Here is a 57,671-nt window from a genome sequence, read left to right as displayed (position 1 = left end):
CGGCGACGGCAAGAGCGTGCGGCAGATCGAGCCGAAGTCGCACGGCAAGCTCCCCTTCACCAAGAAGACGCGCGACGAGATAGACGAAGCCCTCGCGGGTGTCGCGACCCGCGGCTCCGCCGCCTGGCGCTTCGGCGGCTGGCCGCAGGACAAGATCCCGATGCACGCCAAGACGGGCACGGCCGAGGTCTACGGCAAGCAGACGACCTCCTGGTTCGCCACGTACACCAAGGACTACTCGATCGTCATGACGATCTCCCAGGGCGGTACGGGTTCCGGTGCGTCGGGGCCCGCCGTCCGCAACATCTACAACGCGCTCTACGGCCTCGACGCCACGGGCAAGCAGGACCTCAAGAAGGCCCTGCTGCCGACGCCGCAGAAGACCCTGCCGAAGGTCCAGACGGACGGCACCATCGACGCCCCGAAGATCAAGCCCTACAACCCCGAATCGCAGAAGCCGCCGACCGAGCAGACGCTCGCCGCGGTGCTGGGGAGGCGTGACTGATGGCAGGCTTCTCCGTCCAGCGCTACGCCCCCGACCGCTCCGCCTGGGGCAGGCTCACCGCCCGCGACTCCGTCGTGCGCCGCCTCGACTGGCCGCTGCTCGGCTCGGCGATCACGCTCTCCTTCATCGGGTCGCTGCTCGTCTACTCGGCCACCCGGGGACGCGACTCGCTCACCCACGGCGACCCGTACTACTTCCTCCTCCGCCACGCCCTCAACACGGGCATCGGCTTCGCCCTGATGGTCGGCACCATCTGGCTCGGCCACCGCACCCTGCGCGGTGCGGTGCCCATCCTGTACGGCCTGTCCGTCCTCCTCGTGATGGCGGTCCTCACCCCGCTCGGCGCCACCGTCAACGGCGCCCACGCCTGGATCCTGCTGCCCGGCGGCTTCTCCCTCCAGCCCTCCGAGTTCACCAAGATCACCATCATTCTCGGCATGGCCATGCTGCTCGCCGCCCGCGTCGACGCGGGCGACCAGCTGTACCCCGACCACCGGACCGTCGCCAAGGCCCTCGGCCTCGCCGCGCTCCCGATGCTGGTCGTCATGGGAATGCCGGACCTCGGCTCCGTGATGGTCATGGTCGTCATCGTGCTCGGCGTCCTGCTGGCCTCCGGGGCGTCGAACCGCTGGGTCTTCGGCATCCTCGGCGCGGGCGCCGCCGGAGCCGTCGCCATCTGGCAGCTCGGGCTGCTCGACGACTACCAGATCGCCCGGTTCGCCGCCTTCGCCAACCCGGCGCTCGACCCGGCCGGCGTCGGCTACAACACCAACCAGGCCCGCATCGCGATCGGCTCCGGCGGCCTCCACGGCACCGGCCTCTTCCAGGGCACCCAGACCACCGGCCAGTTCGTCCCCGAGCAGCAGACCGACTTCGTCTTCACCGTCGCCGGTGAGGAACTCGGCTTCCTCGGCGCCGGACTGATCCTGGTCCTGCTCGGCATCGTCCTCTGGCGGGCCTGCCGCATCGCCCGCGAGACCACCGAGCTCTACGGCACGATCGTCGCCGCGGGCATCATCGCCTGGTTCGCCTTCCAGGCCTTCGAGAACATCGGCATGACGCTCGGCATCATGCCGGTCGCCGGACTGCCCCTGCCCTTCGTCTCCTACGGAGGCTCGTCCATGTTCGCCGTCTGGGTGGCCATCGGACTCCTCCAGTCCATCCGGGTGCAACGGCCGATAACGGCCTGATCCGTCGCCGGTCCCCTGCCCATTCAGGCACGAGGGACTAGATTCGATGTATGGCGGACTCGAAGCGCGAGATCGAGCGGAAGTACGAAGCCACCGGCGACACCCGGCTGCCCGACCTGACCCGGGTGGCCGGGGTCGCGGCCGTCCAGCACCTCGGCGTCAGTGAACTCGACGCCGTCTACTACGACACCGAGGACCTCCGGCTCGCCGCCGACCACCTCACCCTGCGCCGCCGCACCGGCGGCGCCGACGCCGGCTGGCACCTCAAACTCCCGGTCGCCACCGGCGTCCGCGACGAGATCAGGGCCCCCCTCTCCGACGCCCTGCCCGCGGAGCTGGCCGGCCTCGTCCGCTCCCGGGTCCGTGACAGCGCCCTCGTCCCCGTGGTCCGGCTCCGCTCCGCCCGCGACGTCCACGTGCTGAAGGGCCCGGACGGCACACCCCTCGCCGAGCTCAGCGTCGACGAGGTCCGGGCCGAGCGGCTGCACGGCGGCAGCCGCGCCACCGCCTGGACGGAGATCGAGGTCGAACTCGCCGACGACGGCGACCCCGCGTTCCTCGACGCCGTGGAGGAACGACTGGGCGAGGCCGGGGTGCGGCCCTCCACCGCCCCCTCCAAACTCTCCCGCGCCCTGGCCGAGACGTCCCCGGGCGACGAGGGGCAGGAGCCCGCCGCCCGCCCGCGCACCGCGGGCGACCACGTCCTCGCCTACGTACGCGAACAGATCACCGCGATCGTCGCCCTCGACCCCGCCGTGCGCCGGGGCCTGCCCGACGCCGTGCACCGGATGCGGGTCGCCACCCGCAGGCTCCGCAGCACCCTGCGTACGTACCGCAAGGTCCTCGACCGGACGGCCACCGACCCCCTCGGCAAGGAGCTGAAGTGGCTCGGGGCGGAACTCGGCGTCGACCGCGACCAGGAGGTCCTCGACGCCCGCCTGCACAGCCGGCTCGACGCCATGCCCCGCACCCTGGTCCTCGGCCCGGTCGACGCCCGGCTGCGGATCTGGTCCACGGCCCGCCGCAACGGCTCCCGCAACCGCCTCGTCGCGGTACTCGACGGCGCCCGCTACCTCACCCTGCTGGAGAGCCTGGCGGCGCTCCGCACCGCCCCGCCCCTGCTGCCCGCGGCCGCCGGGCCGCCCGGCAAGACGCTCGCCCGCGCCGTGCACAAGGGCCACAAGCGGCTGGCGGGCCGCATGGAGCACGCCCTGGAACTGCCGCCTGGATCCGAACGCGACCTCGCCCTGCACGACGCCCGCAAGGCCGCGAAACGCGCACGGTACGCGGCGGAGGCGGCCCGCCCCGCCCTCGGGAAACCGGCCAGGAAGTCCGCCAAGCGGCTGAAGGCCCTCCAGAAGGCCCTCGGCGACCACCAGGACAGCGTGGTCGCCCGCGAGGCCCTGCGGGCCCTCGCCGTCCAGGCCCACGCGGCGGGGGAGACCTCCTTCACCTGGGGGCTGTTGTACGGGCAGGAGGAGGCGGCCGCCGGGGCATCCGAGCGGGAGCTGCCCGGAGTGTGGGCCAAGGCCGTGCGGGCGGACTTCCGGACGGCGTCCGGAAGCTGAGCAGCGCGGTACGCTGGATGGTCACCCCTGCCAGCTCTCGAAAGTTCGCGATGTCTGTCGATTCGGTCTTCCCACAGCTCGAAGCTCTGCTCCCGCATGTGCAGAAGCCCATCCAGTACGTCGGCGGTGAGCTGAACTCCACCGTCAAACCGTGGGACGAATGCGACGTCCGCTGGGCCCTCATGTACCCGGACGCCTACGAGGTCGGACTCCCCAACCAGGGCGTCATGATCCTGTACGAGGTGCTCAACGAGCGCCAGGGCGTCCTCGCGGAGCGCACGTACAGCGTCTGGCCGGACCTCGAAGCGCTGATGCGCGAGCACGAGGTGCCGCAGTTCACCGTGGACGGCCACCGTCCGGTCAAGGCGTTCGACGTCTTCGGGCTCAGCTTCTCCACCGAGCTCGGCTACACCAACATGCTCACCGCCCTGGACCTGGCCGGCATCCCGCTGGCCGCCAAGGACCGCGGCCTCGACGACCCGATCGTGCTCGCCGGCGGCCATGCCGCGTTCAACCCCGAGCCGATCGCGGAGTTCATCGACTGCGCGGTCATCGGCGACGGCGAGCAGGCGGTCCTGGAGATCACCGAGATCGTCCGCGCCTGGAAGGCCGAGGGCCGCCCCGGCGGCCGCGAGGAGGTGCTGTTCCGCCTCGCGAAAACCGGTGGCGTCTACGTCCCCGGCTTCTACGACGTCGAGTACCTTCCCGACGGCCGTATCGGCCGCGTCGTGCCCAACAGGTCCGGCGTGCCGTGGCGGGTGTCCAAGCACACGGTCATGGACCTCGACGAGTGGCCCTACCCCAAGCAGCCGCTCGTCCCGCTCGCCGAGACCGTGCACGAGCGGATGTCCGTGGAGATCTTCCGCGGCTGTACCCGCGGCTGCCGTTTCTGCCAGGCCGGCATGATCACGCGCCCCGTGCGGGAGCGAAGCATCACCGGCATCGGCGACATGGTGGAGAAGGGCCTCAAGGCGACGGGCTTCGAGGAGGTCGGGCTGCTCTCGCTCTCCTCCGCGGACCACACGGAGATCGGTGAGATCGCCAAGGGCCTCGCCGACCGCTACACCGAGGACAAGATCGGCCTCTCGCTGCCCTCCACCCGCGTCGACGCGTTCAACGTGGACCTGGCCAACGAGCTGACCCGCAACGGCCGTCGCTCCGGTCTCACCTTCGCCCCCGAGGGCGGCTCCGAGCGCATGCGCAAGGTCATCAACAAGATGGTCTCGGAGGAGGACCTCATCCGGACCGTCGCCACGGCGTACGGCAACGGCTGGCGTCAGGTGAAGCTGTACTTCATGTGCGGTCTGCCCACCGAGACCGACGACGACGTCCTGCAGATCGGCGACATGGCGGTCAACGTCATCGCCAAGGGCCGCGAGGTCTCCGGACAGAACGACATCCGCTGCACCGTCTCCATCGGCGGCTTCGTCCCCAAGCCGCACACCCCCTTCCAGTGGGCCCCGCAGCTGAGCGCCGAGGAGACCGACGCCCGGCTCACCAAGCTCCGGGACAAGATCCGCGGCGACAAGAAGTACGGCCGCTCGATCGGCTTCCGCTACCACGACGGCAAGCCCGGCATCGTCGAGGGCCTGCTCTCCCGCGGCGACCGCCGCGTCGGCTCCGTCATCCGCGCCGTCTACGAGGCCGGCGGCCGCTTCGACGGCTGGCGCGAGTACTTCAGCTACGACCTGTGGATGAAGAGCGCCGAGAAGACCCTCCCCGACTTCGGGGTGGACGTCGACTGGTACACCACCCGCGAGCGGACCTACGAGGAGGTCCTGCCCTGGGACCACCTGGACTCCGGTCTCGACAAGGACTGGCTCTGGGAGGACTGGCAGGACTCGCTCGACGAGACCGAGGTCGAGGACTGCCGCTGGACGCCGTGCTTCGACTGTGGGGTGTGTCCTCAGATGGACACCAGTATCCAGATCGGCCCGACGGGCAAGAAGCTGCTGCCGCTGACCGTCGTGAAGTGACCGCGACAGTGACGTGACACCGCCCGGCCCAGGCCGGGTGACAGCTGTGTGACGAAGGCCCGGCCGGGGAAACCCCCGGCCGGGCCTTCGCGTCATGAGGTGCATGGAACACGGAAAGCACCAGGCGCCCGCGCGGTACGAGAGCGGTGAGGGCTGCCTCACCACGCTCGTCAGGATTCCGGTGAGGATCGTCGTCCTCGTCCTCGTCCTGCCGGTGCGGATGGCCTGGGACGCCCTGGTCGTGGGAGCCCGTGCCGCCGACCGGATGCTGCTGCGTCCGCTGGGACGGGCGCTGGTGTGGGGCATCGAGGTGCTGGTCGCGATTCCGGCCCGTTGGCTGTACGCACAGGTGCTGACCCCCCTCGGGCACGGGCTGCGGTGGCTGGCCATGGCGGTGTTCGTGTGGCCGTGGGCCGCGCTGTGGCGGTACGTCGTGGTGCCCGGGGTGCGGTACGGGATCGTGGTGCCGCTCGTGTGGCTGTACGAGCAGGTCCTCACCCCGCTCGGGCACGGGCTGCGGTGGGTCCGGCGGGCGCTCCTGCTTCCGGCCGGACGCGGGATCGCCGCTGCCGTGGGGTGGCTGCTGACCGTCGTGCTCGTCATGCCGGTCGTCCTCCTGTGGCGCCACCTCCTGAGACCGCTCGGCCTGGCCGTCGCCTGGCTGCTGGAGCACCTGATCGTGCTGCCGCTCGTGTGGACGTACCGGGAACTGCTCACCCCACTGGGCCACGGCATCGCCTGGCTCGTGGATCTGCTGGTCCGCGGCATCGGGGCCGGCCTCCGCGGGCTGGGGATCGCCCTCGGGTGGCTGGTCACGGTGCTTCTCGTCACTCCGGCGGTCTGGGTGTACCGCCGGGTCCTGACCCCGGTGGGCCGGGAGATCGCCGCCGCGCTCGCCGTCGCCTGGCGGGTCGCCGGGTTCATTTCACGGGCCTTCGGCCGGGCGCTGGCCTGGCTGGCGTGGCATCTGGTCGGGGCACCGGTGACCTGGGCCTACCGCACGGTGTGCACCCCGGTCGGTCACTTCCTGCGCGACGCGGTCCTCGCCCCCGCCGCGCGCGCCGCCCTCGCGGTGGGCCGCACGGCCCGGCAGACGCTGCGCACGGCACGCGAGACCGTCCGGCAGGCCAGGCGCGACGCGTGGCGGGCCCTGGTCGGCGGGCCGCGCGAACCCGAGCCCCGGGAACCGCGGAGGCCTCTTGCGCGTACTCTGGGTGATACGCAACAAGCGACGACCGTGCCCAGCGCGGCGCCCGAACCAGAGATCTCCCTGCTCGGACAGAAATCCGTCCCGCAGGGGTGAGCCGGACCGGACGCCCCGGGGACACCGTATTTCGAGGGCGGCGTGCCACCGCGTCCGCCCCGCACCGAGGAGAAGAACCACTGGGCAAGCGACAGCCCGAAGGCCCGCCGCCCGCACCGGCAGTGCAGCGCATCCGACTGCGCTACACCAAGCGCGGCCGCCTCCGGTTCACCAGCCATCGAGACTTCCAGCGTGCCTTCGAGCGGGCGCTGCGCCGCTCCGAGGTGCCCATGGCCTACTCGGCGGGCTTCACCCCGCACCCCAAGGTGTCGTACGCCAACGCCGCACCCACCGGTACGGGCAGCGAGGCCGAGTTCCTGGAGATCGCCCTCACCGAGGCCCGGGACCCGGGCACGTTGCGCGAACTGCTCAACGACTCGCTGCCGGACGGTCTCGACATCACCGACGCCGTCGAGGCCCGCACCTCGGGTCTCGCCGACCGGCTCACCGCCTCCATCTGGGAGATGCGGCTGAACGGGGTCGCCGTGGAGGACGCCGAGAAGGCCGTGGCCGCGTTCAACGCGGCCCCGAGCGTCGAGGTCGAGCGCCGTACGAAGAACGGGATGCGGAGCTTCGACGCGCGCGCCGCGGTCGTCGACCTGCAGGCCCTTGATCATCAGCCTGATAGGCCCGGGGACAAGGCCTGTGCGATACTGCGGCTGGTTGTTCGGCACGTGACACCTGCCGTTCGGCCTGACGACGTCCTGTCCGGTCTCCGCGTTGTGGCCGACCTGGCGCCGCCGGTCCCCGCAGCGGTGACCAGGCTGGCGCAGGGGCTCTTCGACGAGGAGTCCGGCACGGTGACCGACCCGCTCGCGCCCGACCGCGAGGCAGCCCCGGCCGCGCCAACCACGGCCACCGGGACCGCCGTCGCGACGGCGCCTGAAGGTGCAGGTTCCGCGTAAGGCGGTCGTCGTAGCGCAGCCCTCGGACTCGGGAGCCACCTGGGCCGGGCCGCGCGCCGACCCATAAGACTTTCGCCAGGCCGTGCGCACACCGCGTAGGGAACCGGCGAGCCAGACATTCAGCCCCTGTGCGGCGCCCGCGCCCCGGACGGCGGTACCGCGTACACCACGCGGACCGTGCCGGACCGGAATCAGACGCGGCGCCCGGGGGCGCGACGGGAGAAACGCCCGCATGTCCCAGCCCATCGAACCCGGCACGACCGGGAACGCAGAAGACAGCAACACCCCCGGCGACAAGCTGCCGCCGCGCCGCAGGCGCCGCGCGGCGTCCCGCCCGGCGGGTCCGCCGACGGCGGGCGCGCAGGTTGGAGCCGAGGCTCCGGCCATACCGGCCGTTGACGCCGGAGTGTCGGAGACCAGCACCGAGAACACCACCGAGGCCGAGGCCGCGCCGCCCGTCCGTGCGCGCCGCCGCGCCGTCCGCAAGGCCACCGCCCCCGCCGGCGCGCCGCAGGCCGCCGAGACCGTGGAGGTCGTGGAGCCGGTCGTCGCGGCCGCGGAGCCGGTCGAGGAAGAGGCCGTGGAGCCGGTCGAGGCGCCGCGTGCGCGTCGCCGCGCGTCCCGTAAGGCGACCGCTCCGGCGGGTGCGCCGAAGGCCGCCGAGGTCGTGGAGCCGGCTGTCGCGGCCGCGGAGCCGGTGGAGGAAGAGGCAGAGGCCGTGGAGCCGGTCGAGGCGCCGCGTGCGCGTCGCCGCGCGTCCCGCAAGGCGACCGCCCCCGCCGGTGCGCCGCAGGCCGCCGAGGTGGCCGAGATCGTCGAGGAGGCCGTCGCGGCCGAGGCCACCGAGCCCGCCGTCGCCGAGTCCGCCGTCGCCGAACCCGCAGTCGCCGAGGCGCCGCGTGGCCGTACCCGGCGCAGGGCGTCCGCCCCCGCCGGTGCGCCGCAGGCCGCCCGGACCGAGGCCGCCGCCGAGCCGGCGCAGCCGGCCGAGGTCACCCCGACGGCCGAGGCCGTCGAGTCCGACGAGCCGGTCGAGGCCCCCCGCGGCCGTCGTCGTGCGTCCCGCAAGGCGACGTCCCCCGCGGGCGCCCCGCAGGTCACCGAGGCCGTCGAGGAGCGCACCGAGGTCCAGGCGGGCGAGAGCCTGCCCGAGGCAGCCGTGGAGGAGCTGGCCGCCGAGACCGCCGAGGTCGAGGAGGCCGCCCCGCGCGGCCGTCAGCGCCGCCGGGCCACCGCCGCGGCCGGCCGGCCCGAGTTCACCGGCAAGGTGGAGGAGCCCGCACGCAAGAGCCGCCGGGCGACCCGCCCCGCCGTCGCCGTGTTCCAGGCGCCGGTCTTCGCCGAGCCGATGTTCCAGACCCCGGAGACCGCGGCCGCAGCCGCGGCTGCCGCCGGTCCGGCCGCGGTCGACGAGGAGCCCGAGGACGAGACCGTGACGGTGGAGGAGCAGACCGCCCCCGCCGAGACGGCCGCCCCCGCCGAGGCCGCCGCGCAGGGCGGTTCGCGCCGCCGTCGCCGCCGCCGCGGTGAGGCCGCCGAAGCCGAGCCCGCCGCAGCGCCCGCCCCGGCCGCAGCTCCCGTCCAGGAGCAGGTCGAGGACGAGCACGAGCCGGAGAGCGAGAGCGACGCCGAGCAGGACGGGGAGGAGACCGACGAGTACGGCGACCGCCCGTCGCGCCGTCGCCGTCGGGGCGGCCGTCGCCGTCGCCGCGGCGAGTCCGCCGAGGACGACGTCGTCGAGCAGCACGTGGACGACGCCGCCGAGCGTCCCGAGGACGAGCACGAGGGTGCTCAGGAGCCCGAGGACGAGGGCGACGACGAGCAGGACGACCACGAGCCGGGCGCCTCCGGATCCAGCAGCAGCCGGCGCCGTCGCCGCCGTCGTCGTCGCAGCGGTGACGCCTCGTCCGACGCCGAGAACGGCATGGACGACCCGGAGCGCACGGTCGTCAAGGTCCGGGAGCCGCGCAAGAAGGAGGAGCGCGAGCCCGGCACCGGCTTCGACGAGGTCCAGTCCATCAAGGGCTCGACCCGCATGGAGGCGAAGAAGCAGCGCCGCCGCGAGGGCCGCGAGCAGGGCCGCCGGCGGGTGCCGATCATCACCGAGGCGGAGTTCCTCGCGCGCCGCGAGGCCGTCGAACGCGTCATGGTCGTACGCCAGAACGGCGAGCGCACCCAGATCGGCGTCCTCGAGGACAACGTGCTCGTCGAGCACTACGTCAACAAGGAGCAGGCCACCAGCTACGTCGGCAACGTCTACCTGGGCAAGGTCCAGAACGTCCTGCCGTCCATGGAGGCCGCCTTCGTCGACATCGGCAAGGGCCGCAACGCCGTCCTGTACGCCGGTGAGGTCAACTTCGAGGCGCTCGGCATGGCCCACGGGCCGCGCCGCATCGAGACCGCCCTCAAGTCCGGCCAGTCCGTCCTCGTCCAGGTGACCAAGGACCCGATCGGTCACAAGGGCGCCCGCCTGACCAGCCAGGTCTCGCTCCCCGGCCGCTACCTGGTCTACGTGCCCGAGGGCTCGATGACCGGGATCAGCCGCAAGCTGCCCGACACCGAGCGCGCCCGGCTCAAGACCATCCTCAAGAAGATCGTCCCCGAGGACGCGGGCGTCATCGTCCGTACCGCCGCGGAGGGCGCGAGCGAGGACGAGCTGCGCCGCGACGTCGAGCGGCTGCAGCAGCAGTGGGAGGACATCCAGAAGAAGTCGAAGAGCAGCGGCAGCTCCAACGCGCCGACGCTTCTCTACGGCGAGCCGGACATGACCGTCCGGGTCGTCCGCGACATCTTCAACGAGGACTTCTCCAAGGTCATCGTCAGCGGCGACGACGCGTGGGAGACCATCCACGGATACGTCTCGCACGTGGCGCCCGACCTGACGGACCGGCTGTCGCGGTGGACCTCCGAGGTCGACATCTTCGCGACCTACCGGATCGACGAGCAGCTCATGAAGGCGCTGGACCGCAAGGTCTACCTGCCGAGCGGCGGCTCGCTGGTGATCGACAAGACCGAGGCGATGGTCGTCGTCGACGTCAACACCGGCAAGTTCACCGGGCAGGGCGGCAACCTCGAGGAGACCGTCACCAAGAACAACCTGGAGGCGGCCGAGGAGATCGTGCGTCAGCTGCGGCTGCGCGACCTCGGCGGCATCGTCGTCGTCGACTTCATCGACATGGTGCTGGAGTCCAACCGGGACCTGGTGCTGCGGCGTCTGCTGGAGTGCCTGGGACGCGACCGTACGAAGCACCAGGTCGCCGAGGTCACCTCGCTGGGCCTGGTCCAGATGACCCGCAAGCGGGTCGGCCAGGGTCTGCTGGAGTCCTTCTCCGAGACCTGTGTCCACTGCAACGGGCGCGGCGTGATCGTGCACATGGAGCAGCCCACCTCGATCGGTGGCGGTGGCAGCGGCAAGCGTTCCAAGAAGCGCCGTGGCGGCTCGGGCCAGGACCACGAGCACGAGCACGAGCACCTCTCCGAGGTGGAGACCGAGGTCGAGACCGAGGCCGAGGTGGCTGCGGAGGTGGCTGCTCCGCTGGCGCTTCCCGAGCCGGAGTTCGTCCCGGACGAGGAGCTGTACAGCAGCCCGGCCGAGGCCGAGGCGGCCGCCTCGCGCGGCCGTGGCCGCCGCCGTGCGACCCGTAAGGCGACTGCCCCGGCCGGCGCCCCGAGGTCCGCGTCCGCCCCGGCCCCGGTGGCCGAGCCCGTCGTGGAGCCGGAGCCGGTCGTGGAGCCGGAACCGGCCGCCGAGCCGGTCGCCGAGGCGCCGGCCGAGGCGCCGCAGGGCCGTACGCGCCGGCGGGCGACCCGCAAGGCGACCGCCCCGGCGGGTTCACCGGCTCCGGCCGCCGAACCCGCTCCTGTCGCCGAGCCGGTCCCGGCAGCCGAGCCCTCCCCCGTCGCCGAGGAGCCGGTGTCCGACGCCGACCCCGTCGCCGCGGAGGACCCGGTCGTCGAGGCGCCGCACGCCGAGGCCCCCGCCGAGGAGCCGGCCGCACCGCCGCGTGCCCGGCGCCGGGCGACCCGCAAGGCCACCGCGCCCGCCGGTTCGCCCGCGGGCGCCGAGGACGCCGCGGTCGTCGTGGTGACGTCCGCCGAGCCGGCCGCCGAGCCGGAGTCCGCCACCGAGGCCGAGACCGAGGCCGAACCGGCCCCGGCCAAGAAGGCGGCCCGCAAGACCGCCAAGAAGGCCACGGCCAAGAAGGCGGCCGTCAAGAAGACGGCGGCCAAGAAGACCGTCGCGAAGAAGACGACGGCCAAGAAGGCGGCGACGAAGAAGACGGTGGCGGCCGAGCAGTCGTCGGCCTCCGTCACGGCCACGGCCGACGAGGCCTGACCTCCTCGCACCGCGCGCGACGCAGTCGGACCGGCCCCTCCACGGGGCCGGCCGGCTGCGTTCCGGTGCCCGGCCGTCCCGCACCCCCACACGGAAGTCCAGCACATGCACAAGATCCAGAAGGCGGTCATACCGGCCGCCGGGCTCGGAACCCGGTTCCTGCCGGCGACGAAGGCGACTCCCAAGGAGATGCTGCCGGTGGTCGACAAGCCGGCGATCCAGTACGTCGTGGAGGAGGCCGCCGCCGCCGGGCTGAACGACGTGCTGATGATCACCGGACGCAACAAGCGCGCCCTGGAGGACCACTTCGACCGGAACTACGAGCTGGAGTCGGCGCTGACCCGCAAGGGCGACGCCGACCGGCTGGTCCGGGTCCAGGAGTCCAGTGATCTGGCGACCATGCACTACGTGCGGCAGGGCGACCCCCGGGGCCTCGGCCACGCCGTCCTGTGCGCGGAACCGCATGTGGGCGCCGAGCCCTTCGCGGTCCTGCTCGGCGACGACCTGATCGACCCGCGCGACCCGCTGCTGGCCCGCATGACGGAGATCCAGGAGCGCGAGGGCGGCAGCGTCGTCGCCCTGATGGAGGTCGCGCCCGAGCAGATCCACCTGTACGGCTGCGCCGCGGTGGAGGCCACCTCGCAGGAGGACGTCGTCCGCGTCACCGGACTGGTCGAGAAGCCCGAGCCCGGGGACGCCCCCAGCAACCTGGCGGTCATCGGACGCTACGTCCTGGACCCGGCCGTCTTCGGAGTGCTGCGGGACACCGAGCCGGGCCGGGGCGGCGAGATCCAGCTGACCGACGCGCTGCAGCAGCTGGCCGCCGACGAGAAGCTCGGCGGTCCCGTGCACGGTGTCGTCTTCCGCGGCCGCCGCTACGACACCGGTGACCGCGGCGACTACCTGCGGGCCATCGTCAGACTCGCCTGCGAACGCGAGGACCTCGGTCCGGACTTCCGGACCTGGCTGCGCGGCTTCGTGGCCGCCGAGCTCTGAGCGTCCGACCCGGCCGACCCGCACGCACCCCCCGAGACATCCGCACCAAGGACCAAGGAGAACCCTCATGATCGGCATGATTCTGGCGGCCGGCGCAGGCCGCCGCCTGCGCCCCTACACCGACACGCTTCCCAAGGCCCTGGTGCCGGTAGGTCCCGAGGGGGACGAGGAGAGCCTGACCGTCGTCGACCTGACACTCGGCAACTTCGCCGAGGTCGGTCTGACCGACGTCGCGATCATCGTCGGCTACCGCAAGGAGGCCCTGTACGAGCGCAAGGCCGCCCTGGAGGCGAAGTACGGCGTCACGCTCACGCTGATCGACAACGACAAGGCCGAGGAGTGGAACAACGCCTACTCCCTCTGGTGCGGCCGTGACGCCCTCAAGGACGGCGTCATCCTCGCCAACGGTGACACCGTGCACCCGGTCTCCGTCGAGAAGACGCTGCTCGCCGCCCGCGGCGAGGGCAAGAAGATCATCCTCGCCCTCGACACGGTGAAGCAGCTCGCCGACGAGGAGATGAAGGTCGTCGTCGACCCCGAGAAGGGCGTGCGGCGGATCACGAAGCTGATGGACCCGGCCGAGGCCACCGGCGAGTACATCGGCGTCACCCTCATCGAGGGCGATGCGGCCGAGGAGCTGGCCGACGCTCTGAAGACCACGTTCGAGCGTGACCCGGACCTGTACTACGAGGACGGCTACCAGGAGCTCGTCAACCGCGGCTTCAAGGTCGACGTGGAGCCGATCGGCGACGTCAAGTGGGTGGAGATCGACAACCACGAGGACCTGGCCAAGGGCAGGAAGATCGCGTGCCAGTACTGACCCGGCTGATACCCGCGCCGGTCGTCGTCGACATCCGGGCCGGCGCCCTGGCCGATCTGGCGGGTGTCCTCGCCGATCAGCGGATCTCCGGTTCGGGCAAGCTGGCGATCGCGATCAGCGGGGGTTCCGGCCGGGCGCTGCGGGAGCGGCTCTCGGACAGCCTGCCGGGTGCTTCCTGGTTCGAGGTGGGCGGCGGCACGCTGGACGACGCCGTCAGACTCGCCGAGGCCATGAAGTCCGGCCGGTACGACGCCGTCGTCGGCCTCGGCGGCGGCAAGATCATCGACTGCGCCAAGTTCGCCGCGGCGCGCGTCGGGCTGCCGCTGGTCGCCGTGGCGACGAACCTGTCCCACGACGGTCTGTGCTCACCGGTGGCCACGCTGGACAACGACGCGGGCCGCGGCTCGTACGGTGTCCCGAACCCGATCGCCGTCGTCATCGACCTCGACATCATCCGTGAGGCGCCGGTCCGTTTCGTGCGGTCCGGGATCGGTGACGCGCTCTCGAACATCTCCGCGGTGGCGGACTGGGAGCTCGCCCACCGGGTCAACGGCGAGGACATCGACGGACTGGCCGCCGCGATGGCCCGGCAGGCGGGCGAGGCCGTCCTGCGCCACCCCGGGGACCTCGGCGACGACGGCTTCCTCCAGGTGCTGGCCGAGGGCCTGGTGCTCACCGGCATCTCGATGTCGGTGGCGGGGGACAGCCGTCCCGCCTCCGGCGCCTGTCACGAGATCAACCACGCCTTCGACCTGCTCTTCCCCCAGCGCGCGGCGAGTCACGGGGAGCAGTGCGGTCTGGGCGCGGCGTTCGCGATGCACCTGCGCGGCGCGCGCCAGGAGTCCGTGCGGATGGCCGGGGCGCTGCGGCGCCACGGCCTGCCGGTCACCGCGGAGGAGATCGGGTTCAGTGCCGAGGAGTTCGTCCAGGTGGTCGGCTACGCGCCCCGGACGAGGCCCGGCCGCTACACGATCCTGGAGCATCTGGACCTGTCCCCGGACGCGATCCGGGACGCCTACGCCGACTACGCCGCGGCGGCCGCGGCCTGAGACCGGGCCCGGCGCGGGGCCCGGTTTGACCGGGCTGCGCAGGGCCCGTAATCTTGACCGTCGGCGTTTGTTCGCCACACCTCTGAGCACTGACCTCCCGCTCGTACGGGAGAGGCCGCTCGTCCAATCCGGATCGTCATGGGTCCCCGGACCCGTGTGAGCGGCTGGCATCAGGGGTTTCCGCTTCGAGTGAGAGTGAGATCCGCGTGTACGCCATCGTGCGCAGCGGTGGTCGCCAGCACAAGGTTGCTGTCGGCGACATCGTTGAGGTTGACAAGATTCCCACCGCCAAGGTTGGCGACACGGTAGAGCTCTCTACCCTGCTCGTTGTCGACGGCGACGCCGTGACCAGCGACCCGTGGGTGCTGGACGGCATCAAGGTCCAGGCCGAGATTGTGGACCACCACAAGGGCGCGAAGATCGACATCCTTCGCTACAAGAACAAGACCGGCTACCGCCGTCGCCAGGGTCACCGCCAGCAGTACACGGCGATCAAGGTCACCGGTATCCCCGCGGCTGCGAAGTAAGGGACTGAGGAGACATGGCACACAAGAAGGGCGCATCGTCCACCCGGAACGGGCGCGATTCCAATGCTCAGCGGCTCGGCGTGAAGCGCTTCGGCGGTCAGGCCGTCAACGCCGGTGAGATCCTGGTCCGCCAGCGCGGCACCCACTTCCACCCGGGCACGGGCGTCGGCCGTGGCGGCGACGACACGCTGTTCGCCCTCGCCGCCGGTGCGGTCGAGTTCGGCACGCACCGCGGCCGCAAGGTCGTGAACATCGTTCCGATCGCCGGCTGAATTCGGCGCTCGTAGAGCGGTATGACGTGGAGGCGGACCTCACTTCCTGTTACGGGAAGTGGGTCCGCCTTTCGCGTGTTGCTCCTACAGGGGCGCACGAGCGACACCTTTCTGCACGTATGTAACTGGAGGTTCCACCCATGACCACCTTCGTGGACCGCGTCGAACTGCATGTCGCCGCGGGTAACGGAGGCCACGGCTGTGCCTCCGTTCACCGTGAGAAGTTCAAACCGCTCGGCGGTCCGGACGGCGGCAACGGCGGCCGTGGCGGCGATGTGACCCTGGTCGTCGACCAGGCCGTCACCACGCTCCTCGACTATCACCACCACCCCCACCGCAAGGCCACCAACGGCCAGCCCGGCGCGGGCGACAACCGCACCGGCAAGGAGGGCCAGGACCTGGTCCTGCCCGTGCCGGACGGCACCGTCGTCCTCGACGCCGCGGGCAACGTGCTGGCCGACCTGGTCGGCCAGGGCACCACGTTCGTCGCCGGTCAGGGCGGCCGTGGCGGCCTCGGCAACGGCGCGCTGGCCTCCGCCCGCCGCAAGGCCCCCGGCTTCGCGCTGCTCGGCGAGCCCGGTGAGGCCCGGGACATCGTCCTGGAGCTGAAGACCGTCGCCGACGTCGCGCTGGTCGGCTACCCCAGCGCGGGCAAGTCCTCGCTGATCTCGGTCCTGTCGGCCGCCAAGCCGAAGATCGCCGACTACCCGTTCACGACGCTCGTCCCCAACCTGGGCGTGGTCACCGCGGGCAGCACCGTCTACACCATCGCCGATGTCCCGGGCCTGATCCCGGGCGCGAGCCAGGGCAAGGGCCTCGGCCTGGAGTTCCTGCGGCACGTCGAGCGCTGCTCGGTGCTCGTGCATGTGCTGGACACGGCGACGCTGGAGTCGGACCGCGACCCGGTCTCCGACCTCGACATGATCGAGGAGGAGCTCAAGCTGTACGGCGGCCTGGACGACCGGCCTCGCATCGTCGTCCTCAACAAGATCGACATCCCGGACGGCCAGGACCTCGCGGAGATGATCCGCCCGGAGCTCGAGGCCCGCGGTTACCAGGTCTTCGAGGTGTCGGCCGTCGCCCGTACCGGCCTCAAGGAGCTCTCCTTCGCGCTGGCCGGGGTCATCGCCGAGGCCCGTGCGGCCAAGCCGGTGGAGGAGGCGACCCGTATCGTCATCCGGCCCAAGGCCGTGGACGACGCCGGGTTCACCGTGGTGCTGGAGGACGACGGCATCTACCGCGTGCGCGGCGAGAAGCCGGAACGCTGGGTGCGTCAGACCGACTTCAACAACGACGAGGCCGTCGGCTATCTGGCGGACCGGCTGAACCGGCTCGGTGTCGAGGACGAGCTGCGCAAGGCCGGTGCCAGGGCCGGCGACGGCGTGGCCATCGGCGCCGAGGACAACGCCGTGGTCTTCGACTGGGAGCCGACGGTGTCGGCCGGTGCGGAGATGCTCGGCCGCCGCGGTGAGGACCACCGGCTGGAGGAGCCGCGTCCGGCGGCTCAGCGTCGTCGCGACCGCGAGTCGGAGCGCGACGAGGTCAGCAAGGAGTACCAGGAGTTCGACCCGTTCGCGTAGGACGGATGTGCGTCGGGCGTGTCCCCGTACCGGTTCTTCCGGTACGGGGACACGCCTCTTTGCCGGGGCTGTCGGTCGTGACGACTGACCGCCGCGCCCGGTGGCTCCCCGCGTGGCGAAGAGGCGCGCAGGGGTGACGAGTTGATTTCGTCCGGCCGCATGGCGCCCGGTACACTGCGCTCGAATATCCGTAAAACTTTCACTCCGTGCACAACCCTGTGACCTCCCTGTCCGTCTTCTTTGTGCGGGGCAGGGGCCTGCTCTCGCACAGCCGAGGGGGTGGGGGGAGTGTGGCGTCCGCCACGCGAGACCGCCCGGGGATTGCCGCCAGCCGCGGCCCAGCCGAAAGACGCAAGTGAAGATTTCCTTTCTGGTGAGTAATCTCTGCCATATGGGCGGGGTGGTCAGCGCCACGCAGAACCTTGCCGGTGCACTCGCCGAGAAGCACGACGTTGAGATTGTCTGTCTTCGTAAGTCCCGCGACGAGTCGTACTTTCCGCTCGACCCGCGGGTCTCGGTGCGTGTGCTGACCGATCTGCGTCCGCATTCTCCGGTGTCCGACCTGGACAATCCGCTGATCGACCAGTTTCCCAAGGTCTACGTCTACCCGCCGACCGAGAAGAAGCCCTGGATCAGCCGCCTCGCCGAACTGCGGCTCCTCGAATTCCTGGCGACCACCGATTCCGATGTGGTCGTGAGCTCCAACCCGCGTATCTCGATCATGCTGGCTTACGGCCGGAGCGACTACCTGCGGGTCATCCAGGAGCATTCGATGCCCGCGATCTATGCGGAATGGGAGAAGAAGCCGCTCTTCAAGGCGTACCTCTCCATGGACGCCGTGTGCGCGCTCACTCCCGAGGAAGTGGAGAGCCTGGCGAAGCAGGTGCCGGGCGCGCGGAACCGGCTCGCGGTGATGCCGAACTGCGTGCCCGCTGCTCCCGTCGTCTCCGACGGCGCGGGCAAGGTGGTCATAGCGGCGGGCCTCCTCAAGGAGAACAAGAACTTCGCGGCCCTCATCGAGGCCTTCGCCACCGTGGTGCGCAAGCGTCCGGACTGGAAGCTCCGCATCTACGGTGAGGGCTCGGAGAAGGCGAACCTGCGCAAGCGCATCGAAGAACTCGGCCTCTACAACGACGTGTTGCTGATGGGTCCGGCGGCTCCGGTCACCCCGGAGTTCAGCAAGGGCTCGCTCTTCGTGCTGCCCTCCAAGCGCGAGGCCTTCGGCAATGTGATCGTCGAGGCGATGGCCGCGGGCCTGCCCGTGGTGAGCACGGACGCCAAGTACGGCCCCCGCAACATCCTCACCCACGGCGAGGACGGCCTGATCGTCCCGGTCGGGGACACCGACGCCATGGCCGAGGCCATCCTCGAACTGATCGAGGACGACGACCGGCGCAAGCGGATGTCCGCGGCCGCCGTACGCAACGCCGTCCGGTTCCACGAGCAGGCCAGCCGCGAGCGCTTCGAGGCGATCCTGCACGACGCCCTGGCCCGCAAGGCGCTGCCCGCTGAAGCGACGGCCGTGATGGATTCCCGCGGATCGGTCCGGATCGACGTGGGCGAGCTGCCCGCGCAGGCCGGCGGCATCACGGTCGTGTGCCGGCGTCCGGGCCGGACAGAGGTCGAGGAGTGCTTCCCGGTGTCCGCCGAGGGCACGGCTGTCGTCGCCTGGAACGGCGCTCTGCCGGAGGGGACCTGGGAGCTGTCCCTGCGCTCGGCGGACGGCCACGAGGTCCCCCTGCACGTGGACGGATACGGCTGTGACGTACGGGAGTTGCCGCACGTTCCGCTGCCCCGCGAGGGGGAACGCGCCATGGAGCTGCTGCTGCCGCACCGGCACGTCGACGGACGGCTGCGGATCCGCAGCGTGGTGCGGGAGTCCCATGTGGAGGTCGGCGAACTGAAGGCCGGCGCCGAGCGGTTCGAGCTGCGTACGCGCTACTGGGGCGGCGAGATCGGCCCGGGAGCGCGACTGGAACTCGTCCAGCGCAAGGACAAGACCAACGTCCTGTCCGTCCCGGTGCAGACCGGTGCCGACTTCCTCGTCACCGCCTCCGTCGACTTCGGCACGCTGGTCGCAAAGCACGAGGGCAAGGAAGAGATCTGGGACGCGTGGCTGCGCCCCGGGGCGGACGCCGCACGGGTGCCGCTGTCGAAACTCGCCACCGATGTGCTCCAGCCGATCAACGTGTTCACCTTCCCCCGCCCCCGGGTCCGCATCGCGCCCGACAGCAAGAACAGCCTGCCGGCGAGGGTGGGGCGTCGGGCTGCCAGGATCCGCAAGGGTGGCACCGACGTGCCGAAGCCCGTGACCATGGTCGAGATCCGGCCCTACTTCACCAGTGACGCCCAGCTCGCCTTCAAGACGGTCGGCCAGTAAGGGGTCACCCCGACAGCCCTGGTTCCGGCGCCCCCTCCTCCGGCGGAGGAGGGGGCGCCGGAGCGTACGGAACCGACGAGGCTCCTGTGCTGATGAGCGGAGATGACGATCACCTCCCTCACCGGCACAGGAGCCTCACTCGTGCGGCTGCCTGCCCCGTTCCCCGGTCAGTGGCCACGTCGCGGACGCTCGGTGGCCACGGACCGGGGATCTTCGGGGCGTTCTCCCGTTCCCGCTGGTGTTCTCAGCGTTCGTCGGCGAGTTCCTTCGCCATGGAGAACATGCGGTCCGCCAGCCGTTCCGACGCGTGGCCGTCGTCCAGATCGCAGAAGAGCTCCTGGAACCGCTGGTACCGCTCCCCGTATTCGGCCGATACGTTGTCGATGTCGCGGATCGCGCTGACCAATTCCTCGGAGGTGCTGATCAGCGGGCCGGGTGCGTCGTTCTCGAAGTCGAAGTAGAAGCCCCGCAGGGTGTCGCGGTAGTGCTCCAGGTCGTACGTGAAGAACAGCATCGGCCGCTTGAGGTGCGCGTAGTCGAACATCACGGACGAGTAGTCCGTGATCATGACATCGGCGATGAGATACAGGTCGGCGATGTCCGGGTATTCGGACACGTCGTACACGAATCCGTTGCCCGCCCGCGGAATGGCGTCCACGACGTTGGAATGACGACGGATCAGCAGGACGTGGTCGTCCCCGAGGCGCTGCTGCGCGTCCTCGGTGTCCAGCCGCAGCTCGAACTTGAACTGACCTCTCCGGTGCGCCAGGTCGTCGCGCCAGGTGGGGGCGTACAGCACGATCTTCTTGTCGGCGGGAAGACCGATCCGCTTCTTGATCTCCGCGGCCCGCTCCTCGCGGTCGGGCGCGTAGAGGTAGTCGTTGCGCGGATAGCCGGTCTCGACGATCTCACCGTCGTACCCCATGGCTCGCTTGAGGATGGGCGTACTGAACCGGTTGGACGACACCAGCAGGTTCCAGCTGCGGGCTTCCTGCTGCAGCTGGGTGTGGTACTGCGGGTTGAACTTCGGCGCCGCGATGTCCAGGCCGATCTTCTTGAGCATGGTGCCGTGCCAGGTCTGCACGATCACCTGGCCCGGGCGGCGCTCGATCCAGTGCGGCAGGTGGGCGTTGGTCACGATGTACCGGCAGCGCGCCAGTGCCTCGTACCACTCGGTCCCCCAGAAGCGGACCTTCTCGACGGTGGACGGGATGTCCACCTGGCCGTCCCTGACCAGCCACAGGTGTTGCACATCCGCGTTGCGCCGGATCAGTTCCTCGTGCACGGCGCGCGGGCTGTCGGAGTACTGCTTGCCGTTGTAGCTGATGTACAGCACGGCATCGCGCAGCGGCTCCTTACGGCCGGCCTCGTACACCTCCCGGCGCAGTCGCTCCTGCCGGTACGGTCCCCGCTCCAGGATGTCCAGGTCCGGAAGGCAGTGCAGCTGGGGGAAGTCGTGCCAGCGCGACTCGAAGTCGTACGCGCGGCCCCCGTGCTTCGCGGAGACCGGGAAGCTCGGGACGGCGAGCCGGTCGAGGACGAAGGAGATGTCGGGTCCGCCGCCCTCGGGCCGGAGGTAGAAGTTCCACCGCCCGCTCTTCAGCGGCCGCGCACCGTTCGCTCCCGCCATGGCGGAGGGCGTGAACGTGGCACTGAACGTGCCGTCCGCGCTCACCCGCAGCGGAACGGTCTTCTCGTCGAAGAAGTCACGGGCCTTGATGAGGAGGACCGCACCGGTCACATCGGTCGGAGCGGAGCCACGGATGGTGTACTCCCCGTCGGCCCACCGCACCTCGGTGATCTTGCCCTGGAGCGGGCGGCCGGAGAACTTCAGGTAGCCGGTGTGACCCGCGATCAGCGCGAGTTCGTTCCGCTCGGCATGCTGGGCGAGGGTCGCGGGAAGCCGGATCTGCCGGTCGGCGAGTCCGTCACGGACCACGGTGCCGAACCGGCGCTCCGTGCCGTCGGCCGCGGTGGCCACCAGCTCGGTGCTCCAGTTGCGCCGCGAGGCCAGGGCCGGGTTGGCGCCCTCCGTGCCGGTGCCTTCGCTGACGACGTCCTGGTGCTCCGGCAGCAGAGCGACGTCCCTGAGCGGCACCACGGCCTGGAAGGGGGTGCGTGCGCCCGGCGCGGACTTCAGGACGACGGGATAGGAGAGGACCTCTCCGCTCTTGCGGTTGGAGACTTCGAGGGTGACCGACTCGCCCGCGGCCAGGGGCACACGGATCTCGCCGTCGATCTCCACGGTGTCGCCCGCGGCACGGTGATCGGTGATCAGGGCGCGTACCCGCTCGACGCGCAGTTTCAGCGCTCCGGTGGCGGTGGACGGGAGGAGCCGGAAGTTCTCGTCCAGCCAGTGGTACGGGGCGTGGTTGGCCGCGCCCGCGCCACTCGTGTGCACGGCGCGCTTGCGGACGAGGCCCGCGGAGGCGATGCCGAGGCCGACGTGCCAGGTGCCTTCCTCCCACTGCCCGCCCTTGCGGAGCTTGGCCGGATCGAAGAGCAGCTCCCAGCCGGCCCAGTCGTAGTTGTACTGCTTTTGGGAGGAGATCGCCGTGCACTCGGGGCGGTAGACGTTGCGCAGCGGCAGGACCATGCGCCGGCGCGAGCCGTTCTTCTTGAGCGCCAGCACCTTGACCGCGCTGCGCTTCGTCGACTGGTCGATCCGGTCGATCCAGGCGTGGCCGAGCAGGCGCAGCTTGCCGTTCTCCCAGGTGACCTCCTGGAGCGGGGCACGCGGGGTGAGGTCCGGGTCGATGCGTCGCGCACGCTTGGGTATCAGCTGGGAACTGCTGCCCAGCGCGGAGAAGCGCGCGTACTTGCGCAGGACGCCCGCGATCTCGAGCCGGTCTCCGCGCCGCTCGGAGTTCATCAGTTCGACCAGGTCGTCGAGGGCGTGCTTGCGGACCAGCAGCCACTTGACGCGCTGGACCGCGGGCAGCGCCATGACGACCTGCGGGTCCACCTGGTCCAGGTACTGGTTGACGACCCGGAGGAACTCGGCACGGAAGTCGTCGTCCGCGTCCGGCAGCACGTTCAGGAAGATCCGCAGGTCGCCGGTGAGGGCCGTGCGGTCGTACTCCCGCTTCAGCTCCGCCGCCTCGGGGCCGGGCTGCGCGCCGAAGAAGCGGCTGACGGACTCCACCGCGGCCGTCCGGTCGCGCACGGCCTTCGGCTCGCCCCGGCGCTGGGTGATGGATGGGGTGGACTCCCCCTCGCGCAGCCTCCAGTAGTACGTCGGCGCGCTCATGATGTCGACGGCCTCGGCCAGGAACTGGGCGGGGACGATGACCGGGGTGTCCTCGTACAGCACGCCCTCGGGGAAGACCAGCTTGTGCTTCTCCCAGAAGGAGCGCCGGAAGACCTTGTTGCAGGCGATCCGGTCGGTCAGGAGCTTCTGGTTCACGGAGACGTGGGTCCGCTGCACGGCGCCGCCGGCCAGGATGCGGTGCATGGGGGACTGCCACACCTTGGAGCTGTTGATGTGCAGCACGTTGCCCGTGGCGAAGTCCGAACCGCTCTCGTCCAGGCTTGCCAGCATGAGGCGGTAGGCGTCCGGCGGGATCATGTCGTCGCTGTCGACGAAGGCGATGAACTCGCTCTCGGGTGCGAGCAGCCCGAGCCCCGTGTTCCGTGCGGCACCGAGGCCTGCGTTCTCCTTGGTGATCAGCCGGAACCGCGGGTCACGCGCCTGGTACTCGGCCGCGATGGCCGCCGAACTGTCGGGGGACCCGTCATCGACCATGATGACGTCGAGGTCCTTGAGGGTCTGTGCGGCCAGCGAATCCAGACAGGCAGGCAGATACCGCTCCACGTTGTAGATCGGCACGATGACACTGAGACGAGGGGCCATAGTTGCTGCAGTTTCCTTTCGGGTCAGACCCGCTCGAATAGCTCGAGCGCCTGGGCTGGGGTGGGTGCCGGCTTGCGGTCGGCGAGCGGAACGACGGGAAGGAGGTTCTCCTCGCCCAGGAAGACTCTGCGCACGACGCGCTCCGCAGCCCTGCCGTCGTCGAAGTCGCAGTAGCGCTCACGGAACGCGGCGCGGAAGGCGGCGGACTCCTGGCTCCGCCACTCGTCGGACCGGAGGATCTCCGTGAGCCGCGCTTGCGTGGTGGCGACGGCCCCGGGGGGCTCGGCCATCAGGTCGAAGTAGCTGCCCCGGACGACCTTGTACGTCTCCCAGTCGTCGGCGAAGATCACGATCGGCCGGTCGAGATTGGCGTAGTCGAACATCGCCGACGAGTAGTCGGTGATGAGGGCGTCGGCCGCGAGGTACAGCTGTTCCACGCTCGGGTGCGCGGAGACGTCGATGACCCGGCCGCTGGCCTGGAGCTCGGCGAGCCGGCCCGTGGGCTTGTAGAAGTAGTGGCCGCGCACCAGCAGGGTGACGTCGGGGCCGAGTTCCTCGGACAGCTTCGCCAGGTCGATCCGCGGCGTGAACTCCTTCTGGTACTCCCGGTGGGTCGGCATGTACAGGAAGACCTTGGAGCCGTCCGGCGCGCCGAGTTCGTGACGGGCCTTCGCGACCTCTTCGGCCCCGGCGTTGACCAGCACGTCGTTGCGCGGGTAGCCGGTCTCCAGCGAGGTGTAGGAGCACGGATAGACCCGCTCCCACACCGTGGTGGAGAAGCGGTTGGAGGAGAGGCTGTAGTCCCAGCGGTCGCAGCGCCGCAGCAGGTCCTCCATCTTCATGCTCGTGGAGGCCGGGTAGTTGGCCTGGTCGAGGCCCATCGTCTTCAGCGGGGTGCCGTGATGGGTCTGCAGGTGGATCTGGCCCGGACGCTTGACCAGCGAGTCGGCGAAGTTCACGTTGTTGATGAAGTACTTGCCGCGGGCCAGCGCCGTCCAGTACTCGCGGGAGCCGACGACGGCCACCTCGACGCCCTCGGGCACCTGGCTCACGTGTTCCGCGCGCACCGCCCAGACCCGGCGGATGTGGGGGGCCAGCCGCGCCAGTTCGGCGTCGATGGCGGCGGGGTTGCACGTGTAGCCCCGGCTCCAGTAGGCGGAGAAGACCGCGAGGTTCTCGTCCACCGGCAGCCGCAGCTGCGACTGGTAGATCATCCGCATCGCGGCACGCTTGGCCCGGCCGATGCGCTCGTTGTTGCGCGCCCGGGCCCGGTTGCGTACCCGGTTCGCCCGGGTGACACCGGTCAGGGCCGGAAAGGAGTCCATGCCGAGCAGCGCGTACTTGTAGCCGCGGGCGCCACCCGGACGCTCGAATCCCTGGGGCAGCCGGCGGTTGTAGTCCTTGGCCGCGCGATGGAAGAATTCCGACCGCGCGTCCTTGGGAAGACGGCCCGGCTTTTCCATGACGGTGAGATAGTGGTCGACCATTTTACGGAAAAGCGGAGGACGCCAGGAATCGAATTCCGGGTGTTCGTCCAGATAGGTGAACACGCGGTCGTACTGGTCGAATACATCGAAATGCTTGCGGCTGACGGTACGGAGGATGTTCCCGCCCTCGCGCCGCTGCCGGTAGAGCACGCAGATGCGGTCGAGTATCGCGATGCTCCGGGCCGAGACCATGGACGTGTACGTCCAGGGGGCGTCCTCGTAGTACCCGGAGGGGAACCGGAAGCCGTGCGCCTCGACGAAATCGCGGCGGTAGGCCTTGTTCCAGACGATCTGCAGCAGGTCGAGCAGTTCGGGCCGCTCCGCCAGGGTGAAGACCGCGGGTTCGCTGCGGCTGAGGAGCGCGGCACGCTGGTTGGGCAGCAGCCGGCCGTCCCAGTAGCTGCGCGCGTAGTCGTAGATCAGGATGTCGGGGTCGTCCGTGGCGTCGAGCCGGGCGGCGATGCCGCTCAGCGAGCCGGGCGTCAGGGTGTCGTCGCTGTCGAGGAACAGCAGGTAGTCACCGGTCGCCTGTTCGATACCGGCGTTACGGGCGTGGCCCAGTCCCACGTTCTCGCTCAGGTGGAGCACCCGTACCCGGGCGTCGCGCTCCGCGTACTCGTCGAGGATCGCGCCGGAGGCGTCCGGCGAGCAGTCGTCCACGGCGACGACCTCGAAGTCGGTGAAGTCCTGCTGCAGTACGGAGTCGAGGCACTCCCGAACATACCCCTGCACGTTGTACGCAGGCACGATGAGTGTCAGTCGAGGCATCCTTCACCAGTCCAGAGAGCTGTCTGCAGGGTCCGTGCGGGGCGCCGATTCGCACCGCGGAATCATGGGGGAGCGCCTGAGCACCTGAACAGCGTAATTGATTGACATCCGCCCCCCGTGGCCTTGTGTTTGCACCGGCTTCATCCGGGGCTGTCCGCCCGCACCCGTGGTGTTCCCCGGACGCCACCCGCACACAGCTTCATATCGCACGATAATACGGATGAGCCCTATTTGTCTGATTCGATTTTTCCCGTACACGTAGGGTGACCCTGACCGCAGGACCACGCACCGAGGGAGAGACGCACAGAATGACCTGGATGGTTACGGGTGGGGCCGGATACATAGGTGCGCACGTCGTGCGGGCGATGCTCGCCGGCGGCCTGCGGGTGGTCGTGTACGACGACCTCTCCACCGGGGACGCCGGGAGTGTGCCCGACGGCGTGCCCCTGGTCACCGGCAGCGTGCTGGACCGCCAAGCCCTCGACGCCGCGATCCGTGACCACACCGTGACGGGTGTGGTGCATGTCGCAGGCAAGAAGCAGGTCGGTGAGTCCGTCGAGCGCCCCCTCTACTACTACCGGGAGAACGTGACCGGTCTGGAGGTCCTGCTGGAGAGCATGGTCGCGGCGGGAGTCGACCGGCTGGTGTTCTCCTCGTCGGCCGCCGTCTACGGCATGCCCGACGTCGACCTCGTCACGGAGGACACCCCCTGCGCGCCGATGAGCCCGTACGGGGAGACCAAGCTCGTCGGCGAATGGCTGATCCACGCCGCCGCCCGGGCCCACGGACTGCGCTGCGCCTCCCTGCGCTACTTCAACGTCGCCGGCGCGGCCTCGCCCGAGCTCGCCGACGCCGGGGTGTTCAACCTCATCCCGATGGTCTTCGAGCGCCTCGAGGCCGGCGAGGGCCCGCGGATCTTCGGTGACGACTACGCGACGCCCGACGGCACCTGCATCCGTGACTACATCCACGTGGAGGACATCGCCTCCGCCCACCTCGCGGCAGCACGCCGCCTGGAGGCGGCCGAGGCCGGCACGGACCTCACCCTGAACATCGGCCGCGGCGAGGGCAGCTCGGTGCGCGAGATGGTCGACCGCATCCTCAAGGCGACCGGCCACGAGGACATCGCCCCCGAGGTGACCGCCCGCCGCGCCGGAGACCCGGCACGCGTGGTCGCGGGCGCGGACCGGATCCGGGCGGAGCTGGGCTGGACGGCCCGGTTCGGCGTCGACGAGATGATCGAGTCCGCCTGGCAGGGCTGGCGCCTCCGCCATCCGTAGGTTCCGGGTCGCCGGGTGACCGGACGGGCGCAGGCCGAGGTGCGTACGTAATACGTGGAATTCGACACCGGGTTCGACAGCGTGCATGCCGGTGGTGGTTTTCGCACACCGGCGGGTGCGAAATGCAGTCGAATGGTTACGGGAGGCTGCCGCTTTTCCTCCGGATGAGTCGGTAAGAGGGTCGGCGGTGCTGTTTTACCGCGGATGACAGGCCGGATCTGACTAAGGTCAGCCGGTAGGTCGCAGCTGCGACAGGACCGCCGACTCATCGTGGGGCAGAACTGTGAAGGCTCTCGTACTTTCCGGCGGGGCAGGCACCCGGCTTCGTCCCATTACCCATACCTCGGCCAAACAGCTGGTCCCGGTGGCGAACAAACCGGTGCTGTTCTACGGACTCGAAGCCATCGCGGAAGCCGGCATCACCGAGGTCGGCATCATCGTGGGAGACACCGAGGAGGAGATCCGCGCGGCGGTCGGCGACGGCTCCCGGTTCGGCATCGACGTCACGTACATCCCGCAGGCCGAGCCGCTCGGCCTCGCGCACGCCGTCCTGATCGCCCAGCGCTTCCTCGGCGACGACGACTTCGTCATGTACCTCGGCGACAACTTCATCGTCGGCGGCATCGCGGGCCTGGTCGAGGGGTTCTGCGCGGACCGGCCCGACGCCCAGATCCTGCTGACCCAGGTGCCCGACCCCACCTCGTTCGGCGTCGCCGAACTCGACGGGGACGGCAGGGTCGTGGCGCTGGAGGAGAAGCCGAAGGAGCCCAAGAGCGATCTGGCGCTCGTCGGCGTCTACCTCTTCACGCGGGTCATCCACGAGGCCGTCCGCTCCATCCGTCCGTCCTGGCGCGGCGAGCTGGAGATCACCCACGCCATCCAGTGGCTGATCGACCAGGAACGCGACGTCCGCTCCACCACGATCCGCGGCTACTGGAAGGACACCGGCAACGTCACCGACATGCTGGAGGTCAACCGCACCGTGCTGGAGACCGTCGAACCGTGCACCCAGGGCGCCCACGTCGACGACGAGAGCGAGATCATCGGCCGGGTCCGGATCGAGCCGGGCGCCCGCGTCACCCGCAGCCGGATCGTCGGCCCCGCCGTCATCGGCGCCCGCTCGGTGATCAGCGACGCCTACGTCGGGCCGTTCACCTCGGTCGCCCACGACTGCCGGATCGAGGACAGCGAGATCGAGTACTCCATCGTCCTGCGCGGCGCCTCGATCGACGGCGTCCGCCGCGTCGAGGCCTCCCTCATCGGCCACGAGGTCGAGGTGACCCCCGCGCCCCGCAGCCCGTCCGCCCACCGACTCGTCCTCGGCGACCACAGCAAGGTGCAGATCTCCTCATGACGACCCGCATCCTGGTGACCGGCGGCGCCGGTTTCATCGGTTCCCACTACGTCCGTACGCTGCTGGGCCCGGAGGGCCCCGGCGACGTCGCGGTCACCGTGCTCGACAAGCTCACCTACGCGGGCAATCCGGCCAACCTCGACGAGGTGCGCGACCACCCCGGGTTCTCGTTCGTGCGGGGCGACATCTGTGACGCGGAGCTGGTCGGCCGCCTCATGGCCGGGCACGAGCAGGTGGTGCACTTCGCCGCCGAATCGCATGTCGACCGCTCCATCGACGGCGGCGCCGAGTTCGTCCGCACCAACGTCGTGGGCACCCACACCCTCGTCCACGCCGCGCACCTGGCGGGTGTCCGCACCTTCGTGCACATCTCCACCGACGAGGTCTACGGATCGATCGACGAGGGCTCCTGGACCGAGAGCGAACCGCTCGCGCCGACCTCCCCGTACTCCGCCTCCAAGGCGTCCAGCGACCTGATCGCGCTCTCCTACCACCGCACCCACGGACTCGACGTCCGGGTGACCCGCTGCTCCAACAACTACGGGCACCACCACTTCCCCGAGAAGGTCATCCCGCTCTTCGTCACCAACCTGCTGGAGGGCCGGCCGGTCCCGCTGTACGGCGACGGCGCCCACGTGCGCGACTGGCTGCACATCGACGACCACGTCCAGGGCATCGAACTCGTCCGCACCGGGGGCCGAGCGGGCGAGGTCTACAACATCGGCGGCGGCACCGAGCTCTCCAACAAGGAGCTCACGCGGCTGCTCCTCCAGGCCTGCGGCGCCGACTGGGACACGCACGTCGTCCACGTGGAGGACCGCAAGGGCCACGACCGGCGCTACTCCGTCGACTGCACCCGGATCCGCGAGGAGCTCGGCTACGCGCCCCGCAAGGACCTCCGCACCGGCCTGGCCGAAACCGTGCGGTGGTACCGCGAGAACCGCGCCTGGTGGGAGCCGCTCAAGGAGAGGGCCGCCCTGTGAGCCCGGTCTGGCTGGTCACCGGGGCCGCCGGAATGCTCGGACAGGACCTCATGACCGCCCTGGCCCACGAGGACGTCACCGCCGTCGCCGCGGACCGCACGGCCCTGGACATCGCCGACCCCGCCCGCGTCCGCGACGCGTTCACCGCCCACCGCCCCGCCGTCGTGGTCAACTGCGCGGCCTGGACCGCCGTCGACGACGCCGAGAGCCAGGAGGACGCCGCGCTGCGGGTCAACGGCACCGGCCCCGCGGTCCTCGCCGCGGCCTGCCGCGAACACGGCGCCGTCCTGCTCCACGTCTCCACCGACTACGTGTTCGCGGGGGACGGCGACCGGCCGTACGCCGAGGACGCCCCCACCGGCCCGCGCAGCGCCTACGGCCGCACCAAACTGGCCGGCGAACGCGCCGTGCTGGAGACCCTTCCCGAGACCGGCTACGTCGTCCGCACCGCCTGGCTCTACGGCGCGGGCGGCGCCAACTTCGTCCGCACGATGATCAGACTGGAGGGCGTCAAGGACACCCTCGACGTGGTGGACGACCAGCGCGGGCAGCCCACCTGGACCGTCGACCTCGCCGGGCAGCTGGTCCGGCTCGGGCAGGCCGCGCTCGACGGCACCGCCCCCGCGGGCGTCTACCACGGCACCAGCGGCGGCGCGACCACCTGGTTCGGCCTGACCCGGGAGATCTTCCGGCTGCTCGGCGCCGACCCCGCCCGGGTCCGGCCCACCACCAGCGGCGCCTTCGCCCGTCCGGCTCCCCGGCCCGCGTTCAGCGTGCTCGCGCACGACCGGTTCGCGGCGGCCGGGATCGCTCCCCTCCGCGACTGGCGCACCGCGCTGGAGGAGGCGTTCCCGGCGCTGCTCGCCGCGGAACGCCCGCTGGTCAGCGGGCGGCCGGGCTGAGAGGCGGCAGGGCGGCCTGCGACAGGGCGGCGCCCGGGGCCGGTTCGGCCGTCCGTACCCCGGGAACCGGCCGGACGGCCGCCCGCAGCCGCGCGTAGTACGCCTCGCACTCCCCGTACGACGGAAGCAGTCCCCGCTCCTCGGCCCCCGCCAGCGACGGCGCCGAGGCGTCCTTCTCCGACATGAGCGGCGCGATGCCGGCCGGCCACTCGATGCCCAGCTCGGCGTCGAGCGGATCGATGCCGCGCTCGCGCCCGGGCGCGTAGCCCTCGGAGCAGAGATAGACGACGCACGCGTCGTCGGTCAGCGCCATGAAGGCGTGGCCGAGCCCCTCGGCGAGGTAGACCGCCCGGTGATCGGTGTCGTCAAGGCGCACGCCCTCCCACCGCCGGTACGTGGGCGAACCCGCCCGGACGTCCACGATCACGTCGAGCACGGCGCCCCGCACGCACTTCACGTACTTCGCCTGGCCCGGCGGCACGTCGGCGAAGTGGATGCCACGCAGCGTGCCCCGGCGCGAGACGGAGAAGTTGGCCTGCGCGAGCCCCAGCGGATGCCCCGCCGCCTCCCCGAGATCCGAGGCCCTGAACCACTCGTGGAAACTGCCGCGGCTGTCGGGGATGACCTCGGGCTCGTGCACCCAGGCCCCGGGGATGGAGAGCTGGCGCATGCGATCACGTTCTCTTCCTGCGTTCGCCGGGATTCTTCGTCGTGGGTCGACACCCCCTGCAACGAGGAGCGGTGCGGAACGGATACGGAACGGTACGGACCGGGACGAACCAGGGACCACGGTGCGGAACGCGAAGGCGCGGTTCCGCGTGCTCGCGTAGATTGCGAGGTCCAGCGAGGCGAGCCATGGGGGATACACGTGTCAGGGGCCAGGCAGGGCGTCACGGAGGCCCGCAGGATCGTGGTCAAGGTCGGATCCTCCTCCCTCACCACCGCCGCCGGAGGCCTCGACGCCGACCGGGTCGACGCACTCGTCGACGTGCTCGCCAAGGTGCGCAGCGGCGGCGAGCGGGAGGTCGTCCTCGTCTCCAGCGGCGCCATCGCGGCCGGACTCGCCCCGCTCGGACTGCACCGCAGGCCCAAGGACCTGGCCAGGCAGCAGGCCGCGGCCAGCGTGGGCCAGGGGCTGCTCGTCGCCCGCTACACCGCCTCCTTCGCCCGCTACGGCGTCCGCGTCGGCCAGGTCCTGCTCACCAGCAACGACACCAGCCGCCGCGCCCACTACCGCAACGCCTACCGGACCCTTGACCAGCTCCTGGACATGGGCGCGCTGCCGATCGTCAACGAGAACGACACCGTCGCCACCGACGAGATCCGCTTCGGCGACAACGACCGGCTCGCCGCGCTCGTCGCCCACCTGGTCCGCGCCGATCTGCTGATCCTGCTCTCGGACGTGGACGGCCTCTACGACGGCGACCCGAGCATCCCGGGCACCACCCGCATCGCGGAGATCACCGGCCCCGCCGACCTGGCCGGGGTCAGCATCGGCAGCGCCGGCAAGGCGGGCGTCGGGACCGGCGGCATGGTCACCAAGGTCGAGGCGGCCCGGATCGCCACCGCGGCCGGAGTCCCGGTCGTCCTGACCTCGGCGAGCCACGCGGCCGACGCGCTCGCGGGCCGCGACACGGGCACCTACTTCCACCGCACCGGACGCCGCTCGACGGACCGGCTCCTGTGGCTCGCCCACGCCTCCACCCCGCAGGGTTCGCTGACCCTGGACGACGGGGCCGTGCAGGCGGTCGTCGAACGCCACAGCTCGCTGCTGCCGGCCGGGATCGCCGCGGTCGAGGGCGAGTTCACCGCGGGCGACCCGGTGGAACTGCGGGATCTGCGGGGCCGGCCGGTCGCCCGGGGCCTGGTCAGCTTCGACGCGAAGGAGATCCCGCAGCTCCTCGGCCGCTCCACCCGCGACCTGGCCAGGGAACTCGGCCCCGCCTACGAACGCGAGGTCGTACACAGGGACGATCTCGTCGTTCTGCACACCTGACCAGCTCCCGAAACGGCTGAAAGTCCAGCCTCCGGGCGCAGACCTTCACGAAAACCGCCCCACGCCGGGCCGCGGGCTGGTCCACTTTGTAGCAGGGACACTGCGGGGTACAGCACAGCAACGCATTCACAGGGAGGCCGCCGGTGAGACGAGCGCGCCCGGGGGCGCCGCCCCGAGGGACGGGTGGCCGCGCCCTGACCAGCGTCGGAGCAGGGACCGGCTTCGACGGGAGCAGGTCCGCGGACCGGAGGGAGGAACGGCCCACCGGGCCGGAACCGACGGCGGCCGGCCACGGCCGCACGCAGTCGAAGCTGTGGCACATCACGCTCTGCGTCTCCGGTGCCGAGATTCCGCTGAAGGAGGTCAGACGCGGCCTGGAACAGCTCGCGCACGACCACCCCTTCCTGCTGACCAGCCGGTACGCCAACGACCACGCGGAGATCCGCTACTGGGAAGAGGCCCGTGACCTGCACGACGCGGCGGCGGTGGCGCTGCGCCTGTGGGGCGAGCACCGCTCCAGCGCGGGGCTGCCGCCCTGGGAGATCGTCGGCCTGGAGGTCATCGACCGCGAGACCTACCACCAGCGCGTCGCCGAGGGATACGGGCCGCCGCCGGCCGCCCCGGTCGGCGTGCACCCGTACTGACCCCGGCCGCCGCCCGGGCAGCCGTCTCGCATCACGGGATACGTGACGAATGCCCGCAGCGGGAGCATTACCCTGCGGGCATGACCACGCTTTCGCCGTACGACAACATGTCCCCGGTCGCCCAGGCCGCCTACCGGGCCCGCTCCGCGGCCGCCGATATCGCGCCACTTCCGCGCGCGGCGAAGGACGACGCGCTGCTGGCGATCGCGGACGCGCTCGAGGTGCGGACCAGCGACATCCTCGCGGCCAACGCCGAGGACGTGGCGCGCGCCCGGGAGGCCGGGACCAGCGAGTCGGTCGTCGACCGGCTCACCCTCACCCCCGAGCGGATCCGGGCCATCGCGGCCGATGTGCGGGACGTGGCGGCGCTGCCCGACCCGGTCGGCGAGGTGGTGCGCGGTTCGACCCTGCCCAACGGCATCGATCTGCGCCAGGTCCGGGTGCCCCTCGGCGTCGTCGGGATCATCTACGAGGCCCGGCCCAACGTGACGGTGGACGCCGCGGCCCTCTGCCTGAAGTCGGGCAACGCCGTGCTGCTGCGCGGTTCGTCCTCCGCCCACGCCTCCAACAGCGCACTCGTCCGGGTGCTGCGTGACGCGGTCGGCGGCTCCGGGCTGCCGGCCGACGCGGTGCAGCTGGTGCCGGGCGAGAACCGTGACTCCGTACGCGAGCTCATGCGGGCGCGCGGCCTGGTCGACGTGCTCATCCCGCGCGGCGGCGCCTCGCTGATCCGTACCGTCGTCGAGGAGTCCACCGTCCCGGTGATCGAGACCGGCACCGGCAACTGCCACGTGTACGTGGACGCGCAGACCGACCTGGACATGGCCGTCGCCATCCTGGTCAACTCCAAGGCCCAGCGCCCCAGCGTCTGCAACGCCGCGGAGACGCTCCTGGTCCACAAGGACGTCGCCGAGGCGTTCCTGCCGCGGGCCCTGGACGCCCTGGCCGAGGCCGGTGTGACCGTGCACGGTGACGAGCGGGTCATGGAGTACGCCGAGGGCTCCAAGGCCACCGTGGTGGCCGCGACGACGGAGGACTGGGAGACCGAGTACCTCTCGTACGACATCGCGGCGGCCGTCGTGGAGTCGCTCGACGCGGCCGTGGCGCACATCCGGCTCTGGTCGTCCGGCCACACGGAGGCGATCGTGACCACCTCGCAGGCCGCGGCGCGGCGTTTCACCCAGTTGGTGGATTCGACGACGGTGGCCGTGAACGCCTCGACGCGCTTCACCGACGGCGGCCAGTTCGGCTTCGGCGCCGAGATCGGCATCTCCACGCAGAAGCTGCACGCCAGGGGCCCCATGGGGCTGCCGGAGCTGACGTCCACGAAGTACATCGTGACCGGCGACGGCCACGTGAGGTGACCGCGCGGTGCGGCGAATGTGCCGTCTCCCTGCCCAAAAGCACCCAGCGGGTCTAGGCTGAAGCTGTGCCGGACGACGTGGGGGGCAGGCCGTTCCCGAACGGCTGGGAGCCCGACGACGACCGCGGGGGCGCGGACGAGGACTTCGCCTCCGTGGTGTTCGACGAGGATTTCGTACGGGCGGCCGAGTTCCACGAACCGACCGCCGTCGAACGGCTGTTGGCCGCTGCCGAGGCGCGCGCCGAGGCCGATGCCTTCCGGGCCCGGACCGGCGGCGGGCCGCTGGACGACGACCTCTACGACGACGGCTACGGGCCGGGCGCACACGGCCCCGGAGGCGGCTACGGCGACCCGCTGGACCCGGACGACGACTACTACGTCGGCGGCCCCTACGGGCGTCACGGAGGTGCCCTGCGGCCCTACCGGGGCGCCGCCCGCTGGCACCGGCCGGTGGCCTGGCTGCTGGCGGTCCTGATGGGGGTCGGGATGGTCGCGCTGGCCTTCAGCGCCGTCTACCGCAACACCTCGAGTGACCAGCAGGACCAGGTCCCGCCCCCGGCCACGAGCGGCGTGGACAGCGCACCGGGGCCGACTGCCGCCCCGTCCGCCGCGGACGGCTACTTCCGTCCGGTGGTCTCCGCCGTCCCCCACACCCCCTGACTCCGCCCCGGCACCCCGGGCACCGGCCCGGGGGCCAGGCGCGTCGCCACCGGCCCGGGCGGTCAGCGCCTTCGCCGTCCTCCGCACGGGCAGGCCGCTGACGCCCCCCGGCCCGCTCCACCCGACCGGGGGAACCCCGCGGCAGTTCCCGCCCGTCACCGCGTTTACCTCTGTCGCAATCGACCTACTCTGAAGATATGACCCCTCACCGTTCGAAGAGGGGGCTTCTCACTTGTCCGCGCATGCCCACGCGTGCCGGGCACACCCTGTCCGGAGTTCTTCGGCCGGAAGGGGCGCACCGTTTCGGCCCCGGTCGGGGGCGTGGAGTCGGGAGAAGTCATGGCAGACCGCGGAGATCCACCCGAAGGCCCGTCGGAGAACGGTGCGAGCGGCAGCGAGGACGAGTACCGCTCACTCGTCTTCGACGAGTCCTTCGTCCGGGCTGCCCGGCTGCAGGAGTTCTCCGCCCAGGAGCGTATGGGGGAGCACGCCCGCGCTGTCCGGAGCCTGCCCGGCCGTGCCGTCCGCAACGGCTCACGGGCCGCACTCGCCCTGGTCGTCCTGATCGCCCTGGCCTTCGGCACCGCCGTCTTCATGGGCTTCCGCCACCCCTACCAGAGCCCTGTCGCCAGACGTACGGAGCCGCTGCGGATGACCGTCGTCCCGCTGGCGCCGCGCGGAGTCGTGCCCGGCGGCACCCCGGAGGGCCTCTTCGCGAGCAGCCCCGCCGCCTCGTTCCCGAAGGGGGCCGCAGGCATCAGCCTCCCGGTGACCCGGCGGACGGACAACTTCTCCGAGAATCAGGTGTTCACCGCCCTGGCCACGGCCAAGGACTATCTGGTGGCCTCCTCGCTCGACCTCGACGTCATCGGCGGGACGGCGGTGCGCCCCGTGGAGTCACTGCTCGACCCGGACCAGATGGACCAGTTCGAGCGGAGCATGAACGAGCCGCACGACGACGGCCGGCACGCGGCGACCGGCTGGCTGGTGCGGTTCGACCCGGCCGAGGCCGTTCCCGATCCGGAGGTCCGGGTCCGGGGCACCCTGCGGTACGCCGAGGCCGGGTCCGACACCCTGGAGGTGGTGTCGGACCACACCTTCGCCTATGTACTGCGCCCGGCTGCGCCGGGCCCCCGGCGGACGGGCAGCGCCTCGCTGTTCACCGTGCGGCGGGAGATGCGCTTCCGGTTCGACCGGGACGATCTGCGGCTGCACCGGCTGGAGGTGCAGACCAGCTACGTCCAGGCCGGGCCCCAGGCCTGCCCGTCGGACACCACCGGTGCCCTGCGGCCGCTCCTCGCCGGCAGGCGGGCCGTCGTCCGCGGCCCGGCGGGCACCGACCCGTACGCGCCGGGCCGGCCCAGCGCGTCACTGTGCGGGACCCTGGAGGTCAGCTCCCCGCCGTCCCCGGAGCAGGCGGCCCCTCAGGGTCCTCAGGCCTCCGGGACTGCTCCGAGCCGCCCGTAGCGTCGCCCTTGGCCGCCCCGCTCCCCTTGGCGCCGCCGCCGGACGCGCCGGTGAACTTGTCGCGGAGCTTGCCGCCCAGGTCGCCGGCCCCGCCCGCTATGTCGCCGACCAGCTTCATCAGCGGGTCCTTGCTGGTGCGCACCGAATCGGCGTAGTGCGAGGCGGACTCCTTGAAGGCGTCCGTCACCGAGGTGTCCTTGTCCTCGTCCCGACGCGGATAGTGGCCGTCCATGATCCGCTGGTGGTCGCGGGTCTCGGCCCACTCCTTCAGCTCGGCGGCGCGCACCGTGGTGAACGGGTGCGAACGGGGGAGCACGTTCACGATCTTGAGGACGGAATCGCGCAGGTCACCGGCCTTCTCGTACTCGTCGGCCTGGGCGAGGAAGGCGTCCACGTTCATCTCGTGGAGGTGGTTGCCGCCGGCGATCTTCATCAGCCCGCGCATCGAGGCCCGCAGGTCCTGGCCGACCAGCAGCCCGGCCCGGTCGGCGGACAGCTCGGACTTGCGGAACCACTCGCGCAGCGCGGTGACGATCGCCATGATCGCGACGTTGCCGAGGGGGATCCAGGCCACCTTGAGGGCGAGGTTGGTGAGGAAGAGCAGGATCGTGCGGTACACGGCGTGGCCGGAAAGGGCGTGCCCCACCTCGTGCCCGACGACCGCCCGCATCTCCTCCTCGTCGAGCAGTTCCACCAGGCCCGTCGTCACCACGATGATCGGCTCGTCCAGCCCGATGCACATGGCGTTGGGCCGCGGGTCCTGGCTGACGTACATCGGGGGGACCTTCTCCAGGTCCAGGATGTAACAGGCGTCCCGCAGCATGTCGTTGAGATGGCTGAACTGCGCGTCGCTCACCCGGACGGAGTCCGACAGGAAGAGCAGTCGCAGACTGCGCTCCGGCAGCAGTCCGCTCAGCGCCTTGAACACGGTGTCGAAGCCGCTCAGCTTGCGCAGCGCCACCAGGGCCGAGCGGTCGGCCGGGTGTTCGTACGCCCGGGAGGAGATACCCGGGAAACGCCTGCGCTGTCTGCTCGGCACCTGGCCATGGCTCTCGTGGCTGCCGTCGGTCATGAATGGGCCCCCTGTTCGCACGAAACCTCGCTCGCCCCCTGACAGAACCCAGCGTAGGTGCTGGGGCTACGGTGTGCGGGGGGCTGTGGACAACTGAGGAGACGCCCGACATGCCGCACACCGTTGCTCTGTTCGCCGCCGCATCCGGGGATCAGGGGCCGGGCAACACGATCCGCGTCGTGCTGATCGCCTCGCTCGTCGGAGCGGCCCTGCTCGCCTGGTTCCTGCTGCGCGGATACCGCAACGACGACAACAACGACTGAGTCGGCGTGAGCGTGCCCGGGGCACCCGCATACGATGTCCGCGACGTCTTCCCTCCGACTCCCGATCGATAGGTCCTGCCGAAGATGAGCCTCACGAGCACCGCACACCAGCTGGTCACCGTCGCCGCCGAGGGCGAGCACGGTGGCAACCACGACAGTCTCAGCCCGCTCCTCACCGGTGGCGGCGCCTTCGTCGTGCTTCTCCTCCTGCTGTGGATCACCACGCGCTTCAACCGCGACCGCTGAGGCCGAGGCGTACAGCTGTGCCAGTAGGCTCTGCACGCATGGGAGAGCAGGAAGTGCCTACCGGCCGCAGAAAGCGCCGACTCGGCGTGATGGGCGGGACGTTTGACCCGATTCATCATGGACACCTGGTGGCGGCCAGTGAAGTGGCCGCCCAGTTCCACCTCGACGAGGTGATCTTCGTTCCGACCGGGCAGCCGTGGCAGAAGAGCCACAAGGAGGTCTCCCCGGCCGAGGACCGTTATCTGATGACCGTGATCGCGACGGCGTCCAACCCGCAGTTCTCGGTCAGCCGGAGCGACATCGACCGCAAGGGCCCCACGTACACGATCGACACCCTGCGGGACCTGCGCGCGGTCCACGGCGACGCGGACCTCTTCTTCATCACCGGCGCCGACGCCCTCTCCCAGATCCTCACCTGGCGGGATGCCGCCGAGCTCTTCTCGCTGTCCCACTTCATCGGTGTGACGCGCCCGGGGCACCTGCTCACGGACGACGGGCTGCCGAAGGGTGGCGTCTCCCTCGTGGAGGTCCCCGCACTGGCTATCTCCTCCACGGACTGCCGTGGGAGGGTCGCCCAGGGGGACCCGGTCTGGTACCTGGTGCCGGACGGTGTGGTCCGCTACATCGACAAGCGCCAGCTGTACCGCGGCGAATGAGCCACGGAGAGGGGCACCGGTGAACGACCGACAGAATCCGTACGACCCGTACTACCAGCAGCCGCAGATCATCGGCTACGACGAGTACGGGCAGCCGGTGTACCAGCAGCCTGGAGAGCAGACCGGACAGCAGCAGTACGACCCGTACGCGCAGCAGGCGCCGCAGACCGGTCAGACGTACGGCTACGACCCGTACGCCCAGCAGCAGCCACAACAACAGCAACAGCAACAGCAGCCCGTCGCGCCCCCGCAGCAGTACGACCCCTACGCCGCCCCGCAGCAACAGCAGCACCCGCAGCAGGGTTACGGCTACGACGGCGGCTACGGCTACGGCTACGACACGGGCCAGCAGCCCGCCGCGGTCGACACCACGCAGCAGTGGAGCATCCCGCAGCAGGCCGCGGCGCCCGAGGCCCCGGCCTCCGAGCCCGCGGCACCTCCGCAGCAGCGCGCCCCCGCGCCGCAGCCCGCGGCGGAGCCGGAGCCGGCGGTCCCGGGGCCGCGCCGGGGCGACCGCGACTACCGCACGGAGCAGTTCTCCTTCATCGAGGAGCCCGACGAGGACTCCGAAGACGTCATCGACTGGCTGAAGTTCACCGAGAGCCGCAGTGAACGGCGCGAGGAGGCACGCCGTCGCGGTCACAACCGGATGGTCGCGCTGATCGTCGTGGCCGCCCTCGTCGTGGTCGGCGGCGTCGGCTATCTGTGGTCGGCGGACAAGCTTCCGGGCTTCTCCTCCTCGGAGAAGAAGAAGACCACGGCGACCGGCCCCCAGCAGCGGGACGTCATCGTGGTCCACCTCCACAACACCAAGGGCGGGGGCACCTCCACGGCCCTGCTCGTCGACAACGTCACCACCAAGCAGGGCACCACGGTCCTGCTGCCCAACTCGCTGGCCGTCTCCGACGAGGACGGCGTCACCACCACGCTCGGCAAGTCGGTCGACGACGACGGGACCTCCGGCACCCGCGAGTCCATCGACGCCCTGCTCGGTACCGACATCAGCGGCACGTGGCGGCTGGACACCCCGTATCTGGAGAACCTCGTCGACCTGGTCGGCAACATCGAGGTCGACACCGACACCGACGTTCCCGGCGCCAAGAAGGGGACCTCGCCCCTGGTGAAGAAGGGCGCGGCGCAGACGCTCAGCGGCCCGATGGCCGTCGCCTACGCCACGTACCGCGGTTCCGAGGAGGCCGAGGCCAAGCAGCTGATGCGGTTCGGGCAGGTCATGCGCGGAGTGCTGAGGAAGATCTCCGACGACCCGAAGGCCGCCACGGTCACCGTCCAGACGCTGGCCCAGATCCTCGACCCGTCCCTGCCCGAGCAGGATCTGGGCGCCTCCCTGGCCAAGCTCGCGGAGCACGCCAAGCTCGGCGACTACAAGACCGCGCTGCTGCCGGTCCAGGAGGACGGCACCCTCACCGACGCTGCCACGAAGAGCGTCGTCAAGGACATCCTGGGCGGTGCGTTCAAGGCGCCGGCCGCGGACGCGGCGGTCCGGGTCGGCGTGAAGAACGCCACGGGCGACGACGGCGGTACGGAGTCCGCCCGGATCAAGCTGGTCAACGGCGGCTTCACCTTCGTCGACGGCGGGAAGTCCGGGACGGAGGCCTCCTCCGAGGTCGTCTACAAGGACGCGGCGGACAAGAAGAAGGCGACCGAGGTCGCCGCGACCCTCGGGCTGCCGGCGAGCGCGGCGAAGAAGGGCGAGCCGGCCGGCAACGCGGATGTGTCCGTCGTCATCGGCCAGGACTACGAGATCAAGTAGACGGGCGGCGGGCCCGGCCGGTCACCGGCCCGGTCCAGGGGCGGCTCCGGGACGGTTCCGGGGCCGCCCCGGAGCCTTTCACGGACCACCCCCGGCCCCTTTCCGGGGCGGTTCCCGGCCCGTTCCCGGCCCCTTCCCGGCCTGGTCGTGGGTGGTCCCGTGGCTGCTCAGGGCGGCTGTGGGGCGACTGCCGAAGTGATCTCCGCACGATGACTGCGTGGGCTGTCGGCGGTCCGTGAGACCCTAGAGGTTGATCTGACCGCCGACGAAAGCCTGCATGTGACCGCCACGGACCGCTCCATCGAGCTCATCAACGCCGCCGCTCAGGCGGCCGCCGACCGGCTCGCGCACGACATCATCGCGTACGACGTCAGCGACGTGCTGTCGATCACCGACGCCTTCCTGCTGGCCTCGGCCCCCAACGACCGCCAGGTCAAGTCGATCGTCGACGAGATCGAGGAGCGGCTCCAGAAGGAGCTCGGCGCCAAGCCGGTCCGCCGCGAGGGCGACCGCGACGCCCGCTGGATCCTCCTCGACTACGTCGACATCGTCATCCACGTCCAGCACAGCGAGGAGCGCGTCTTCTACGCGCTGGAGCGCCTGTGGAAGGACTGCCCCGAGATCCCCCTTCCCGAGGACGCCGTGAAGACCCGTGGCAAGGCCGAGGAGCACGCACAGCTCACCGGCGGCACGGAAGGTGACCAGAGCTGAACGGCAGCGGAAGCGGCAGGGGCCGCAGGATCGTCCTCTGGCGACACGGCCAGACCGCGTGGAACCTGGAACGCCGGTTCCAGGGCTCCACCGACATCGAGCTCACCGACGCCGGCGTCGGGCAGGCCCGCCGGGCCGCCCGGCTGCTCGCCTCGCTGAAGCCGGACGCGATCGTCGCGTCCGACCTGCGCCGGGCCGCGGCCACGGCGGCCGAGCTCGCCGCGATCACCGGACTCGGCATCGCGCACGACCCGGGCCTGCGGGAGACCTACGCGGGCGCCTGGCAGGGTCTCACCCACGAGGAGATCGTGGGGCTGTACGGGGAGCAGTACGCCGCGTGGAAGCGCGGCGAGCCCGTACGGCGCGGCGGCGGTGAGCTGGAGACCGAGGTCGCCGACAGGGCGGCCCCCGTCGTGCTCGCGCACGCCGACAAGCTGCCCGACGCCGGCACGCTCGTCGTCGTCAGCCACGGCGGCACCATCCGGACCACCATCGGCCGGCTGCTGGGCCTGGAAGCGCACCACTGGGAAGGGCTCGGCGGACTCTCCAACTGCTGCTGGTCGGTCCTGGGCGAGGGCGCCCGCGGCTGGCGCCTGCTGGAGCACAACGCCGGCACACTGCCCGAACCGGTGCTCGGCGACGACGCCTGACCGGGTGACCGGCCGGTGGCCACAGGCCGCCTCCGGGCGGCACCGGCCGGATTTCACTTTCCGGCTGGTCACAGGCTAAAGTTCTTCTTGTTCGCAGCGCGGAAACGCCGGGAAACACAGCGAACAGCGGGGCTATAGCTCAGTTGGTAGAGCGCCTGCATGGCATGCAGGAGGTCAGGAGTTCAATTCTCCTTAGCTCCACAATCAGGATCCCGTCCCCGTCAGGGGGCGGGATCCTTGCTTGTTCCCCCACTCCGGCCGGCTGCCCTCCGGTACGTGCGCAACGTCGTCAGCTGGTGGGCGCTCTCCTCGTCGGCAGGCGTGTACACGACGATCCGGCTCTCCGGCAGCCCGTTGACGGACAGGGAGACCGACGTCATCCGCATCTCGACGGCTGTCGCCCGGTGCCGGAAGGTCTTCACCCGAGGCCCCGGCAGGGTGACGTCCCCGCTGCGCCACAGCTGGGCGAAGTACGGGCTGGCCGCCGACAGTTCCTCGACGAACCGCTCCCAGGCGGGCTCGCCCGCATGGTGTCCGTAGGCGCTGCGCAGGGTCGCCACCATGAGGGGCAGCTCCCGTAGGCGGTGGACGACCGGGCAGTCCTCCTCGGACGCCGTGAACAGCGCCCACAGCACGTTCCGGGTACCGGTCCGCGCCGTCTCGGGCACGGTGAAGAGATCGAGATACGCGGCGTTGGCCGCCAGGACGTCGTAGCGCGCGTTGTAGACGACCGCCGGGCGGGGGTCGAGGGCGTCGATGATGCCCTGGATCTCCTCGCCGACCTCGACCGTGCCGGACTGCCTGCCCGGGATGTACGCCACCTCGGCCAGGTGGTAGAGGTGCTCGCGCTCGGGCGGATCGAGCCGCAGCGTCCGCGCGACCGCGTCCAGGACCTGCGGGGAGGCGTTGATCGGGCGGCCCTGTTCCAGCCAGGTGTACCAGGTGACCCCCACGCCGGAGAGCTGGGCGACCTCTTCGCGGCGGAGCCCCGGGGTGCGGCGCCGCAGGCCCGGCGCCATGCCCACGTCGGCGGGGGTCACCCGCGCCCGGCGGCTGCGCAGAAAGGCGGCGAGCTCCGGCCGCCGCCCGTGCCGCTGTCCCTGCCGGGCCTGCCGGGCCTCGCGCTCCTCCTGGTCCGGCCCGTCCTGGCGGTCCCGCAGGCCCTGCTGGTCCTGCTGGTCCTGCCGGGCGCGCCGGCCTTGCCGGTCCCCTCGGGACCGCTCATCCCGCGCGGCCCGCTGCTGTGCCGTCACCGTCGTCACACCCCATCGTCGGTGCTCCTGGTCCCCGTTGCCAGGTGCTGCCAGTACCAGCATCAGCGGGCTCTCGTCACCCGTACGCGGCCGCGGCCAGCCTTGAGGGCATGGCCACGACCTCCGCTACCACTCCCCGTCCGCCGTCCGTCGAAGCCCGCACCGCCGGCAGCCGCCCCGGGCGCCTGCTCGCGCTCGTGCTGGGGGCCCAGTTCATGGCACTGCTCGACGCCTTCATCGTCAATGTCGCCGCCCCGACGATCCGCACCGAATTCGGCGCCTCGGGGGCCGAGTTACAGCTCGTCGTGGCCGGTTACACCATCGCGTACGCCGTGTTGCTCATCACCGGAGCCCGGCTCGGCAGCGTGTTCGGACACGGGCGTGTCCACCTCGCCGGCCTCGCGGTCTTCACCGCCGCCTCACTCGCCTGTGGACTGGCGGCGGGGAGTGGACAGTTGATCGTCTTCCGGGTGGTCCAGGGGGTGGGCGCGGCGGTGATGATCCCGCAGGTGCTCAGTCTGATCCAGCAGAACTTCACCGGTGCGGCGCGGTTGCGGGCACTCGGCGCGTACGGCGCGGTGCTGGCCACGGGCGCGGCAGCCGGACAGGTGGTGGGCGGTGTGCTCGTCAGCGCCGACCTGTTCGGGACGGGCTGGCGGCCGGCGTTCCTGGTCAATGTGCCGATCGGGCTGGTCCTGCTGGTGCTCGGCGTTCGCGGGCTGCCGCGCGAACCGCGTGGTGACCGGCGGCGGCGGGAGGCGCGCGCCCGCGGACTGGACGTGACGGGACTGGTGATGCTCGCCGGTGGGGTCACCCTGCTGACCGTCCCGCTGGTGCTCGGCCAGGAGCTGGACTGGCCGGCCTGGACCTGGATCTGCCTGCTCGCCTCCGTGGTGTTCTTCGCCGGATTCGCGGCCTACGAGACCTGGCTGGCCGCGCGCGGTGGTGCTCCCCTGATCGCGCTCGGTGTGCTCCGTGCTCCCGGCATCGCCCGGGCGGCGCTGCGCATCCTGCTGGCGATGGCGGTGAACGCGGGCTTCCTGTTCGCGATGACGCTGCACGTCCAGGGCGGGCTGGGCTATTCGGCGATGCGCACGGGGCTGATGTTCGCGCCGACCGCGCTGACCTTCGGGGCGGTCGGGCTGACCTGGCGCAGGTGGCCGGCCCGGTGGCAGGGGGCCCTGGTGCCCTCCGGGTTCGTCCTCATCGCGGCAGGTGCGACGGTCATCGGCCTGGCCCTGCGGGACGGCGGCGACGGCGGGCCGGGCCTCTACGCGGGCTTCGTGATCATGGGGTGCGGCCTGGCGCTGGGCTTCAGTCCCACCCTCACGGGTGCCCTGGCGAACGTACGGCCGGTGGATGCCGCTGACGCCAGTGGTCTCCTGGTGACCGTCACCCAGCTCGGCCAGTTGATCGGGGTCGCGGCGTTCGGGACGCTCTACCTCAACCGCCTTGACACGGCTGGGGCGCAGGGGTCGGGCGAGGCGCTGTGGGTGTGTGCGCTCGCCCTGGCGGCAGCTGCTGTCGTGGGTGCGCTCGCGGGTCTCGTGCGGCGTCGTCGGCGGGTGGGATCTCCGGCGGGCTGACCCCCTTGCGGGGTCATGGCAGAATCGGACCGCCGGAGGGGGAGACGGACCGAACGGGGAGGAGCGTGCGATGCCTGCGAGCCGCCACGCGCTCCCCGACCTGCCCCTCGTCCGCCGAGGCCGGGTACCCGCCGGCCACGCCGTCGTCGGCTCGCCCGCGCCGGCCCGAAGGTCCGGTGGTCACGCCGGGGCCGTCCCTCCGTGTACGGCCCGCGGCCGCAGCCGGAGCTGACCCATGGGTGCACACAGGCGGAAATGCGACTGGTGCGGCAGCGGTACGCCCATCGTCAGGGACATGGACCCGGTCAACGTGGACTACCAGTACTGGTGCGAGGAGTGCGCACGGGCGCTGGTCATAAAGGGCGACCCCATCGAGACCTACCGGGAGCTGGAGGGGGAGCCGATCTACGGACGGCTGCTGGAGGAGCACTGCACGCTGAAGCGGTTCTACTCCTTCGCCACCGCCTGACCGCCCCGGCGAACGGCCGCGGAGCGGCCGACCGGAAACGATTTGGTGGACGGCCGGGGGACCGGTAATGTTCTCGATGTCGCCACGGGAGACCGGGCAGGACAGCGCGGGGCTATAGCTCAGTTGGTAGAGCGCCTGCATGGCATGCAGGAGGTCAGGAGTTCAATTCTCCTTAGCTCCACAGTGAAGATCGACCGGTGGGCCATCCGATGCGGATGGCCCACCGGTCGTTTCGCGTCTCAGGTCAACTCCGGCCGCTGCCCAGGGCCTTCCGCCCGGTGCCCGGAGGCAGGACGGGCCGCTCGGGGGCCTGCTGCTCGATCCGGAGCGCCAGGGCCGGACAACGACGTACGGCGCGCTGGGCGCGTCCCCGCAGATGCATCGGCACCGCGGCGTCCGCGAGCGCCGGGTATCCGTCCGGGCCCAGCCTGATCAGCTCCGGCACGATGTCCGCGCACAGTCCGTGGCCCCGGCAGAGCGTCCAGTCCACAGCGAGCTTCTCGCCGCTCGGAATGGATTCCTCCACATCCTGGTACCCGGGGGCCGGAAGCGGGAGGACGCCGGATGTCTCGCGGCCGCAGCCGCCGTCCAGCACATGCGCGGCCAGGTCGTCGGTGAACGCGGAGAGCGTGGAGGACAGGAAGCGCGCCGAGCCGTCCGGGTGCTTGCAGGCGCCCCGGCCCTTGACCGCCAGGGTGACCTCGCGCAGCGCCTCCAGCGCGGCGGGGCCGCCCCCGTTCAGTACGTCGGAGAGCCCGCCCGCGGCCGCCGGCAGCCCGAGCTTGCACGGGCCGCACTGGCCCGCGGTCTCGGCGGCCAGCCAGTTCGCCACCCGCAGGGACTCGCCGAGCGGACAGGTCTCCGGCCCGATCGGCAGGATCGCGCCCGCTCCCAGCGCGCCGCCCGCCGCGGCCAGCGAAGCCCGCGAGACGACGGCGTCGTGCGCGGCGTTCGCGCTGATCCAGTTGCCGTGATAGCCGCCCGTCAGCACGCCCTGCGGCAGCACCGGGGCGCCGGCCAGCTGGAGCACGTACCGCAGCGGCACGCCCGTGGGCACCTCGATGACCATCGGGCGCGCGACCGCGCCGGAGAGCGTGAGGAGTACCGTTCCGGGCTCGTCGGGCAGGCCGGTGTCCCCGTAGCGGCGGGCGCCGATGCGCGCGGCGACGGCCAGCTGCGCGTACGTCTCCGCGTTCGAGAGCAGGGTCGGGGCGCCGCCGACCCCCGACTCGGCGGCCCGCTCGCGGCGCCCCGGAGGCAGGGCGGGGCCCCCGGACGCCGCACGGATGACGGCCGAGGCCTCACCGGAGACCATCCGCTCCGGCGTCCGCACCACCCGGGCCCGCAACGGCTGCCCCCGCCGGTCGGACAGCCCGCGCTCGGCCAGGGCGGAGCGCACCGAGATCTCCGTGGAGTTACGGGTGACGGCCACGACCAGGGTGCGGGCGCCGAGCGCCTCGGCGGCCAGCAGGGCGCCGTCCAGGATGAGGTGCGGCGCACGGTTGAGCAGCACCGTGTCCTTGCGGCAGGCGGGCTCGCCCTCACTGCCGTTGATCACCACGACCGGCCGCACCCCCCGCCGGATCGACGCCTTGGCGACGGCCCGCAGCTTCCTGCCGAACGGGAAACCGGCACCGCCCCGGCCGTTGAGCGCGATGGACTCGGCGAGTTCCGCCAGGCGTTCGCCGGTCATCGGCTCCAGAGGACCGTGCACCTTCAGGTGCATGCCGAGGTCCAGCCGCTCCACCAGGTCGAAGCCGCTGGTCAGTTGGGGGAGGCCGACGACGCGGACTTCGGGGACGTCGGGGAGGGGGATGTTCACGTTCGGTCTCCTGCGGGTGCGGTCCAGGGCTCTCCGGCCGGGGGCGGGTAGAACGGCCCCGGAAACGGTGTGGTGTCGCCGACGGGAGGCAGCGGAGCGGTGGTCGCTGTTCCGGCGGCGTACGGAGGCTCCTGGGCGGGGACGTAGGGGGCGGGGGGCGCGGGTGGGAAGGCCGACGCGGGGGGCTCGTACGCGGCGTACGGGGGGTGCGCCGGCGCCGTCGGCGCGGGGGGCGGGCGCAGGGCCTGGACCGGCGGGGCGGGCGACGGGGCCGGCCAGTGTTCGGACGGCTGCCTCCGGGGGGCGGGCCCGGCGGACGGCGAGACCGCGCGGTACCCGGCGGCGATCCCCGGCCCGGGGCCCCCGAATCCGCCGGGTGAGGGCGGGAGCGGCGCCGTGGTGAGGCGGTCCGCGCTGCGGGGCGGGGCCTCGTACAGCGGCGGGGCGGGCGCCGGGAACGTGGTCGGGGGGCGCTCGAAGGACGAGGGCAGCGGGGTGCCCCGCATCCGGCTGCCGGGCCCGCCCCGGCCGGCGCCGCCGGCGTCCGGTCCGTACGCCCCCGGCAGGGCCGTGGTGTCGGCGCCGGGCAGCGGGGCCTCGCGGGTCACCGGATCAGGTGCGGCGGGCAGGGCGTCCGGCTTGATCAGGGCGGTGACCAGGTCGGCGATCCGCCGCTTCACCGGCGGCGGCAGCATGCGCAGGCCGAGCACGGCCGCCACGCCGGCCAGGCACAGGCTGTACATCACGACGACCCAGGCCGCGGGCGGCCGGCCCGCGTACAGCCCGTGCACCAGAGCCGCGCACCAGGCGGGGTAGGACAGCGCGTGCAGCGCACGCCAGCGCCCGGCGACCTTGCTGGGGGTGGCGAAGGCGCTGCGCAGCGCCCCCGTCGCGGCGGCCACCACCATCAGCAGACCGGCCAGCGAGCCGAAACCGATCAGCCCCGCCGTTCCGCCGACCCCGAGGCCGAAGGGGAGGAGAGCGCCGAGCAGCGCCACGTGCCCCAGTGAGACCTTCACCGTGACATGGAGCAGCAGGAAGCCCAGCGAGGCGGCCGCGGCGGTGCGGTGGACGGCCTGGCCGATCAGCCGCCGGCGCGAGGAGAGGAACAGCCGGTCGGTGGCGAGCAGGCCCCAGCCCACCGCGGCGGTGAGCGAGACCAGCGAGAGGACACCGGTCGTGAAGTCGAGCGTGGCGCGCAGACCGTCGCTGCCCGCCACGGCGAGCAGCGGCAGAAGCACCAGCGCGGCGACGGTGAGCCCGCCCTGCACGTGACGGCTCGGTCCCGAAGGAGGAGCGGGCGATGAGCGGATCTTGCGATGAGGGTTCAGAGGGTTCATGGGGGGCGACTCCGAATGGCTCGGCAAAGCGGTCCCGTTGCCGCATGCTAGGTCGCTCCATACCGGCCGGTACGAGGTTTGAATGGTTGCCCCGGTAGAGGGCGGTACGCGGAGTAACCGCCGCTTCCCGGACGTTCCGCCGCACGGTCGACCGCCCCTCGTGTCCACGGATCGGCGGTGCCCGGAGGGGGACCGGGCCCGTGCGGTACCCTGACGCCATGCGTGCCGTACGCCTTCTGCTTAGCGAGCCGCGCTGACTCAGTCCCGACCGGTGAGAATGCCTGGTCGGCATCGGCGCGGCGTCCCCTCCTGTGCGAGGGGATTTTTCGTTTCCGTAGACGCGTGTCCGTAGACGTGGGCGCCCGGCAGATGACGATCGATGGAGCTTTGAGGATCATGAGCGAGACGAATTCCGCAGCCGACGTTGCTGCGCCGCACCGCTATACGGCAGCGATGGCCGCCGACATCGAGGCACGCTGGCAGGACTTCTGGGACGCCGAGGGCACGTACGAGGCGCCGAACCCGACCGGTGACCTGGCGGGCGACCCGGAGCTGGCCGCCAGGCCGAAGAAGTTCATCATGGACATGTTCCCGTACCCCTCGGGGGCGGGGCTGCACGTGGGCCACCCGCTGGGCTACATCGCCACGGACGTCTTCGCCCGTCACCAGCGGATGACCGGCCACAACGTGCTGCACACCCTGGGCTTCGACGCCTTCGGCCTGCCCGCGGAGCAGTACGCCGTACAGACCGGCACGCACCCGCGGATCTCCACCGAGGCCAACATCGAGAACATGACGGCGCAGCTGCGCCGGCTGGGTCTGGGCCACGACAAGCGCCGCTCGTTCGCCACGATCGAGTCGGAGTACTACAAGTGGACCCAGTGGATCTTCCTGCAGATCTTCAACTCCTGGTACGACACCGAGGCGGACCGCGCACGGCCCATCGCCGAACTGGTCGCCCAGTTCGAGAGCGGCGAGCGCCCGACCCCGGACGGCCGTGACTGGAGCGCGCTGAGCGCCGCCGAACGCGCCGACGTCCTGAGCGGATACCGGCTGGCCTACGCCTCCGACGCGCCCGTCAACTGGTCGCCCGGGCTGGGCACCGTCCTGGCCAACGAGGAGGTCACGGCCGACGGCCGCTCCGAGCGCGGCAACTTCCCGGTCTTCAAGGCCAAGCTGCGCCAGTGGAACATGCGCATCACGGCCTACGCGGACCGGCTGCTGAACGACCTGGACGGCCTGGACTGGCCCGAGGCCATCAAGCTGCAGCAGCGCAACTGGATCGGCCGCTCCGAGGGCGCCCGCGTCGACTTCCCCGTCGACGGCGCAGGCAGCATCACCGTCTTCACCACCCGCCAGGACACGCTGTTCGGCGCCACCTACATGGTGCTGGCGCCGGAGCACGAGCTGGTCGAGCCGATCACCCCCGCCGCCTGGCCCGAGGGCACCCACCCGGTCTGGACCGGCGGACACGCCACCCCGGCCGAGGCCGTCGCCGCGTACCGCAAGCAGGCCGCGGCCAAGTCCGACGTGGAGCGCCAGGCCGAGGCCAAGGACAAGACGGGCGTCTTCACCGGCGCGTACGCGACGAACCCGGTCAGCGGCGAGCAGGTCCCCGTCTTCATCGCCGACTACGTCCTGATGGGCTACGGCACCGGCGCGATCATGGCCGTACCGGCGCACGACGCGCGCGACTTCGCCTTCGCGCGCGCCTTCGAGCTGCCGATGCGCTGTGTCGTCGAGCCGTCGGACGACCGCGGTACCGACCCCTCGACGTGGGAGGACGCCTTCGGCTCGTACGACGCGAAGCTGGTCAACTCCGCGAACGACGAGATCTCGCTGGACGGCCTGGGAGTCGTCGACGCGAAGGCCCGGATCACCGCGTGGCTGAAGGAGCACGGCGTCGGCGAGGGCACCGTCAACTTCCGGCTGCGCGACTGGCTGTTCAGCCGTCAGCGCTACTGGGGCGAGCCCTTCCCGATCGTGTACGACGAGGAGGGCATCGCCCACCCGCTGCCCGAGTCCATGCTGCCGCTGGAACTGCCGGAGGTCGACGACTACTCGCCGCGCACCTTCGACCCGGACGACGCCGACACCCAGCCCGAGACCCCGCTGTCGCGCAACGCCGACTGGGTCAACGTCACGCTGGACCTGGGCGACGGCCCGAAGAAGTACCGCCGCGAGACCAACACCATGCCCAACTGGGCGGGCTCCTGCTGGTACGAGCTGCGCTACCTGGACCCGAACAACGCCGACCAGCTGGTCGACCCGGCGATCGAGCAGTACTGGATGGGCCCGCGCGAGGGACAGCCGACCGGTGGCGTCGACCTGTACGTGGGCGGCGCGGAGCACGCCGTGCTGCACCTGCTGTACGCGCGCTTCTGGTCCAAGGTGCTGCACGACCTGGGCCATGTCTCGTCCGCCGAGCCGTTCCACAAGCTGTACAACCAGGGCATGATCCAGGCGTTCGTCTACCGGGACAGCCGCGGCATCGCGGTCCCGGCGGCCGAGGTCGAGGAACGTGACGGGGCGTACTACTACGAGGGCGAGAAGGTCTCCCGCGTCCTGGGCAAGATGGGCAAGTCCCTGAAGAACGCCGTGACGCCCGACGAGATCTGCGGCGAGTACGGCGCGGACACGCTGCGCCTGTACGAGATGGCGATGGGCCCCCTGGACGTGTCGCGCCCCTGGGACACGCGCGCGGTCGTCGGCCAGTACCGGCTGCTGCAGCGGCTGTGGCGCAACATCGTCGACGAGGAGAGCGGTGAGGTCACCGTCGTCGACACCGAGCCCGGCGAGGACACGCTGCGCGCGCTGCACAAGGCGATCGACGGTGTCGGCGGGGACATGGCCGGGATGCGCTTCAACACGGCCATCGCCAAGGTCACCGAGCTGAACAACCACCTGACCAAGGCCGGCGGCCCGCTGCCGCGCTCCGTCGCCGAGGCCCTGGTGCTGCTGGTGGCGCCGCTGGCACCGCACATCGCCGAGGAGCTGTGGCGCAGGCTGGGCCACACCGAATCGGTCGTGCACCAGGACTTCCCGGTCGCCGACCCGGCGTACGTCGTGGACGAGACCGTGACCTGCGTCGTCCAGATCAAGGGCAAGGTCAGGGCGCGCCTGGAGATCTCCCCGTCGATCACGGACGCGGAGCTGGAGGCCCTGGCCCTGGCCGACCCGGCCGTCGTCGCGGCACTGGACGGGGCGGGCATCCGCAAGGTGATCGTCCGGGCGCCGAAGCTGGTGAACATCGTCCCGGCCTAGGCGACGGCCGTCCGTGGGGCGGTGCGAGTGGCGGTGGGAGGGCTGCGGGCGAGGGTCCTGCGTAAGGGCTGCGCGACATGGCTCGCGTGAGAGCTTTGCGTGAGGGCCGCGCGTAAGAGCTTTACGTGAGGGCCGCGCGTAAGAGCTTTACGTGTGGACCGCGCGTAAGAGCTCTGCGTGTGGGCTGAACGTGCGGGCTTTCCCCTACGGGCAGGTTGGGGGTTTCGATGGAACCCTCTGCCTGCCCGTTCCGTTTACGGTGGAGGGAGCGGTGAAACCGTGCCGCCGGCCGTCACACGATCCGAGGGGCGTTCATGGAAGCCGTGATCCTGATTCTGGGGCTGCTCGTCCTGGCCTTCATGGCCCTCGGCGTCTATGCGACCGTCAAGGTCGTCGGGGCGGCCAAGCGCGGCGTGGACCGCACGATCACGCAGGCCCGCCGCACCGTGGAGGACACCACGCTGCGGGCCAAGAGCTACGGGCAGCCGGGCGTCGTCGGTGAGCTGGCGCAGCTCCGCCTCTCGCTGCGCACCTCGATGCGGGCCACGCAGGAGGCGCTGCGGGCGGGTGCGGCGGACGACGCCTCGCTCGCGGAGTCGCTCGGCCTGTTCGAGCGCCTCGGGGTGCACGGCCGCGAGCTGGACGAGGACCTGAAGCGGCTGGAGCGCGAGCCCGACAGGACGACCGTCGCCTCGCTGCTGCCCGGGCTGAAGGAGCGCACCGAGCGGATCACCGGTGCCGCCGAGTCGCTGCGGTGGGCGGCCAGGGACCGGGCCCGGCAGTTCGCCGACGACGACCTGGCGGCGTTGAACGTGCAGATCGACGTGGAGGCCGGGGCGCTGAGGCACTGGACGACGGAGGACCCGGCGCCGGGGCGTGTGGCGGACCGTGGTCAGGAGCAGCCCGTGGGGGAGCCGGCGGGCGACGAGGGGAGCCCGCAGGCCATCACGGCCCCGGACCCCCGGCTGCGGACGGACTACCCGTGGCAGAAGACGACACGGCCGGAGACCACCAACTGAGGGCGTTCGGGGCTCGGGTGCAAGTGGCGCGCGCCGGTGGCGGGCGCCGGCGACCGGCCGGTCCGCGGGTGAACGGAGATGGCAGGATGCGGCCCGAAGCGACTGGAACTGATCATTCGTTCGGGGTCGGACTGCCGAGCCCCCTTCTCGGCAGGTAACCTCCCGCTCATGTCCCGCCATGTCGCGATCGTCACCGATTCAACGGCCTACCTGCCGCCCCAGGCGATGGAACGGCATGGCATCACCGCAGTGCCGCTGACCGTCGTCCTCGGTGACCAGGCGCTGGAGGAGGGCACCGAGATCTCGGCCCGCTCCCTCGCGCTCGCCCTGCAGAAACGTCGCTCCGTGACGACGTCCCGGCCCAGCCCCACGGTCTTCGCCGCCGCCTACCGCGCGGCCGCTGACGCGGGCGCGAGCGCCATCATCTCCCTGCACCTGTCGGCGGAGTTCTCCGGCACGTACGACGCCGCTCTCCTGGCGGCGAAGGACGCCCCGGTGCCGGTGCGCGTGGTGGACACCGGGATGGTCGCCATGGCCCTCGGGTTCTGCGCCCTGGCCGCCGCCGAGACGGCCGAGGCGGACGGCAGTCTCGACGACGCGGTGGCCGCCGCCGAGAAGCGGGCGGCGGGCACGTCGGCCTACTTCTACGTCGACACCCTGGACTATCTGCGCCGAGGCGGCCGGATCGGCGCCGCGCAGGCCCTCTTCGGTTCGGCCCTCGCCGTGAAACCGCTCCTCCAGCTGGACGGCGGCCGGATCGAACTGCTGGAGAAGGTACGGACGGCCTCCAAGGCCATCGCCCGGCTGGAGGAGATCGTCGCCGAACGGGCGGGCAGTGGGCGGGTGGACATCGCGGTGCACCACCTCTCGGCCCCTGAGCGGGCCGAGCGACTGGCCGAACGGCTGCGTGAACGGGTGCCGGGCCTGGTCGACCTGCATGTCAGCGAGGTGGGAGCGGTGATCGGCGCGCACACCGGGCCCGGGCTGCTGGGAGCGGTGGTTTCACCTCGCTGACCTCACTCTCCGGAGTGGTGAGGTTATGCACAACGGTCCGGTTTTCCACCGGAAAAGGGCGCGCTCAGCGGGTTCCGGCGGGAGTGCCTACCGTCATGTGGCATGGCTTCCCGATCACAGCGTGTAACCCCTCGCGGCCCCGGTCACCGCGGCGGGCCTGTCAGCGGTACCGGCCGTTTCCGCGGGCTCCGGGCCGGGTCACGAACCGGACCCGGCAGCGGACCGGGGCGCGGACCCACCTCGGACGGCCGTGTCCGGAACGGGGCGAACCCCGGGCCGGGCCGACGGCGGGCACGGGGGCGCACTGCCGCGGCTGCTGCCGCGGCCGCGGCTTCACGCAGCCGTGCCGACGCGCTGATGGCCGGCGGCCACGGGGGGCGGGTCGCCCGCCCGGTGGTGGGGCTGGGCGCGGGGGCGGCGTCGACGGCGCCTTCCGTGTCACGGGTGGGGCCGACACCGCCCGGGCCTCAGCCCGTTCCCGCGCCCGCCCACCCCATCGCGACGGCTGACGCACCGGCCTCGTCCCCGCCGGGGCCGGGACCGGGTCGTCCCGCAGGCCTGGACTCGGACGTCGGACATCGGTGGGGGCCGGTCCTGCCCGCGCTGCGGGAGCGGCTTCCGGTGTGGCTCCAGCTGAGGTGCGGGCTGGAGCCGAGGGCCCTGGCCGCCCTCACGGTCCTGTTGGTCGCGGCAGCGGTGTTCGCCGCGACGCACCTGTGGTCCGCGCGCCCCGAACCCGTACGTGCTCCGGAGCGTGTCGGCGAGGCCGCGGACGCCCACGCGCCTGTGGCGCGGACGGACACGGATACGGACGGGGCCGTGCCGGAGCCCTCGCCCGGCACGCCGCCCGTCGCCGGGCCGGGCGGCCAGGTCGTGGTGGTCGACGTGAGCGGAAAGGTCAGGCACCCCGGGATCCACCGGCTGCCGGCCGGGGCCAGGGTCGCCGACGCGCTGCGGGTGGCGGGCGGAGCCCGCCCCGGCGTGGACCTCAACGGCCTCAACCGGGCCCGGGTCCTCATGGACGGGGAGCAGATCATCGTGGGCGGCCCACCTGGCTCGACTGCCCCGGGCGTGACGGGAGGAGGCGCCGGCCCGACCGCCGCCGCGGGGCCGGTGAGCCTCAGCACCGCGACGGTGGAACAGCTCGACACCCTGCCCGGCGTCGGCCCCGTCCTCGCCCAGCACATCGTCGACTACCGCACCCAGCACGGCGGGTTCAGGTCCGTCGACGAGCTCCGCGAGGTCAACGGGATCGGCGACCGCCGGTTCGCGGACCTCCGACCGCTGGTGCGACCGTGAGCACCCAGGACGTCCACACGGCGTCGGGCCGTCGGCTGGGGCTCTCCGACCCACGGCAGGAGGGGCCGGTCGATCTGCGGCTGGTTCCACCGGCCCTGGCGGCGTGGGCCGGTGCCGCGGCGGCCCTGGACGCCCCCGGCGGCTGGGTGGCCGTGGGCGTGGTGCTCTGTCTCGGCGCGGCCATGGTCCTCCTGGCCGTCCCCGGCTTCCGGCCCTTCCGCGCGGCACTCGCCGCGCGCACGGACCGCGAGGGGCGCGGCGTCGGCGGCCGTGGGCGGCCACCCACCGGCCCGCCCACCGGCCCGCCCACCGGCCCACCCACGGGGCCATCCACCGGGCCATCGACCGGGCCAGCCACCGGGCCGCCCACCCGGCTGTACGCCACGGCTGCCGCGGCGGTGCTGCTCTGCGCGGCGGCCGGTGCGGCGTCCGCCGGTCTGCACAGGGCCGAGGCGCGGCAGGGGCCCGTGCCCGGGCTGGCCGGGCAGTTCGCGCGCATCGACGCGGAGATCACCCTGACCTCCGATGCCCGCCGCACGGCCCCCCGGGTGCGCGGCGACCACAGCACCCCCGTCTCGCTGCTCCTGGACGCGGAGATCGTCCGGCTCGCGAGGCCCGGAGGCACCGCCGTCCGGCTGCGTACACCGGTACTGGTCATCGTCACGCCCGGGGGCGCTGCCGCACGGTGGCAGCGGCTGCTTCCGTCCTCGCGGCTGCGCCTCAGCGGCCGGCTGGCCCCGCCGCTGCACGGCGGGGAGCGGGCCACCGCGGTGCTGCGCGCCGAGGGAAAGGGCCCGCCCCGCGTCATCGGCCCGCCCAGCCGGCTCCAGCGCACGGCGGGCGGACTGCGCGCGGGTCTGCGCGCGGCGACGGAGGACCTCGGCCCCGACGCGCGGGCGCTGCTGCCCGGACTGGTCGTCGGTGACACCACGCGCGTCACGCCCGCACTGCACGAGGCGTTCCGGGCGACCGACCTCACCCATCTCATGGCGGTATCGGGCGCCAACCTGGCGATTCTGCTCGTCCTCCTCATCGGCCCGCCCGGCAGCGCCCTGCGCGCCGAACGTCGCGGGCTGGCGCCCGCGTGGGGGATCTCCCTGCGGGGGACCGCTCTGCTCGGCGGCGGGCTCACACTCGCCTTCGTGCTCGTCTGCCGGCCGGAACCGAGCGTGCTGCGGGCCGCGGCCTGCGGCCTGATCACGCTGCTGGCCATCGGTACCGGGCGGCGCAGGACTCTGATGCCGGCGCTGGCCGCCGCCGTTCTGCTGCTGGTGCTCTACGACCCGTGGCTGGCGCGCAGTTACGGCTTCGTCCTGTCCGTGCTCGCCACCGGCGCCCTCCTGACCCTGGCCCCGGGGTGGAGCGAGGCGCTGCGACGGCGACGGGTACCGCCGCGGCTCGCGGAGGCTCTGGCGGCGGCGGCCGCGGCGCAGGCGGTGTGCTCGCCCGTCGTGGTGCTGCTCGCCTCCCGGGTGAGTCTGGTGGGGATCCCGTGCAATCTGCTGGCCGAGTTCGCGGTGGCGCCCGCCACGGTGCTCGGGTTCGCCGTGCTGGCCCTGGCCCCGGTGGCCATGCCGGTGGCCGAACTGCTCGCCCGGGTGGCGGGGTGGCCGGCGGGGTGGATCGCCTCCGTGGCCCGTACCGGAGCGGCGCTTCCCGGGGCGGAGACCGACTGGCCGGACGGCCGTCCGGGGGCGCTGCTGCTGGCCGCGCTGACGGTGCTGCTGGTGCTGTTCGCGCGGCGCCTCGGACACCGTCCGTGGATCTGTTCGGCCGCCGCGCTGCTGCTCGTCCTCGTGGTGCTCCGGCCGGTGCCGCTGACCCGGGTGCTGACCGGATGGCCGCCGCCCGGCTGGGCGTTCGCGATGTGCGATGTCGGCCAAGGGGACGCCTTGGTGCTCGCGGCCGGCCCCGGCACGGGCGTGGTCGTCGACGCCGGGCCCGATCCCCGGCTCGCCGACGAGTGCCTGCGCGACCTGGGCATCACCCGCGTCCCGCTGCTGCTCCTCACCCATTTCCACGCCGACCACGTGCGGGGTCTGACCGGTGCGCTGAGGGGCAGAGCGGTGGGCGCGATCCAGACGACGAGCCTGGAAGAGCCCCCGGAACAGGCCGCGTTCGTCAGGAGGACCGCCGCGGCGGCGGGGATCCCCGTGGTGCGCGCCGTCCCGGGCGAGCGGCGCCGGATCGGCGGGCTCGCATGGCAGGTGCTGTGGCCGCCGGGCGGGGCGACCACCGCGGCGGGCCCGGCCGCCGGCCCCGTACCGCAGGAGCCGAACGATGCCAGCGTCACCCTGCTCGTACGGGCCGGCGGGCTCACGCTGCTGCTGCTCGGAGATCTCGAACCACCGGCCCAGCAGAGCCTCTTGCGCAGCTACCCGACGCTGCCGCGGGTGGACGTGCTCAAGGTCGCGCACCACGGGTCCGCGCACCAGGACCCGGCTCTGGTGAGCGGTACGCGACCGAGGCTGGCCCTGGTGAGCGTGGGGCGGGACAACCCGTACGGGCATCCGGCCGCGCGGACGGTCGAGGCGCTCAGGTCCCAGGGGGCGGCGGTGCTGCGTACGGACCGGGACGGCGCGATCGCGGTGACGGGCGCCGGCCCGGGACTGCGTGCGGTGGGCCGCTCATGACGGCGCGTTCACTCCAGCCACCGGCCATCGGTCATCAGTTCACGGCCGGCCAGCTCGTTCTCCTCCCGCCACGCCCTGACCGCGTACGGCGTGAAACGCAGGTACACCCAGGCGGAGCGGCCCCGCAGGTCCCAGCCGAGCTTGGCGGCGAAGGCGTCACCCGACCCGGCGGGAAGGTCCGCGCCCTCGATGAGCTCCGCCGTCGCCTCGATGAGGACCACATCGCGGGTGGTACCCAGCGCGATCCGGGCCTGCCCGGCCGGTGTCACGTTGACCGCCGTCGGGTTGGTGCGCCGGGTGGCCATCAACAGGGTCTCCCGGTCCCAGACGAACGACAGCGGCACCAGCGTCGGCACCCCGTCGGCCGAGGCGGTCGACACCCAGGCCTCCGTGTCCTTCTCCAGGTGTTCGAGCACATCCTGCTTGCGCTGTGCACGGC

At 71.7% G+C, this 57,671-nt stretch carries 44 protein-coding genes and 2 tRNA genes (2 of these 46 cut by a window edge); 38 read left to right on the top strand and 8 right to left on the bottom strand.

Features of this window, described 5'->3' with window-relative positions; translation table 11 throughout:
- The 14 genes from mrdA to ABZ454_RS10010 all read left to right on the top strand — a co-directional run.
- A protein-coding gene (gene mrdA / locus ABZ454_RS10075; RefSeq protein WP_359537002.1) for a penicillin-binding protein 2 crosses the window boundary here: on the top strand, nucleotides 1–505 show its 3' end. Its footprint begins 1,661 nt before the window's first position; only the last 505 of its 2,166 coding nucleotides appear in the window; its start codon lies beyond the left edge, outside the window; its stop codon occupies nucleotides 503–505.
- The gene (gene rodA / locus ABZ454_RS10070) at nucleotides 505–1,695 is read left to right on the top strand and encodes a rod shape-determining protein RodA (RefSeq protein WP_359537000.1); all 1,191 of its coding nucleotides are present in this window, start codon (nucleotides 505–507) and stop codon (nucleotides 1,693–1,695) included. The genes mrdA and rodA overlap by 1 nt, the downstream gene beginning before the upstream one ends.
- A 50-nt stretch (nucleotides 1,696–1,745) precedes the next feature.
- On the top strand, nucleotides 1,746–3,263 hold the full coding sequence (locus ABZ454_RS10065; RefSeq protein WP_359536998.1) for a CYTH and CHAD domain-containing protein: 1,518 nt from the start codon (nucleotides 1,746–1,748) through the stop codon (nucleotides 3,261–3,263).
- 50 nt (nucleotides 3,264–3,313) lie between these two features.
- Nucleotides 3,314–5,239, top strand: a complete 1,926-nt coding sequence (locus tag ABZ454_RS10060; RefSeq protein WP_356323481.1) for a TIGR03960 family B12-binding radical SAM protein — start codon at nucleotides 3,314–3,316, stop codon at nucleotides 5,237–5,239.
- A 103-nt stretch (nucleotides 5,240–5,342) separates the two neighbouring features.
- Entirely contained in the window at nucleotides 5,343–6,542 is a 1,200-nt protein-coding gene (locus tag ABZ454_RS10055; protein WP_359536995.1) for a hypothetical protein, read from the top strand.
- Between the two features lie 122 nt (nucleotides 6,543–6,664).
- A complete protein-coding gene (locus ABZ454_RS10050) occupies nucleotides 6,665–7,447 on the top strand; it encodes a TIGR03936 family radical SAM-associated protein (protein WP_359536993.1) in 783 nt (260 codons plus the stop codon).
- Between the two features lie 232 nt (nucleotides 7,448–7,679).
- The gene (locus ABZ454_RS10045; RefSeq protein WP_359536991.1) at nucleotides 7,680–11,783 is read left to right on the top strand and encodes an Rne/Rng family ribonuclease; all 4,104 of its coding nucleotides are present in this window, start codon (nucleotides 7,680–7,682) and stop codon (nucleotides 11,781–11,783) included.
- A gap of 105 nt (nucleotides 11,784–11,888) precedes the next feature.
- Entirely contained in the window at nucleotides 11,889–12,779 is an 891-nt protein-coding gene (gene galU / locus ABZ454_RS10040) for a UTP--glucose-1-phosphate uridylyltransferase GalU (RefSeq protein WP_359536990.1), read from the top strand.
- Between the two features lie 67 nt (nucleotides 12,780–12,846).
- Nucleotides 12,847–13,599, top strand: a complete 753-nt coding sequence (locus tag ABZ454_RS10035; protein ID WP_356323471.1) for a phosphocholine cytidylyltransferase family protein — start codon at nucleotides 12,847–12,849, stop codon at nucleotides 13,597–13,599.
- Nucleotides 13,587–14,648, top strand: a complete 1,062-nt coding sequence (locus ABZ454_RS10030; protein WP_356323469.1) for an iron-containing alcohol dehydrogenase family protein — start codon at nucleotides 13,587–13,589, stop codon at nucleotides 14,646–14,648. The genes ABZ454_RS10035 and ABZ454_RS10030 overlap by 13 nt, the downstream gene beginning before the upstream one ends.
- 206 nt (nucleotides 14,649–14,854) lie before the next feature.
- Nucleotides 14,855–15,175, top strand: coding sequence for a 50S ribosomal protein L21 (rplU, locus tag ABZ454_RS10025; protein WP_018551604.1), 321 nt, complete (start codon nucleotides 14,855–14,857; stop codon nucleotides 15,173–15,175).
- Nucleotides 15,176–15,189: 14 nt separating this feature from the next.
- Nucleotides 15,190–15,447, top strand: coding sequence for a 50S ribosomal protein L27 (gene rpmA / locus ABZ454_RS10020; protein ID WP_018103204.1), 258 nt, complete (start codon nucleotides 15,190–15,192; stop codon nucleotides 15,445–15,447).
- Between the two features lie 140 nt (nucleotides 15,448–15,587).
- Complete coding sequence (obgE, locus tag ABZ454_RS10015) at nucleotides 15,588–17,027, top strand: GTPase ObgE (RefSeq protein WP_356323467.1); 1,440 nt, start codon at nucleotides 15,588–15,590, stop codon at nucleotides 17,025–17,027.
- Between the two features lie 391 nt (nucleotides 17,028–17,418).
- Complete coding sequence (locus tag ABZ454_RS10010) at nucleotides 17,419–19,407, top strand: glycosyltransferase (RefSeq protein ID WP_359536987.1); 1,989 nt, start codon at nucleotides 17,419–17,421, stop codon at nucleotides 19,405–19,407.
- A 244-nt stretch (nucleotides 19,408–19,651) separates the two neighbouring features.
- Here the strand turns inward: ABZ454_RS10010 and ABZ454_RS10005 are convergent, their stop codons facing one another.
- Together ABZ454_RS10005 and ABZ454_RS10000 are read right to left on the bottom strand one after the other, a co-directional pair.
- On the bottom strand, nucleotides 19,652–23,260 hold the full coding sequence (locus ABZ454_RS10005) for a CDP-glycerol glycerophosphotransferase family protein (protein ID WP_359536986.1): 3,609 nt from the start codon (nucleotides 23,258–23,260) through the stop codon (nucleotides 19,652–19,654).
- Nucleotides 23,261–23,283: 23 nt separating this feature from the next.
- Entirely contained in the window at nucleotides 23,284–25,515 is a 2,232-nt protein-coding gene (locus tag ABZ454_RS10000) for a bifunctional glycosyltransferase family 2 protein/CDP-glycerol:glycerophosphate glycerophosphotransferase (protein ID WP_359536985.1), read from the bottom strand.
- 308 nt (nucleotides 25,516–25,823) lie between these two features.
- Between ABZ454_RS10000 and galE the strand changes: the two genes are divergently transcribed.
- From galE to rfbD, 4 genes are all read left to right on the top strand, one after another.
- Nucleotides 25,824–26,795 (top strand): UDP-glucose 4-epimerase GalE, encoded by a 972-nt coding sequence (gene galE / locus ABZ454_RS09995; protein ID WP_359536984.1) that lies wholly within the window; start codon nucleotides 25,824–25,826, stop codon nucleotides 26,793–26,795.
- A 283-nt stretch (nucleotides 26,796–27,078) separates the two neighbouring features.
- On the top strand, nucleotides 27,079–28,149 hold the full coding sequence (locus ABZ454_RS09990; RefSeq protein ID WP_356324646.1) for a glucose-1-phosphate thymidylyltransferase: 1,071 nt from the start codon (nucleotides 27,079–27,081) through the stop codon (nucleotides 28,147–28,149).
- Nucleotides 28,146–29,132, top strand: a complete 987-nt coding sequence (rfbB, locus tag ABZ454_RS09985; protein ID WP_356324648.1) for a dTDP-glucose 4,6-dehydratase — start codon at nucleotides 28,146–28,148, stop codon at nucleotides 29,130–29,132. The genes ABZ454_RS09990 and rfbB overlap by 4 nt, the downstream gene beginning before the upstream one ends.
- 32 nt (nucleotides 29,133–29,164) lie before the next feature.
- On the top strand, nucleotides 29,165–30,034 hold the full coding sequence (gene rfbD / locus ABZ454_RS09980; RefSeq protein WP_359537138.1) for a dTDP-4-dehydrorhamnose reductase: 870 nt from the start codon (nucleotides 29,165–29,167) through the stop codon (nucleotides 30,032–30,034).
- On the opposite strand, the gene rfbC is transcribed toward rfbD, so the two are convergent.
- Nucleotides 30,015–30,704 carry a dTDP-4-dehydrorhamnose 3,5-epimerase gene (gene rfbC / locus ABZ454_RS09975; RefSeq protein WP_359536982.1) on the bottom strand — a complete coding sequence of 230 codons (690 nt, stop codon included), beginning with the start codon at nucleotides 30,702–30,704 and terminating at the stop codon, nucleotides 30,015–30,017. The two genes, rfbD and rfbC, sit on opposite strands and share 20 nt — an antisense overlap.
- A 240-nt stretch (nucleotides 30,705–30,944) precedes the next feature.
- Here rfbC and proB point away from each other — a divergent pair, with 240 nt between their 5' ends.
- The 5 genes from proB to ABZ454_RS09950 all read left to right on the top strand — a co-directional run bounded on the left by proB (nucleotide 30,945) and on the right by ABZ454_RS09950 (nucleotide 36,164).
- A complete protein-coding gene (gene proB / locus ABZ454_RS09970; RefSeq protein WP_356324675.1) occupies nucleotides 30,945–32,030 on the top strand; it encodes a glutamate 5-kinase in 1,086 nt (361 codons plus the stop codon).
- A 143-nt stretch (nucleotides 32,031–32,173) separates the two neighbouring features.
- Nucleotides 32,174–32,674 carry a hypothetical protein gene (locus ABZ454_RS09965; protein WP_359536980.1) on the top strand — a complete coding sequence of 167 codons (501 nt, stop codon included), beginning with the start codon at nucleotides 32,174–32,176 and terminating at the stop codon, nucleotides 32,672–32,674.
- 80 nt (nucleotides 32,675–32,754) lie between these two features.
- Nucleotides 32,755–34,038 (top strand): glutamate-5-semialdehyde dehydrogenase, encoded by a 1,284-nt coding sequence (locus ABZ454_RS09960; protein WP_359536979.1) that lies wholly within the window; start codon nucleotides 32,755–32,757, stop codon nucleotides 34,036–34,038.
- 65 nt (nucleotides 34,039–34,103) lie between these two features.
- Nucleotides 34,104–34,697, top strand: a complete 594-nt coding sequence (locus ABZ454_RS09955) for a hypothetical protein (protein WP_359536978.1) — start codon at nucleotides 34,104–34,106, stop codon at nucleotides 34,695–34,697.
- A 339-nt stretch (nucleotides 34,698–35,036) separates the two neighbouring features.
- Nucleotides 35,037–36,164 carry a hypothetical protein gene (locus tag ABZ454_RS09950; RefSeq protein ID WP_359536977.1) on the top strand — a complete coding sequence of 376 codons (1,128 nt, stop codon included), beginning with the start codon at nucleotides 35,037–35,039 and terminating at the stop codon, nucleotides 36,162–36,164.
- On the opposite strand, the gene ABZ454_RS09945 is transcribed toward ABZ454_RS09950, so the two are convergent.
- Complete coding sequence (locus tag ABZ454_RS09945; protein ID WP_359536976.1) at nucleotides 36,088–37,236, bottom strand: M48 family metallopeptidase; 1,149 nt, start codon at nucleotides 37,234–37,236, stop codon at nucleotides 36,088–36,090. The genes ABZ454_RS09950 and ABZ454_RS09945 overlap by 77 nt on opposite strands.
- Before the next feature lie 110 nt (nucleotides 37,237–37,346).
- On the opposite strand from ABZ454_RS09945, the gene ABZ454_RS09940 reads away from it, so the two are divergent.
- From ABZ454_RS09940 to ABZ454_RS09910, 7 genes are all read left to right on the top strand, one after another.
- On the top strand, nucleotides 37,347–37,499 hold the full coding sequence (locus ABZ454_RS09940) for a hypothetical protein (protein WP_356324663.1): 153 nt from the start codon (nucleotides 37,347–37,349) through the stop codon (nucleotides 37,497–37,499).
- Between the two features lie 84 nt (nucleotides 37,500–37,583).
- Entirely contained in the window at nucleotides 37,584–37,745 is a 162-nt protein-coding gene (locus tag ABZ454_RS09935) for a hypothetical protein (protein WP_356324665.1), read from the top strand.
- Nucleotides 37,746–37,783: 38 nt separating this feature from the next.
- Nucleotides 37,784–38,401 (top strand): nicotinate-nucleotide adenylyltransferase, encoded by a 618-nt coding sequence (nadD, locus tag ABZ454_RS09930; protein ID WP_356324666.1) that lies wholly within the window; start codon nucleotides 37,784–37,786, stop codon nucleotides 38,399–38,401.
- A gap of 19 nt (nucleotides 38,402–38,420) precedes the next feature.
- The gene (locus tag ABZ454_RS09925; RefSeq protein ID WP_359536974.1) at nucleotides 38,421–40,172 is read left to right on the top strand and encodes an LCP family protein; all 1,752 of its coding nucleotides are present in this window, start codon (nucleotides 38,421–38,423) and stop codon (nucleotides 40,170–40,172) included.
- Between the two features lie 279 nt (nucleotides 40,173–40,451).
- Nucleotides 40,452–40,883, top strand: a complete 432-nt coding sequence (rsfS, locus tag ABZ454_RS09920; protein WP_359536972.1) for a ribosome silencing factor — start codon at nucleotides 40,452–40,454, stop codon at nucleotides 40,881–40,883.
- Nucleotides 40,880–41,533 carry a histidine phosphatase family protein gene (locus tag ABZ454_RS09915; protein ID WP_359537136.1) on the top strand — a complete coding sequence of 218 codons (654 nt, stop codon included), beginning with the start codon at nucleotides 40,880–40,882 and terminating at the stop codon, nucleotides 41,531–41,533. Before rsfS ends, ABZ454_RS09915 begins: the two co-directional genes overlap by 4 nt.
- A gap of 128 nt (nucleotides 41,534–41,661) precedes the next feature.
- Nucleotides 41,662–41,734, top strand: a tRNA-Ala gene (locus ABZ454_RS09910).
- 20 nt (nucleotides 41,735–41,754) lie between these two features.
- Here the strand turns inward: ABZ454_RS09910 and ABZ454_RS09905 are convergent.
- Entirely contained in the window at nucleotides 41,755–42,849 is a 1,095-nt protein-coding gene (locus ABZ454_RS09905; protein WP_359536970.1) for a helix-turn-helix transcriptional regulator, read from the bottom strand.
- Nucleotides 42,850–42,896: 47 nt separating this feature from the next.
- Between ABZ454_RS09905 and ABZ454_RS09900 the strand changes: the two genes are divergently transcribed.
- From ABZ454_RS09900 to ABZ454_RS09890, 3 genes are all read left to right on the top strand, one after another.
- Complete coding sequence (locus ABZ454_RS09900; RefSeq protein WP_359536969.1) at nucleotides 42,897–44,372, top strand: MFS transporter; 1,476 nt, start codon at nucleotides 42,897–42,899, stop codon at nucleotides 44,370–44,372.
- Nucleotides 44,373–44,607: 235 nt separating this feature from the next.
- Nucleotides 44,608–44,841 carry a hypothetical protein gene (locus tag ABZ454_RS09895; RefSeq protein WP_148018647.1) on the top strand — a complete coding sequence of 78 codons (234 nt, stop codon included), beginning with the start codon at nucleotides 44,608–44,610 and terminating at the stop codon, nucleotides 44,839–44,841.
- Nucleotides 44,842–44,949: 108 nt separating this feature from the next.
- Nucleotides 44,950–45,022 (top strand) — tRNA-Ala (locus tag ABZ454_RS09890).
- Between the two features lie 63 nt (nucleotides 45,023–45,085).
- Here ABZ454_RS09890 and ABZ454_RS09885 read toward each other — a convergent pair.
- Nucleotides 45,086–46,663, bottom strand: a complete 1,578-nt coding sequence (locus ABZ454_RS09885; RefSeq protein ID WP_359536967.1) for an NADH-ubiquinone oxidoreductase-F iron-sulfur binding region domain-containing protein — start codon at nucleotides 46,661–46,663, stop codon at nucleotides 45,086–45,088.
- Complete coding sequence (locus tag ABZ454_RS09880; RefSeq protein WP_359536965.1) at nucleotides 46,660–48,003, bottom strand: hypothetical protein; 1,344 nt, start codon at nucleotides 48,001–48,003, stop codon at nucleotides 46,660–46,662. Before ABZ454_RS09880 ends, ABZ454_RS09885 begins: the two co-directional genes overlap by 4 nt.
- 396 nt (nucleotides 48,004–48,399) lie before the next feature.
- Between ABZ454_RS09880 and leuS the strand changes: the two genes are divergently transcribed.
- The 5 genes from leuS to ABZ454_RS09855 all read left to right on the top strand — a co-directional run bounded on the left by leuS (nucleotide 48,400) and on the right by ABZ454_RS09855 (nucleotide 57,232).
- The gene (leuS, locus tag ABZ454_RS09875) at nucleotides 48,400–51,267 is read left to right on the top strand and encodes a leucine--tRNA ligase (protein ID WP_356319130.1); all 2,868 of its coding nucleotides are present in this window, start codon (nucleotides 48,400–48,402) and stop codon (nucleotides 51,265–51,267) included.
- Between the two features lie 314 nt (nucleotides 51,268–51,581).
- Nucleotides 51,582–52,286, top strand: coding sequence for a hypothetical protein (locus tag ABZ454_RS09870; protein WP_359536963.1), 705 nt, complete (start codon nucleotides 51,582–51,584; stop codon nucleotides 52,284–52,286).
- 168 nt (nucleotides 52,287–52,454) lie between these two features.
- The gene (locus ABZ454_RS09865) at nucleotides 52,455–53,300 is read left to right on the top strand and encodes a DegV family protein (protein ID WP_359536961.1); all 846 of its coding nucleotides are present in this window, start codon (nucleotides 52,455–52,457) and stop codon (nucleotides 53,298–53,300) included.
- A 621-nt stretch (nucleotides 53,301–53,921) separates the two neighbouring features.
- Complete coding sequence (locus ABZ454_RS09860; protein ID WP_359536959.1) at nucleotides 53,922–54,599, top strand: ComEA family DNA-binding protein; 678 nt, start codon at nucleotides 53,922–53,924, stop codon at nucleotides 54,597–54,599.
- Complete coding sequence (locus ABZ454_RS09855; protein WP_359536958.1) at nucleotides 54,596–57,232, top strand: ComEC/Rec2 family competence protein; 2,637 nt, start codon at nucleotides 54,596–54,598, stop codon at nucleotides 57,230–57,232. Before ABZ454_RS09860 ends, ABZ454_RS09855 begins: the two co-directional genes overlap by 4 nt.
- Before the next feature lie 8 nt (nucleotides 57,233–57,240).
- Here the strand turns inward: ABZ454_RS09855 and ABZ454_RS09850 are convergent, their stop codons facing one another.
- Nucleotides 57,241–57,671, bottom strand: partial view of a pyridoxamine 5'-phosphate oxidase family protein gene (locus tag ABZ454_RS09850; RefSeq protein ID WP_359536955.1) — the 3' portion only. Its footprint extends 25 nt past the window's final position; 431 of the gene's 456 nt are visible here — the last part of the coding sequence; its start codon lies beyond the right edge, outside the window — the gene reads right to left on this strand; the stop codon is at nucleotides 57,241–57,243.

It is taken from the genome of Streptomyces sp. NPDC005803 (assembly GCF_040630435.1).
Taxonomy (GTDB): domain Bacteria; phylum Actinomycetota; class Actinomycetes; order Streptomycetales; family Streptomycetaceae; genus Streptomyces.
Note: the sequence above shows the minus strand (reverse complement) of the source record. Positions and strands in the feature narration are given on the sequence as shown.

What these genes read in the sequence shown, in the direction of transcription:
- ABZ454_RS09950 (WP_359536977.1), top strand. Translation starts at nt 35,037, where the DNA reads ATGGCAGACCGCGGAGATCCACCCGAAGGCCCGTCGGAGAACGGTGCG.
- obgE (WP_356323467.1), top strand. Translation starts at nt 15,588, where the DNA reads ATGACCACCTTCGTGGACCGCGTCGAACTGCATGTCGCCGCGGGTAAC.
- ABZ454_RS09895 (WP_148018647.1), top strand. Translation starts at nt 44,608, where the DNA reads ATGGGTGCACACAGGCGGAAATGCGACTGGTGCGGCAGCGGTACGCCC.
- ABZ454_RS10065 (WP_359536998.1), top strand. Translation starts at nt 1,746, where the DNA reads ATGGCGGACTCGAAGCGCGAGATCGAGCGGAAGTACGAAGCCACCGGC.
- ABZ454_RS09905 (WP_359536970.1), bottom strand. Translation starts at nt 42,849, where the DNA reads ATGCTGGTACTGGCAGCACCTGGCAACGGGGACCAGGAGCACCGACGA.
- ABZ454_RS10000 (WP_359536985.1), bottom strand. Translation starts at nt 25,515, where the DNA reads ATGCCTCGACTGACACTCATCGTGCCTGCGTACAACGTGCAGGGGTAT.
- rodA (WP_359537000.1), top strand. Translation starts at nt 505, where the DNA reads ATGGCAGGCTTCTCCGTCCAGCGCTACGCCCCCGACCGCTCCGCCTGG.
- ABZ454_RS10045 (WP_359536991.1), top strand. Translation starts at nt 7,680, where the DNA reads ATGTCCCAGCCCATCGAACCCGGCACGACCGGGAACGCAGAAGACAGC.
- galE (WP_359536984.1), top strand. Translation starts at nt 25,824, where the DNA reads ATGACCTGGATGGTTACGGGTGGGGCCGGATACATAGGTGCGCACGTC.
- rfbD (WP_359537138.1), top strand. Translation starts at nt 29,165, where the DNA reads ATGCTCGGACAGGACCTCATGACCGCCCTGGCCCACGAGGACGTCACC.
- leuS (WP_356319130.1), top strand. Translation starts at nt 48,400, where the DNA reads ATGAGCGAGACGAATTCCGCAGCCGACGTTGCTGCGCCGCACCGCTAT.
- ABZ454_RS09960 (WP_359536979.1), top strand. Translation starts at nt 32,755, where the DNA reads ATGACCACGCTTTCGCCGTACGACAACATGTCCCCGGTCGCCCAGGCC.
- ABZ454_RS10010 (WP_359536987.1), top strand. Translation starts at nt 17,419, where the DNA reads ATGGGCGGGGTGGTCAGCGCCACGCAGAACCTTGCCGGTGCACTCGCC.
- nadD (WP_356324666.1), top strand. Translation starts at nt 37,784, where the DNA reads ATGGGAGAGCAGGAAGTGCCTACCGGCCGCAGAAAGCGCCGACTCGGC.
- ABZ454_RS10035 (WP_356323471.1), top strand. Translation starts at nt 12,847, where the DNA reads ATGATCGGCATGATTCTGGCGGCCGGCGCAGGCCGCCGCCTGCGCCCC.
- rpmA (WP_018103204.1), top strand. Translation starts at nt 15,190, where the DNA reads ATGGCACACAAGAAGGGCGCATCGTCCACCCGGAACGGGCGCGATTCC.
- rfbC (WP_359536982.1), bottom strand. Translation starts at nt 30,704, where the DNA reads ATGCGCCAGCTCTCCATCCCCGGGGCCTGGGTGCACGAGCCCGAGGTC.
- ABZ454_RS09940 (WP_356324663.1), top strand. Translation starts at nt 37,347, where the DNA reads ATGCCGCACACCGTTGCTCTGTTCGCCGCCGCATCCGGGGATCAGGGG.
- ABZ454_RS09870 (WP_359536963.1), top strand. Translation starts at nt 51,582, where the DNA reads ATGGAAGCCGTGATCCTGATTCTGGGGCTGCTCGTCCTGGCCTTCATG.
- ABZ454_RS10005 (WP_359536986.1), bottom strand. Translation starts at nt 23,260, where the DNA reads ATGGCCCCTCGTCTCAGTGTCATCGTGCCGATCTACAACGTGGAGCGG.
- ABZ454_RS09880 (WP_359536965.1), bottom strand. Translation starts at nt 48,003, where the DNA reads ATGAACCCTCTGAACCCTCATCGCAAGATCCGCTCATCGCCCGCTCCT.
- rfbB (WP_356324648.1), top strand. Translation starts at nt 28,146, where the DNA reads ATGACGACCCGCATCCTGGTGACCGGCGGCGCCGGTTTCATCGGTTCC.
- ABZ454_RS09945 (WP_359536976.1), bottom strand. Translation starts at nt 37,236, where the DNA reads ATGACCGACGGCAGCCACGAGAGCCATGGCCAGGTGCCGAGCAGACAG.
- ABZ454_RS09935 (WP_356324665.1), top strand. Translation starts at nt 37,584, where the DNA reads ATGAGCCTCACGAGCACCGCACACCAGCTGGTCACCGTCGCCGCCGAG.
- ABZ454_RS10055 (WP_359536995.1), top strand. Translation starts at nt 5,343, where the DNA reads ATGGAACACGGAAAGCACCAGGCGCCCGCGCGGTACGAGAGCGGTGAG.
- galU (WP_359536990.1), top strand. Translation starts at nt 11,889, where the DNA reads ATGCACAAGATCCAGAAGGCGGTCATACCGGCCGCCGGGCTCGGAACC.
- ABZ454_RS09900 (WP_359536969.1), top strand. Translation starts at nt 42,897, where the DNA reads ATGGCCACGACCTCCGCTACCACTCCCCGTCCGCCGTCCGTCGAAGCC.
- ABZ454_RS10060 (WP_356323481.1), top strand. Translation starts at nt 3,314, where the DNA reads ATGTCTGTCGATTCGGTCTTCCCACAGCTCGAAGCTCTGCTCCCGCAT.
- ABZ454_RS09865 (WP_359536961.1), top strand. Translation starts at nt 52,455, where the DNA reads ATGTCCCGCCATGTCGCGATCGTCACCGATTCAACGGCCTACCTGCCG.